This is a genomic window from Stenotrophomonas maltophilia, assembly GCF_001676385.1.
In the GTDB taxonomy this organism is placed as follows: Bacteria; Pseudomonadota; Gammaproteobacteria; order Xanthomonadales; family Xanthomonadaceae; genus Stenotrophomonas; species Stenotrophomonas maltophilia_J.
In genome coordinates, this window is sequence record NZ_LYVJ01000005.1 from 1 (window position 1) to 57,671 (window position 57,671).

The following is a 57,671-nucleotide window of genomic DNA, read 5'->3' on the forward strand; positions in this document are numbered from 1 at the left end:
AGTAGCAACTGTCTTGTCAGGGGCAGCCGGGGGTCACCTCGGCGTCCCGCTTGCGGGCGTTGAGGATTACCAGCATTTTGCGCATAACCGCCACGAGCGCCACCTTGCTCGCTTTGCCCTTGGCCTTCAAGCCAGCGTAAAACGCGCGCAGTCTCGGCTCGTACCGGATGGCGGTGAGGGCCGCCATGTAAAGGGCTTCGCGCACCACCGCGCGCCCACCACTGATGCGTCGCTGACCCTGCCAAGTGCCACTTTCGCGGTTCATCGGGGCCAAACCCACCAGCGATGCTATGGCTTTGCTTCCCAAACTGCCCAGTTCCGGGAGCTCGCAGGCCAGCGTACTGATCAGGATGGGTCCGACGCCTTTGAGCGCGCCGATATTCTTCCAGCCAGGCTGTCCCTCAAGCTGCTCGGCAATAGCTTTATCCAATTGTTTCAGGTCGTCAGATAGCTGAGCTATATGGCGCTGCTTCATCGCAATCAGATCCGGATCGACCAATCGCCGCAAGCGCTGCATCTCACTGACCCGCATCTGCACCAGATGCCTGCGGCATTGTGCAAACTCAGACAGACGCTGCTGCCAAGGAGCAGGCGGTACGTAGCGGGTCAGCGGCAACAAATGGGCCATCTGCGCCAGCACCGTCGCATCGAGCCGATCGGTCTTGGCGGCACGGCCCGTGCCTTGGGCAAATCGCCGTGCACGCGCTGGATTGATCCGTACCATCGGCAGGCCGGCGGCGTGCAATACATCCAGAGCAGCCCGCTCGTAACCCCCGCTTGCCTCAAGAACGACCTGCTTGATCGGCCACTTCTTCAACCACCGAATCAAGCGCACAAAGCCGCGCTTGTCGTTGCTGAATTGGCGAAACTGCTCTCCATGGACGGCCACATCCAGCGTGGCTTTGCTCACATCGATCCCAATCCCAAACATGGCAGAACTCCGCTAGGCTGACAGGGTCGAGAGCTCCCCCCCGCTTGCCCGGTCTTATCAGTTCGAGCGCCAACTCAACCAACTGTTCGGGCGGTTCAGGGAGAATCCGGCGTGGGGACCCAAGCCACTTCTCGGTCGCAAGACCTGGATCCACACGGTCGCCCACGCCGGGCTCTCGGCACCCAAGGTGCCAGATCGGCAAGAGATAAGATCCACGCCCTGCGTGGATGGGCGTGCATGGGGTCAGAGCCCTTTCCCCCGCGGGAAAGGGCTCTGACCCCGATCGGACAACCCGGGGCATCACGCCCCGGATTCGTCCGGCTTCACCCGGAACCACGCCGCGTAGAGCGCCGGCAGGAACACCAGGGTCAGCACCGTGCCCACGATCAGTCCGCCCATGATCGAGATTGCCATCGATCCGTAGAACGCGCTGCGCGACAGCGGGATCATCGCCAGCACGGCCGCCAGCGCGGTCAGCACGATCGGGCGGAAACGGCGCACCGTGGCATCGATGATCGAATGCCAGCGGTCATGCCCTGCATCGATGTCCTGCTGGATCTGGTCGATCAGGATCACCGAGTTGCGCATGATCATGCCCGCCAGCGCAATCGTGCCCAGCAGCGCCACGAAGCCGAACGGCGCGCGGAACAGCAGCAGGAACAGGGTCGCGCCGATGATGCCCAACGGTGCGGTCACCAGCACCATCGCCGCACGCGAGAAGCTGCGCAGCTGCAGCATCAGCAGTGTCGCCACCACCACCAGGAACAACGGCATGCCCGCCTTGATCGAGTCCTGGCCACGCGCCGAATCCTCGACGGTGCCGCCGGTTTCCAGCAGATAGCCGCTGGGCAGCTCGGCACGGATGCCATCGAGCGTCGGCAGGATCTGGTGCACCACATCCAGCGGCTGCATGCCATCGCTGATATCGGCGCGCACGGTGACTGTCGGCAGGCGGTTGCGGTGCCAGACAATACCGTCCTCGAAGCCGTACTCCATCGTCGCCACCTGCGACAGCGTGATACTGCCGCCACTGGCGGTCGGCATCGACAGGCTGGACAGCAACTCCAGCCGGTCACGCTCATCGGCCGGGCCACGCAGCAGCATCTCGATCTGGCGGTTGCCTTCACGGTACACGCTCACCGACTGCCCCGCCAACGCACCGGCCAGGAACTGGCTGACCTGTGCGCTGCTGACACCCAGCGCGCGGGCGCGCTCCTGGTCGATCACCAGGCGCACCACCTTGCTTGGCTCGCTCCAGTCCAGGTTGACGTTCATCACATGCGGATTCTCGCGCACCTTGGCCTCGACCTGGCGCGCGATCGCCTGCACCTTCTCGATATGCTCGCCGGACACGCGCATCTGCACCGGGTAGCCCACGGGCGGACCGTTCTCCAGCCGGGTCACGCGCATCTGCACGTCCGGGAACTTCGGAACCACCTCGTGCAGCAGCCAGTCACGGGTGCTCTCGCGCGACTCGATGTCCTTGGCCAGCACCACGAACTGGGCGAAGTTGGTGGCCGGCAGCTGCTGGTCCAGGGGCAGGTAGAAGCGCGGCGAGCCGGTGCCCACATAGGACACGTAGTTGGCGATGCCGTTGTGGCCGGCCAGCAGCGCTTCAAGCTTCTCGGCCTGGGCCTGGGTCGAGCGCAACGACGCGCCCTCGGCCAGTTCGATATCCACCATCAATTCCGGCCGGGTCGAATCCGGGAAGAACTGCTGCGGCACGAAGCGGAACATCAACAGCGAGAACACGAACAGGCCGATGGTCGCCGCGATCACCCACCAGCGATGGCGCAGGCAGGCATCGAGGAAGCAGCGGAAACTGCGATAGAACGGGCGCTGGTATGGATCATGGTCGTGCCCATGCTGCGGCGGCGCGATCAGGTTGGCCAGCGCCGGAGAGCGGTCGGCCCACTGCTGGCGCCGGGCACGCCAGCGCGCAGACAGGCTGCCCAGCTTCGGCGGCTGCGGATTGAACAGATCCGGCAGCATCTTGTCGCCCAGGTACGGGATGAACAACACCGCGGCGATCCACGACACCACCAGCGCGATGGTCACCACCTGGAACAGCGAGCGGGTGTACTCACCGGTACTCGATGCCGCCGTGGCGATCGGCAGGAAGCCCGCGGCGGTAATCAGGGTGCCGGTCAACATCGGGAACGCGGTCGATTCCCAGGCGAAGCTGGCCGCGCGCAGGCGGTCGTAACCCTGCTCCATCTTGGTGGCCATCATCTCCACCGCGATGATCGCATCGTCCACCAGCAGGCCCAGCGCCAGCACCAGCGCGCCCAGCGAGATCTTGTGCAGGCCGATATCGAAGTAGTGCATGACGAAGAACGTCATCGCCAGCACCAGCGGGATGGTCACGCCCACCACCAGGCCGGTGCGCAGGCCCAGCGAGAAGAAACTGACCAGCAACACGATCACCACCGCCTCGGTCAGCACCTGCACGAACTCGCCGACCGACTCCTCCACCGCCTGCGGCTGGTCGGAAACCTTGCGCAGCTGCATGCCGGCCGGCAGGGTCTTCTGCAGGCGGGCGAACTCGGCATCCAGATTGGCGCCGAGCTTGAGGATGTCACCGCCATCCTTCATCGCAACGGCCAGGCCGATCGCCTCTTCGCCCATGAAGCGCATTTTCGGCGAGGCCGGATCGGCGAAGCCACGCTTGACCTCGGCGATGTCGCCCAGGTGCACGGTGCGGTCGCCGGCCCGGATCGGGAACTGGCGGATCGCTTCGACGTCGTTGAACTGGCCGGTCACGCGCAGCTGCACGCGGTCGGTGGCGGTCTCGAAGAAGCTGGTGCCGGTGATCGCGTTCTGGTCAGCGAGCGCCTGCTGCACCTGCTGCATCGACACGCCCAGCGTGGCCAAGCGGGTGTTGGACAGCTCGATCCACACCTTCTCGTCCTGCAGGCCGACCAGGTCGATCTTGCCGACGTCGGGCACGCGCTGCAGTTCCAGCTGGATGCGGTCGGCGTAGTCACGCATCACCGCATAGTCGAAACCCTTGCCGGTCAGCGCATAGATGTTGCCGTAGGTGTCGCCGAACTCATCGTTGAAGAACGGGCCGACTATCTCGCGCGGCAACGTCGGGCGGATGTCGCCCACGCGCTTGCGAACCTGGTACCAGAGGTCGGGAATCTGCCTGGAACGCAGGCTGTCGCGCGCCATGAAGATGACCTGAGATTCGCCCGGCCGCGAGTACGAACGGATGAATTCGTACTCGCCGGTGTTCATCAGGGCCTTCTCGATCGGCTCGGTCACCTGCCGGGAAACCTGCTCGGCCGTTGCACCTGGCCACAAGGTGCGCACCACCATTGCCTTGAAGGTGAACGGCGGATCCTCGGACTGGCCCAGGTGCTTGTACGACCACGCACCGATCAGGGCGAAGGCGAGCATCGCGAACAGCACCAGCGGGCGATTGGCCAACGCCCATTCGGAAAGATTGAAGCGGCGCACCGGCTTACTCCTTCGCCTTGGCAGCCGCCGCCGGCGCGGCGGGCTTCAGCACCGGGCGATTCTGCCGGTCAACCGCGATCACTGCCTGGCCGGCCCGCAGCAGGTGACCGCCGGCGGCGACCACCCAATCCCCTGCGCTGACGCCGGACAACACCGGCACCGTCTCGCTGCCGTAGGTGCCGGTGGTGACCGGCGTAGCCTTCAGCGTGCTGCTGGCAGGATCAACCACCCACACGCTGGCAGCGCCGTTGGCCCCGCGCTGCAGTGCGCCGAGGGGCAGCTGCAGGGTGCCGTGGCGGCCGGCGCGGCTGTAGACGCGTGCGCTCTGCCCCAGTTCGACATCGGCCAGCGCATCGGCGGCCAGGCTGACCCGGGTGGCATAGGTGCGCGCCTGCGGATCGGCGGCAGCGGCGATTTCACGGATCGTGCCCGGCAGGCGCTGGCCCGGGCGGTTCCACAGCTCCACTTCGACCGGCTGGCCCACCGCATAGTCCCGGATGGTGGCCTCAGGCAGGTCGATCCGCACGTCGCGGCCACCGTCGGCGGCAAGGTTGAAGATGGTCTGGCCAGCGGACACCACCTGCCCGGCTTCCGCCTCGCGGCTGGCGATCACGCCATCGGCCGGCGCGCGCAGCTGCGCATAGCCGGCCTGGTTGCGCAGCACGTCCAGGTTGGCACGGGCAGCATTGGCCTGGCCCTGCGCGGCCTTGAAGGCGGCAGACTGCTGGTCCAGCTGGGAGCGGCTGACCAGCTGCTGGTCGGCCAGAACCTGGTAGCGCCGGAGGTCATCGCGGGCACGTACCAGGTCGGCCTCGGCCGCCGCCAGCTGCGCCTGCGAAGCGCGCGCCTGCAGCGCGAAGTCGGCCACGTCCAGTTCGGCCAGCACATCGCCCTTCTTCACCCGCTGGCCGGCATCGACGTGGCGCTTGACCAGGTTGCCGCCCACCCGGAACGACAACGGGCTTTCCTGGCGGGCGCGGACCGTGCCCGGGAACGCCGCTGGTGCCTGCCCGGCCTGCTCGCCGGGATGAACCACCAGGACCGGCACGGCCGCCTGCGGCGCCTGCTCCGGTCCCGAACAGGCTGCCAACGCAGCCACCCACACCATACCGCCCATCCAGCGCACGATCTTCATCGGTCAACGTCCTGATAACGCAGGGTTCCAACAAGGGGGAGCCGCGACTGCCGGCCCAATTTAATAAACCGGGCGGTATAGTATAAATATCGAACCGCTTGGTCTAGTATTACGTCGATGAGTTCTCCCACTTCCCGCAAGCCGCCGGCCAAGCCGGCGGCCAGGACCACTGGCCCCGGGCGCCCCAAGGACCTCGGCAAGCGCGCGGCAATCCTCGAGGCAGCCAAGGCCCTGTTCATCGAACAGGGCTACACCGGCGTGAGCATGGACAGCATCGCCGCCCAGGCCGGCGTCTCCAAGCTGACGGTGTACAGCCACTTCGGCGACAAGGAGACCCTGTTCTCCGAGGCCGTGCAGTCCAAATGCATCGAAATGCTGCCCGACGCCCTGTTCGTGGCGGATGCGGACGGCCCGCTGCGCGACCAGCTGATCGGCATCGGCCTGGCCTTCTTCAAGCTGATCACCTCGGATGCAGCGATCTCGATCCAGCGGGTGATGATGGCTCCCGAGACCGACGAGCGCCTGCGCGAACTGTTCTGGAAGGCCGGTCCGGAGCGCACCTGCGAAGCGCTGGCCGAGTTCCTGCGCTCGCGCAGCGAGCGCGGCGAACTGGAGATCGCCGACTACGCACTGGCCGGCGAGCAGTTCCTGACCCTGGTCAAGGGCGAAGTGCACATGCATATGATGTGCGGCATGCCACTGTCACCGGTCGCCAGCGATCCTTCGGCCCACGTGGCCGCGAGCATCGACTTCTTCCTGCGCGCGTATGCGCCGCGGGGGGCCGGAACCGGCTGAAACGGCAAACCTGAATGAACCGGAGGTCGCGATGACTTCCGGCACTGCGATCCCGGCCCCCGGCAGCTGATGCTCTGGGCGCGCCGCCGGCCTCCGGCACCGGTAAAATGGCCGGCCCACTGCGCTGGATTTGAACCTCATGACGATTGATTACGCCCACGCCCGCGAACTGATGGTGGAACAGCAGATCCGTCCCTGGGATGTGCTGGACATCAAGGTGCTCGACGTCCTGGCCCGCTTGCCGCGCGAGGCCTTTGTCGCCGACGCGCACCGGGCACTGGCCTACGCCGATGTCGAACTGCCGATCGGCAATGGCCAGAAGATGATGAAGCCGGTCATCGAGGGCCGCACCCTGCAGGCGCTGGACCTGCAGCCGGGTGACGAGGTACTGGAAATCGGCACCGGCAGCGGCTTCCTGTCCGCCTGCATCGGCGCGCTGGCGCGCGACGTGCTGAGCCTGGAGATCGACCCGGAGCTGGCTGCGGCCGCGCGCGCTCGCCTGGACGCCTCGGGCCTCGGCACCAACATCCGGGTGGAGGTGGCAGACGCCCTCGCCTGGCAGACCGAACGCCGTTTCGACGTGATCTGTGTCACTGGCGCCGTGGACGTGGTGCCGTCACAGTTCGCATCGTGGCTGCGTCCGGGAGGGCGGCTGTTCGTGATCCATGGCCGCTCGCCGGCGATGGAGGCCCTGCTGGTCAAGGCCGACGGCGGCACCGAGTCCCTGTTCGAGACCGATATCGATTACCTGCGCGGTGCCGCCCCGGCACCCCAGTTCCACCTCTGAGTCCAAGGAAGCCGCAATGATCCGTCGATCCCTCGCTGTTGCGCTGGCCACTGCCCTGCTGCCGTTGTCCGCCCATGCCGCCGACCTGCTGCAGGTCTACGAGATGGCGCGCAACGGTGATCCGCAGCTGTCGGCCGCCGAATCGACCCGGCTGTATGACAAGGAAGGCGCCGTGCAGGCGCGCGCTGCCCTGTTGCCGCAGATCAACGGCCAGGCCACGCTCAACCGCACGCGCAGCGAGCCCGACGCCGACGCCAACTCCGGCTCGTTCACCAGCAAGCGCCGCAACTATGCGATCGAAGGCAGCCAGACGCTGTTCAACTGGACCCAGATCAACAACCTGCGCTCGCAGCGCGAACTGAGCAAGGCGGCGGACTTCACCCTCGATTCGGCCAACGACAGCCTGATCGTGCGCACCTCGGCGGCCTACTTCAACGTGCTGGTGGCGATCGAATCGCTGAACGCCGCACAGACCAACGAAGCGGCCGCGAAGAAGCAGTTCGACTTCGCTGACAAGCGCCTGGAAGTGGGCCTGGCGCCGATCACCGACGTGCACGAAGCACGCGCCCAGTACGACCAGGCGCGTGCCAACACCATCATTGCGCAGAACACCCTGGCCGATAACTACCAGGCCCTGACCGAGCTGACCGGCCAGCCGGTAACCAACCTGAAAGGCCTGCCAGCCGACTTCCGCCCGGAAGTGCCGGCCAACCGCGGCAACATCGATGAGCTGGTGCAGCAGGCCACCACCCAGAACCCGGCGCTGAAGGCGCAGGAACTGAAGGTCAGCGCCGCCGAGGCCGGTGTGCAGGCAGCCCGTGGTGGTCACTACCCGACGCTGTCGCTGGGTGGCAGCTGGGGCAAGAGCGCCACCTGGGGCGACAGCGTGGGCGCCGGTTCGCTGTCGCCGGACGCGCGCACCAACAGCATCGGGCTGACCCTGAGCGTGCCGATCTTCTCCGGTGGCGCCACCCAGTCCGGCGTGCGCCAGGCGCTGGCCCAACGCGACATCGCCCAGGACGGTTACGAGCAGCAGAAGCGCGCCCTGGACCGCAATACCCGCAATGCCTACCAGACCCTGGTGCAGGGTATCAGCGAGGTGGAAGCCCGCCGCCTGGCCGTGGTCTCGGCACAGAGCGCCTATGACGCCTCGCAGGTCGGCCTGGAAGTCGGCACCCGTACCGTGCTGGACGTGATCCAGAACCAGCGCATCCTGTTCTCGGCCCAGCTCGAATACGCCCAGGCCCGCTATACCTTCCTGCAGAACCGCCTGCTGCTGAGCCAGTCGCTGGGTGCCCTGGACGTGGCCGAACTGCAGGACATCAACCGCCTGCTGACCCAGGATGCCGGCAATCCGGCCACCAGCACGCGTTGAGCCCTGGTCCGGCCAGCCATGAAGAAGCCACCCGCAAGGGTGGCTTTTTTTTTGCCTGTGCGGTCGTCATGCCCCGCTGCACGCCAGGCCATCAACCCGGCCAGGCGCGCAACCGCTCCGCCGCAGCCAGCAGGCACAGCACCACCGCCAGGGGCGCCAGCACCGGCATGCCGCGTGGTATGGGCGCAGGCGCGCGCAGTGCGGCCAGGCACAACGCTGCCATCACCAGCAGGGTCACCGGGCCCGGCAACACCGGCAACGCCGCTGGCGGCACCCACAGCACCAGCGGCATCGCCAGCAGGACCAGCACGATGCCCCTCAGCCGCAGCCACAACCGGGGCGCGGTGCCCCACCCGGTCGGCCACAACTGCGTTGCCAGTTGCGCCCCCAACTGCAGCAGGACCAGCTGCAGCGCCATCAGTCCGGCCGCACCGCCCAGCGGCAGCAGCGGCAACATCCACTGCAGTTGCGGGTGGCCCTGCAATGCCATCGACAGGGGCCGTGTGCTGGCCAGCACCGGGAACTCCACCAGGCCGGCCTGCACGGCGGCCAGCACGATCAGCGACAGCATGGCGATCAGCACGACCCGCGCCAGCACCAGCAGCTGTCGTGGCCGTGCCTGCTGACGCGGTTGGGGGAGGCCCAGCACCAATCCAACACTGGCGAAAACACCCAGCAATGGCACGCTGGCTGCCAATACACCGCCGATTCCGAAGCGATAGGGCGCGGTGGCCTCCGGCAGCCAAGGGACCCAGTGCGCGTAGTGCACGTGGCGGGCAGCCAGGGCCAGCAACAGAAGTCCCACGCCGACTTTCACCGTCAACAACCCACATGCCATCAGCGCCACGCGACGTGCCGGCAGCAGCGTGACCACTCCCAGCAACAGCAGGCCTGCGGCGGCCACCGCCTGACCCGGCAGGCCCACGCCGGCATCCAGTCCGCACGTGGCCAGCGCAGCGTGTACATGGTCGACCGTGGACCACGCCACGCCGGCACTGGTTGCAAGCAGTTCCAGCAGCAGCGCCCAACCCATCAGGCGGGCGGGCCTGCTGCCCCAGCCGATGCGCAGCGCTCCCTGCAGGCCCCCGGCCCTCGGCAGGCGCTGGTCCAGGACGTGCAGGCAGCACAGCATCGGCATGGCACCCAGCGCCGCCAGCAGCAGGCTCAGCACGATGGCCGGTCCGGCCTGCGCGGCGGTGTGCTGGCCAACCAGCGCGACCACGCTGCCGCCCAGCAACAGGGTCAATGCCATCCCGGCGACGTGATCCATGCCCAGGCCGACGTCCCGGCCGCTGTCGCTGTCCATCGCAAGCTCCCTTGATAGCCGCTCAAGCGCGGTCGACAGCAGGCTGGCAGGCCGCGCCCGCGGGCGATATCGGAATTGGCTGCACGCGTATCGCGATGTGACCACAGGCACGCTGGAAGATGCACAGCCGGTCCCGCTGCGACACGAATCCGGTTGCTAAGCCGAATTGATGCAGTCGATCACGTCAGCTCTCATGCACCGCGCTGGCCATCTCAGCTGAGCGGTGGTGGCAGGTGTGGCGCGACCAGCGCCAGCGTGCGCTGCAGGGCGCCACGCCCGTTGCTGACCAGGGTGCAGCCGGCCCGCGCCATGTCCTCGCGCGCCTGCGCGTCGTCGAGCAGGTGCTGCAGCAGGTCACCGATCGCCTGCACGTCCTCGCCGATCAGCAACGCACCGGCTTCGCGCATGCGTCGCGAGATCTCGGCAAAGTTGTGCAGATGCGGGCCGGTCACGGCGGCAGTGCCCATCGCGGCCGGCTCCAGCAGGTTGTGGCCGCCAATTGGCTGCAGGCTGCCACCGACGAACGCCACCTGCGCGCAGGCGTAGAACGGCATCAACTCGCCCAGCGTGTCAATGACGAACACATCGGTTCCTGCCTCCGGCCACTGCGTCGCACGCCGCGTCGCCACGTTCCAACCCTGGTCGCGCGCCAGCGCTTCCACCTTCGGGAAGCGCTCGGGGTGCCGCGGCGCCCACAGCAGCAGGAGCCCCGGATGCTGCTGGCGCAGGCGCCGGTGCAGGTCGATCACCGCCTGTTCTTCACCATCGTGGGTACTGGCGGCGATCCACACCGGCCGCCGGGCGGGTACGCGGGCATGGAACTGCTCGACAAAGCCCTGCACTTCCGGCGTGGCGATGTCGAACTTGAGGTTGCCCAGCGCCTGCACCTGCTCGGGAGCGGCGCCGAGCTGCACGAAGCGGTCGGCATCGTCCTGCGACTGCGCGGCCACGCAGGTGACCGTGCGCAACGCACGCCGGATCAGCGCCGCCAGCAGCCGGTAGCCGCGCAGCGAGCGGGCTGACAGGCGCGCATTGAGGATATAGACCGGGATGCGCCGGTCGCGGCAACCGAACAGCATGTTCGGCCACAGCTCGGTTTCCAGGATCAGCGCCAGGCTGGGCTGGAAGTGGCCGAGGAAGCGGTTGACGCTGCCCGGCACGTCGTAGGGCAGGTAGACATGGTCCAGCGCGTCCCCCCACAACGCACGCACGCGCTCGGAGCCGGTCGGGGTGATGGTGGTGATGACCCAGCGGATGTCCGGGCGCTGCTGGCGCAGCGCATTGACCAGCGGAGCGGCCGCATTGACCTCCCCCACCGAGACCGCATGCAGCCAGACCCGCGGCTGGCAGGTCGGTTGCGGGTAGGAGGCATAGCGCTCGTCCCAGCGCCTGAAATACTCACGGACCCGGAAGCCGCGCCACACCAGGTGGTACACGGTGATCGGCAGCAGGACGTAGAGCACGGCCGAATACAGGCCGCGCAGGATCCATTCGACAGGGTCTTTACGCATGCGGCAAGGATACGGGAGCCCCTGGGGAAAGACACGCAACGGGGTTGGTAGAATGGAGCCATGTCAGATGCCACCACCGCCGTCCGGCCGCCGCTGCGCAATCCTCGCAACTGGCCGATGTTCGCCGCCATGCTCGGCGCCTTCGCCATCGCCCGCCTGCCGTGGATGCTGCAGCGCGCACTGGGCCGGGGCGTCGGCTGGGTCAGTTGGCGCCTGCTCGGCAGCCGCCGCCGGGCCGCCGAGGTCAATCTGCGGCTGTGCTTCCCGGAGAAAGACGACGCCTGGCGCCAGCGCCTCGTGCGCGACAGCTTTGATGCACTGGGCGTGGGCGTGTTCGAGTGCATCCGTGCCTGGTGGGGCAGCATTGACCGCATCCGCCCGCAGGTGCAGATCGAAGGCCTGGAGCATCTGCGCCGGATGCAGGCCGAGGGCCGCGGCGTTCTGCTGGTGTCCGGCCATTTCATGACCCTGGAGATGTGCGGCCGCCTGCTGTGCGACTACGTCGACCTGTCGGGCATGTACCGCAGGCACAAGAACCCGGTGTATGAGTGGGCGGTGAAGTTCGGCCGCCTGCGCTACGCCAAGGCGATGTTCGCCAACGAGGACATCCGCGCGACCGTGCGCCACCTGAAGAAGGGCGGTTTCCTCTGGTACGCCCCCGACCAGGACATGCGCGGCAAGGACACCGTGTTCGTGCCCTTCTTCGGGCACACCGCATCGACCATCACCGCCACCCACCAGCTGGCACGGATGACCGGTTGCGCGGTGATCCCGTATTTCCACCGGCGCGAAGGCGGCAGGTACTTCCTGAAGATCGGCGCGCCGCTGGAGAACTTCCCCAGCGAGGATGTTGAAGCCGACACCACGCGGGTCAACCAGGCCATCGAAGCGATGGTGCGCGAGGCCCCCGACCAGTACCTTTGGATCCACCGGCGCTTCAAGCGCCAGCCGGGCGGCCGGAGTGATTTCTACAGGTAAGGCTGGGACGGCAGGGCTCCATCCACGCATGGCGTGGATTTGATGACGCGGAGCATTCTGAAGTAGACCCACGCCATGCGTGGATGCCGGTGCTCAGTCCGCGCGGATCGGCGCGTCCGGCTCGCGGGCCAACAGGCTGCCGGCGAACAACGCAGCCAGCAGCACGGTCAGGCCCCCCCAGAACGCGGAATAGAACGCGAGGTGGGTGTTGAGCGGGAACACGGTCACCGCCAGCGCCAGCATCGCCGGGCGTGCTCGGTCACGTGCGGCTGCCGGAGCGTAACGCCATGCCCGCCAGGCCTGCGCCACCGCCGCCAACCACAGCAGCAGGCCCAGCACGCCGGTCTCGGCAAGGATTTCCAGCACGATCTGGTGGGCGTGCAGTGCCGGCTGATCGCCCCAGACGGCGGGACCCTCGTCGGCCACGCAGGCCGGATACGCATCGCGGAAGCCGCGCGCACCGACACCGTTCACCGGATGTTCCTCGATCATGCACACGGCCGCCTTCCAGATGCGCGCGCGCCCCGAAAGTGCCTCGTCAACACCCTGCGCGTCTTCGCTCCATGCCTGTGCCGTACGCGCGACACGCTCGCGCAGCTGCGGCACACCCGCTGCCAGGGTGGCAGTAGCCAGTGCCGCCACCAGCGCCAGCAGCAACAGCCGCGCCCAGCCGAACTGGCGCACGCCGCTGTAGGCCAGCACCAGCGCGAAGGTAATCCATGAAGCCCGCGAACCGGCCAGCAGCAGCACGCATCCCAGGCCGGCGGCCGCCAGCCACCAGCCCGCATGGCCAAATCGCCGTGCTGCGGGCAGCAGCAGGAAGGGCGACAGGCTGGCCAGCACCTGGCCGAACTTCAGGTTGCACGGCCCGAGCGCCCCACTGAGGCGATCGGCCAGGGCGGCTTCGTCGGCCGGGCACAGTGCGTGCCCACTCACGGCCAGTTTCAGATGCTCCAGCGACCAGAACCACGGGCTGGTGCCAGCCAGCGCCTGCACCAGTGCGTCCAGCATCCACGCGCCGGTGATCAGCGCCAGGCCGCCGAAGGTCAGCCGTCTCCGCTCCGGCGTGGCCACCGCGATCGCCACCAGCCACATGAAGGGCAGGTAGCGCAGTCCGGCGGCGGCCTTGGTCCACGAGACCGAAGGGTCGACGGCATCGATGGCCGAGAACGCCTGCGGCAGCCAGTAGCCCAGGAACAGGATCGAGGCCAGCGCCCACGCCGCCGTGCTCAGCAGGTGCGGGCGGCGCTGCAGCCGGCGCATGACCATGCGCGCGGCAGCGTAGAGCGCGCCAAGCCCGAGCACGGTTTCGGCGATGCCCGGCAGCGGCCACATCGCTACATATGCCAGCACCCACCAGGGCGCCCAGCGCCCGGCACGATCTTCGCGCACAACCACGGCGGAATCAGCCAGCGAGGTCGGCATAGAGGCGGAGGGTATCGCGCTGCATGGCCTGCAGGGTAAACGGGATCCGGGCCGGCAGGGACGGCGGCTGCGCCAGCAGGGCCAGCGCACGTTCACCCAGCGCACGCGCGTCGCCGAGCGGCACCGCGCCGCTGGGCTGCAGCTGCTGCAGCAGTTCGCCGACACCACCGTGGTCCCAGCCCAGCACCGGGCGGCCGACCGACAGCGCCTCGACGACGGTGCGGCCAAACGCTTCGGGCTTGTCCGACAGCTGCAGCACCAGATCGCTGGCCGCGTAGGCCTGGGCGATGCGTGCGGTAGGCGTGCTGATCTGCACGGCCTCGGCCACGCCCAGTGCCGCAGCCTGGCGGCGCAGGTCAGCCACGTAGGCCTCGCGCCCGGGCTCGTCGGTGCCCAGCATCCACAGCTGGGCAGGCACGCCGGCGGCACGCACGTCGGCCAGCAGGTGCAGCGCGTGGGCGTGACCCTTCAGCCGGGTGCCGCGCCCAGGCAGCAGCAGCAGCGGTCCTTCAACCTGGGCCAGCCAGGGATAATCGGCCGCCAAGGCAAGCCGCGGGCGACGGTCGGCACGCGCCACGCGTGGGAACTGGCCGACATCGACGCCCCGGGGAATGACCTGCAGCTTTTCTTCCGGCACCGTCGGATAGTGACGCTGCACGTAGGCGCGCACGGTATTGGACACGCAGATCACGCGTTCACCGCTGGTCATCACCGCGCTGTAGCGACTGGGCGAATTCAACCCGTGCACGGTAGTCACCCAATGCGGGCGCTGCGCGACGGGCATGGCACGGATCGCGTACAGGCCCAGCCAGGCCGGCAGCCGCGAACGGGCATGCACGATATCCGCGCCAACCTCGGCAAACAGCCTGCGCAGGGTCGGCAGATGGCGCAGGGTCAGCAGCGACTTGTGGCCGATGTCGAGCGTGAGGTGCTCGGCACCGCTATCGAGCAGCGGCTGCACCAGGCGGCCACCGGCGGAGACTACCAGCGCACGATGGCCGGCAGCGACCAGGGCCGCAGCGATTTCCAGGGTCGAGCGCTCGACGCCGCCGGAGTGCAGCGCCGGCAGCAACTGCACCACGGTCAATCGGCGCATTGAAGGGAGCAGCCGTTCAGTCGGCCAGGACGAACACGGAACCGCAGTACGGGCACTGCGCTTCGCCGTTGGGCTCGTCTTCGATCGGCAGGTACACGCGCGGATGCGAATTCCACAGCGCCATTTCCGGGGTCGGGCAGCTCAGCGGGAGATCACTGCGATGCACGGTGTAGCGCTTCTCGGCGTTGGCGGGCGCGGTGGCGGTATGGCTCATGGCGGATGTCGATGCACGGGTTGCGAGGCCTGTAATTCTAGCACCCGGGCCAGCCGGGCATGGCGCCGCGCCGGCCCGGCCTGCGCACTTTCGCGGTGATCGCCACCGTGCGGCCCTGGGCTGCCGGGCCATGCAGCGGAAGAACTTCCCGGATCGATCCGCGCAGACCCGGCGAAAATCGGCCATCGCGATATTTCCCGGGTTTGGATCGAACTAAATGGCACTTGCCAGCACATCGATGCTGTTGCAGGATCGGGCCGGGTCGCGCAACTCGGCCCCCCATCCGACCCGATCGCATGGCCCGCCCCCACCGGACCGGCATCGCCTCTTCCACTGCCACGTTGGCGGGCGGAGCGATGCTGCCCGTGGTGTCCGCCGATGCGGGTTCTGCCCGCCGCCAGCCCATCCGGGAGACCCTTGCATGACCCTGTCCGATCCTCGCCGCGCCCTGCTTCCACTCGCGTTGGCCCTGGCCTGCGCGACTACCGTGATGCCGGTGCTGGCACAGGGACTGCAGACCTCGTTCGAACCCGGTGAACCGGCCCCGTCGAAGGCCGCCGGCACGCTGCAGGTCACGATCGGCAGTGGCCCTGCGGCGCCCTACGCCGCCAAGCGCAACGTCGGCTACAGCGGCCTGCATGCATTGCGCTACAGCAGCACCGGCGGCAGCACGCGGCGCGAACTGTTCACGACCGACCTGCCCATCGAGGCCGATACCACCCTGTCGTGGCTGGTGCTGCCGGAAATCGTCGGCAAGGACACCGTGGCCTCGACCTATGTCTCGCTGGACCTGCTGCTGGACGACGGCAGCCGCGTTTCGGCCGGCGCTGCGCGGGACCAGCATGGGGTGGCCCTCGGCGCACGTGCACAGGGCGAATCGAAGACACTGTATCCCCAGCAATGGGCACGCAAGTCGGTGCGGCTGGGCGACGTACCCGCACTGAAGGGCCGCCGCGTGGTGGCGATCGAGCTGGAAGTGGCCAGTGCCGACGGTGCCGCGGTCTCCGGCTGGATCGACGACGTGCGCCTGGACAGCGTGCCGAGGCAGCAGCCGCAGCGTGTCTCCGACTGGGTACTGACCACCCGCGGCACCCAGGCCAACGGCACCTTCTCGCGCGGCAACAATTTCCCGGCCACGGCGGTGCCGCATGGCTTCAACTTCTGGACCCCGGTGACCGATGCCGGCGCGCTGAACTGGCTGTACCGCTGGAACGAGCAGAACGACGCACAGAACCGCCCGCAGTTGCAGGCGCTTGCGCTGAGCCACCAGCCCAGCCCGTGGATGGGCGACCGCCAGACCTTCCAGGTGATGCCCTCGGCCAGCCGTGGCGTGCCGGACGCCGACCGCCGCAAGCGCGCGCTGTCGTTCGACCGCCGCCATGAAAGCGCGCGTCCGTACCGCTACGACGTGCGTTTCGACAACGGGATCGCGGCCGCCATCGCACCGACCGACCATGCCGCGCTGTTCCGTTTCGATTTTCCCGAGGGCGGCGACGCCAACCTGCTGTTCGACAATGTCGATGCGCGTGGTGGCTTGACCCTGGACGCCGCCACGCAGACGCTGTCCGGCTACACCGATACCCGCAGCGGCCTGTCCAACGGCGCCAGCCGCATGTACGTGGTGGCCAGCTTCGACAAGCCCTGGCGCAGCAGCGGCCGCATCGGCACCGGTCGTCCGACCGGCTACATCAAGTTCGATGCCGGCAGCGACCGGCGGGTGACGATGCGCATTGCCACCTCGCTGATTTCGGTGGAACAGGCGCGGCACAACCTGGCGCTGGAGATCAGCGCCGCCGACACGCTGGAGAGCGTGGCCGGCCGGGCGCAGGATGCATGGGATGCACGCCTGTCCCGCTTCGACATCGGCGATGCCAGCGACGACCAGAAGACCACGCTGTATTCCAGCCTGTACCGGCTGTACCTCTACCCCAATTCCGGCCACGAGAATGCTGGCAGCGCGGCCGCGCCGGCCTGGCGCTACGCGAACCAGGCCAGCGCCAGCGATGACAACACCGAGGGCAGCGAGAGCCGCAGCTTCACCGGCGTGCGTGATGGCAAGGTGTTCGTCAACAATGGCTTCTGGGACACGTTCCGCACGACCTGGCCGGCCTATGCGCTGTTCACGCCCGACGATGCCGGCCAGCTGGTGCAGGGCTTCATCGAGCAGTACCGCGCCGGCGGCTGGATCGCACGCTGGTCGTCGCCGGGCTACGCCGACCTGATGGTCGGTACCAGTTCGGACGTGGCCTTCGCCGATGCGTGGCTGAAGGGCATTGGCGGTTTCGACCCGGCCGAGGCCTACGCCGCCGCGCTGAAGAATGCCACCGTGGTACCACCCGACCGCCATGTCGGCCGCAAGGGCATGGACCGCTCGACTTTCCGTGGCTATGCCAGCGCCGACGTGCATGAGGGCATGTCGTGGACGATGGAAGGCGCGCTCAACGATTTCGGCATCGCCAACATGGCCGATGCCCTGGCCAGGCGTGCGGCCTCGCCCGCTGCGCGCGAGCGCTACAGCACTGAGGCCGACTACTTCCGCTACCGCGCGGCCAGCTACGCGACGATGTTCGATCCGGCGGCCGGCTTCTTCCAGGGCCGCAACGCCGACGGCCGCTGGCGGGTGGACGCCAAGGATTACGACCCGCGGGTGTGGGGCCACGACTACACCGAATCCAACGGCTGGACCTTCGCCTTCACCGCCGCGCACGATGGTGAAGGCCTCGCCGCGCTGTACGGTGGCCGCGACAAGCTGGCCGCCAAGCTGGATGCCTTCTTTGCCACGCCGGAAACCGCCGACCCGGCGCTGGCCGGCTCCTATGGCGGCACCATCCACGAGATGACCGAAGCGCGCGACGTGCGCATGGGCATGTACGCGCACAGCAACCAGCCGGCGCACCATATCCCGTGGATGTACCTGTACGCCGGGCAGCCGTGGAAGACCCAGCAGCACGTGCGCGAGATCCTGTCGCGGCTGTACGTCGGCAGCGAGATCGGCCAGGGCTATCCCGGCGACGAGGACAACGGCGAGGCCTCGGCGTGGTACGTGCTGGCCTCGCTGGGCCTGTACCCGCTGCGCATGGGCGCCCCGGAGTACGTGATCGGCTCGCCGGCATTCCGCCATGCGCGGGTGGAACTGCAGGGCGGCGCGGTGCTGACCGTGAACGCGGCCAACAATTCGCGCGAGAACGTCTATGTGCAGTCGCTGAAGATCAACGGCAAGCCCTGGACGAAGACCTGGGTGCCGCACGACCTGATCGCCAAGGGCGCGACGCTGGACTTCGAAATGGGGCCGCGGCCGTCGCGTTGGGGCAGCGGTGTGGACGATGTACCGCGCTCGTTGACCGCGCGCGGCCAGCGCCCGCAGCTGCTGCACGACCTGCTCGGCAGCGGCGCAAAGGCGACGCTGGCCGATGGCCGCGCCCTGCCGGCGCTGGTCGATGACGATGCGGCCACCACCCTCGGCCTGGGCGCTGGCGCAACCATCGCGCTGACCGGCCTGGGCGACGGCACGCCGACGATATACACGCTGACCAGCGGCGACGGCCGCATCCAGGGCGGCCAATGGACGCTGGAAGCGCGCAACGGCAGCGGCCGCTGGAGCGTGCTGGACCAGCGCAGCGGCGAGGACTTCGAATCCGCCCGCCAGACGCGTCCGTTCCGCATCGCCCATCCCGGCCGCTACAACGAGTACCGCCTGCGCCTGGGGGCGCCCGGGCGCCTGTCGCTGGCGGAGATCGAGCTGCTGGCCGCCGGCGCCGCACGATGAACACCCTGCGCTGCCGCCTGTTGCCGCTGGCCCTGCTGGGCCTGTCCTTCTCCAGTGCCGGCCAGGCCCCGGCATTCGATGCATCGCTGACGCGTGGCGGGGTGACACTGGACTATCGGGACGCCGGAGCCGTCCTCGCCACGCCGCAACGCAGGCGCATGCTCGATGCGTTCTTCCACGCCTATCTCCGCCAACGCGCTGACTTCCATCCGGCGGCACCGTCGACGGTGCGCATCGTGATCGATCCGGCCTACACCGGCATCGCCTTCGTCGGCGACAAGGACCAGGCCGCAACGATCACCATCAACCCGGGCTGGTTGGCGCAGCACCCGGACGATATCGACCTGGTCACCCATGAAGCCATGCACATCGTGCAGGGCTATCCCGGCTACGGCGATGCACGCGTACCGGGCTGGCTGGTGGAAGGCATCGCCGACTACGCACGCGATCGCTACGGCCTGGACAATGCCGCTGCCGGATGGGCACTGCCGGGCAAGGTCGAGAAGGGACAGAATTTCGACAGCGGCTACCGGGTCACCGCTGCGTTCCTGAAATGGGCCGAGGCGGAACATCCGGGCCTGGTGCTGGCACTGGACAAGGCCCTGCGCGACGGCCGCTATGCACCCGCGCTGTGGCAGGTGCACACCGGCAAGGCATTGCCGGCGCTGTGGGCGCAGTATGCGAAGCCGCGCTCGGAGGCACCGCCATCGGCGCCGGCACGCCGCGGCAAGCCGCGCTGACCCCCACGCACCACGCATTCGCCGGGCGTGGCCCGGCACTCCCGCGTCGTAGCCTCAGCGAGACTGCACGAAACCGGCGTACAGCGCGAACAGTTGCTGGAAGTACCGCCGCGTCACTCGATTGCGCATGACACCCTCGCCAGTGAGAAAGTGGTCGGGCCCAGGGTGGGAAGGCCGGTCCGGTTCCTTCCCACGGCCGGGCCGCGTGGGTGTATTGGGCCGTGGCGGCGTTGCAGGCGAATGACCGGCCTGCGTAGCGCGTGTGGCAGGTTCGGCGGCCATTGCGGCAAATGAAAACACCGGGCAATGCCCGGTGTCTTCATTTGTGCCGACGTCCAACCGCGCCAGCGCCATCATTCTTCCGACCAGGAGCCCCTTCTTGTTGAAGGGGCGCGCCGAAGGCGGGGGTAGAGGAAGAATGCGTGGGCAGCGGAAGCGGGAAAGAAGGCTTATGCCTTCTTTTCCGCTTCCAGCTGCTTCCTGATCTGCGCGTCGACTGCAGCAATCGCCGTCATGTTGAGGATCCGGCGCGAGGTCGCGCTGGTGGTCAGGATGTGCACCGGCTTGTTCACGCCCATCAGGATCGGGCCGATCGCAACACCGTCGGTGAACACGCGCACCAGGTTGTAGGCGATGTTGGCAGCCTCCAGGTTCGGCAGCACGAACAGGTTGGCGCGGCCCTGCAGGGTCGAGCCCGGCAGCAGCTTCTGGCGCAGCGCTTCATCCCACGCGGTGTCGCCCTGCATTTCGCCGTCCACGTTCAGGCGCGGGTTGCGCTTGAGCAGCAGCTCGCGCACCTGGCGCATCTTCAGCGCATCCTTCGAATCATGGCTGCCGAAGTTGGAGTGCGACAGCAGCGCCACCTTCGGCTCGATGCCGAACAGCTTCATGCGGTAAGCCGCCTGCAGGGTCGCTTCGCACAGCTGCTCGGCGGTGGGATCTTCCTGCACGTGGGTATCGACGAAGAAGAACACGCCCTGCTGGTTGATCACGCCGGTCATCGCCGAGGTCGAGGTGACCTTCGGCTCCAGCGGCAGCACGCTACGCACGTAGCCCAGCTTCTTGTGGAAGCGGCCGACGATGCCGGTCAGCATCGCATCGGCTTCGCCACGGGCGACCATCACCGCCGCGATCAGGGTCGGGCGCGAGCGCATCAGGTTCTTCGCCGCGGCCACGGTCACGCCACGACGGCCGGTCAGGCCGTGGTAGTACTGCCAGTACTCGTTGAAGCGCGGATCATCATTGATGTTGGTGACTTCGACGTTCTCGCCGATCTTCAGGCGCAGGCCGAGGCGCTCGATGCGCGACTCGATCACTTCCGGGCGGCCGATCAGGATCGGGTGCGCCAGGCCGTCATCGACCACGTTCTGCACCGCCTGCAGCACCACTTCCTCTTCGCCCTCAGCGTAGACCACCCGCTGCTTGTCGCTGCGCGCGCGGTCGTAGACCGGCTTCATCATCAGGCTGGTGCGGTAGACGAACTGGGCCAGCTTGTCGCGGTACGCGCCCATGTCCTCGATCGGGCGCGAGGCCACGCCCGAATCCATCGCGGCCTGGGCCACGGCGGCCGACAGCTCAACCAGCAGGCGGCGATCGAACGGGCGTGGGATCAGGTATTCACGGCCAAAGCTCGGCGTGTCGCCGCCGTAGGCCGACCCCATGTCGGTGGCGGCACGGCGGGCCAGTGCGGCGATGGCGCGCACGCAGGCGATCTTCATTTCCTCGTTGATCGCCGTGGCGCCCACGTCCAGCGCGCCACGGAACAGGTACGGGAAGCACAGCACGTTGTTGACCTGGTTCGGATAGTCCGAACGGCCGGTGCCGATGATCGCGTCCGGGCGCGCCGCGCGCGCCACTTCCGGCATGATTTCCGGGGTCGGGTTGGCCAGGGCGAAGATCACCGGGTCCGGTGCCATGGTCTTGACCATCTCGGCGGTCAGGATGCCCGGTGCCGACAGGCCCAGGAAGATGTCGGCGCCGTCGACGATCTCGGCCAGGGTGCGCTTGTCGGTGTCGCGCGCATAGCGCTTCTTTTCCGGGTCCAGGTCGGTACGGCCGGTGTGGATCACGCCCTCGCGGTCGAAGGCCAGGATGTTCTCCGGCTTCAGGCCCAGCTGCACCAGCATGTTCACGCAGGAAACGCCGGCCGCGCCCATGCCCGTGGTCGCCAGCTTCACTTCCTCGATCTTCTTGCCGGTGATCGCCATCGCGTTGAGCACGGCCGCGCCGACGATGATCGCCGTGCCGTGCTGGTCGTCATGGAACACCGGGATCTTCATGCGCTCGCGCAGCTTGCGCTCGACCACGAAGCACTCCGGTGCCTTGATGTCTTCCAGGTTGATGCCGCCGAAGGTCGGCTCCAGCGAAGCGATGATGTCCACCAGCTTGTCCGGGTCGGTCTCGTCGACTTCGATGTCGAACACATCGATGCCGGCGAACTTCTGGAACAGCACGCCCTTGCCTTCCATCACCGGCTTGCCGGCCAGTGCGCCGATGTTGCCCAGTCCCAGCACCGCGGTGCCGTTGGAGATCACCGCCACCAGGTTGCCGCGGGCGGTCAGCTCGCTGGCCTGCTGCGGGTCGGCCTTGATCGCTTCACAGGCATACGCCACGCCCGGCGAATACGCCAGCGACAGGTCGCGCTGGGTCAGCATCGGCTTGGTCGCAGAGACCTTGATCTTGCCCGGCGGGGACATCCGGTGGTAATCGAGGGCGGCCTGTTTGAAATCTTCGTTGGACATCGACGTTGGTTACATGAATGGGCAAGAGGGACAGGGGATGATACCCCCGTTGGAGCGTCGGGACCTGTCGCTATCCTGTCGCAACCATGCTGCGACCGCACAATAGACCGCCATACGCGAGAGTATCCGGATGCCAGCTTCGGCGCCGTCCGTGACAATCCCGGGACGCCCTGAAACACCGCGGGGCCGTGCCACTGGCGTGACCGGCCCCGCAGCACCACACAAGTGGATCAGCCCTTGGCCGGCAGCGCCTCAGGCAGCGAATCGACCGGCGGCGGCAACTCGCTTTCACGACCGTCCAGCGCCAGCTGCAGGCGGTTGTGGTCCAGCGCGCCTTCCCAGCGCGAGACCACCACGGTGGCCACCGCGTTGCCGATGAAGTTGGTCAGCGAGCGGCATTCGCTCATGAAGCGGTCCACGCCCAGGATCAGCGCCATGCCGGCCACCGGCACTTCCGGCACCACCGCCAGCGTCGCCGCCAGGGTGATGAAACCGGCACCGGTCACGCCGGCCGCCCCCTTGGAGCTGAGCATGGCGACCAGCAGCAGCGCGATCTGGTGACCCAGGGTCAGTTCGGTGTTGGTGGCCTGGGCGATGAACAGTGCCGCCAAGGTCATGTAGATGTTGGTGCCATCCAGGTTGAACGAGTAACCGGTCGGTACCACCAGGCCCACCACCGACTTGCTGCAGCCGGCGCGTTCCATCTTCTCCATCAGCGATGGCAGCGCGGATTCGGACGAGGAGGTCCCCAGCACCAGCAGCAGCTCGGCCTTCAGGTAGCGCGCCAGCTTGAACACCGAGAAGCCGCACAGGCGGCAGACCACGCCCAGGATCACCGCCACGAACAGGAAGGCGGTGAGGTAGAACGAACCGACCAGCCACGCCAGGTTGACCAGCGAACCCACGCCGTACTTGCCGATGGTGAAGGCGATCGCACCGAAGGCACCGATCGGGGCCGCCTTCATCAGGATGTGCACCAGCTTGAACACCGGGGCGACCAGCGCTTCCAGGAAGTTCAGCACCGGCTTGCCCTTCTCGCCCACCGAGGCCAGCGCGACGCCGAACAGCACCGCCACGAACAGCACCTGCAGGATGTTGCCGTCGACGAAGGCGCTGATCAGCGTCTTGGGAATGATGTCCATCAGGAAGCCGACCAGGGTCAGCTCATGCGACTTCTTGACGTAGTTGTTGACGTCGGTCTGGTCCAGGTCGAGCGGATTGATGTTCATGCCCGCGCCGGGCTGCACCACGTGCGCCACGATCATGCCTACCACCAGCGCCAGCGTGGAGAAGAACAGGAAATACACCATCGCCTTGATGAACACCCGGCCCACGGTGCGCAGGTGGGTCATTCCCGCGATGCCGGTGACGATGGTCAGGAAGATCACCGGCGCGATGATCATCTTCACCAGGTTGATGAAGGCGTCGCCCAGCGGCTTCATCTTCGCGCCGAGCAGCGGTTCATAGTGGCCCAGGATGGCACCCAGGATGATCGCCACGATCACCTGGACGTACAGCTGGCGATAGATCGGCAACGGCTTTGCAGGCACCGGTGCTGCGGTCGGGATGTGCATGGCGGACTCCGGAAGGGGCGTTTTCAGGCACGTACGGGCCCGGGACTGCACGGGAACCGTTACCGTGGAAACTGCTCGCAGGCCCTGCGCAGCACGCGCAGGGGGTGCGACCAATGGACGCCTTTGTACGCGCCGGGCACGCCGGCGCAGATAACCTATTGGTACTAGCCCCCCGGTTCAGGTGAGCGTGGTGCCTACACTGGCGCCACACCGCCCGACCACGGGATGGCCGGTGGCCCAGGCTGAACGGCCGGGCACGTTCTTCCTGCAAAAGTTCCGGCCGCAGCGGCCGTTGTTGTCCTGTCCACACGCAATCCGAGAGAGCCGCACCCACCATGCGCCCGATTCCCCCCCTGCTGGCCCTGTCGCTGGCCGCCCTTCCCGCCCTCGCCTCTGCTGCCGACTTCGACAACTGGCCGACCCGGTACACCTTCGGCGATGGCACCGAGCTGGCGGCCACCGCCAACATTGCCTACGACTACAACGATTTTTCGTCGGGCAGCGGCCTGGAGGACGATGACGCAGTGCGCCGCAAGGAATTCGGCGCAACGCTGAAAAAGAAGGGCGTCTACGATGCGATGGTCTACTACGACTTCCAGGCCGACACCTGGCTGGACGTGTTCGTGCGCCTGGAGAGCAAGGCCTTGTTCGGGCGCGACGTCGGCCGCTTCCGCTTCGGTTACATGAAGACCCCGGTCGGCCTGGATGCGAACACCTCCTCGCGTGCCGGCAGCTTCCTGGAAACTTCGCTGCCGGTGCAGGCCTTCTACGAAGGCCGCCGTACCGGCGTGGAGTGGGTGCTGGAGCGCCCGCAGTACCTGCTGCAGGCCGGTGCCTATGGCGGCAAGGACCTGCAGGGTGACAACCCCGGCACCACCCAGGCCGCGCGTGCGGTGTGGACGCCGGTGAAGGCGCCGGGTGACGTGATCCACCTGGGCCTGGCCTATTCGCAGGAGAACCCGCGCGGCTACCGCGATGGCCGCGACGTGCACCACGAGGCCAGCGCCCGCCTGCGCGCCCGCCCGGAAGCCGGCCTGACCGACATCCGCTACGTCGATTCGGGCGCGCTGGCCACCGCCGACCAGATCCGCCGCACCGGCCTGGAAGGCATCTGGATCCGTGGCCCGTTCTCGCTGCAGGCCGAAGCCCTGCGCGCCACGGTCACCCGCCATGACGGCAAGCCCGACTACACCGGCAGCGGCCAGTACGCGATGGCCAGCTGGGTGCTGACCGGCGAATCGCGCCCGTACAACGCTGGCGCAGTGGCCAACATCAAGCCCGCGCACGATTACGGTGCGGTGGAACTGGTCGCCCGTTACAGTCGCCTCGACCTGGACGATGGCAGCATCCTCGGCGGCCGCCAGCACGACCTGACCTTGGGCGCGAACTGGTACCTGACCAGCCACTTCAAGTTCCAGGCCAACTACGTGAAGGTCGACGCCAGCCGTCGTGGCGTGCACAGCACGCCGGAGATCTTCGAACTTCGCGCACAGATGCACTTCTGACCCTTCCACGTCAAGCCCCGGCGGGCGTGCACGCCACGCCCGCCGGCCCTGCGTAGACTGCCGCCATGTACTGGCTCAGCCGCCACCGGATGCTGTTGCTGACGATCCTGGTGATGGTCGGTGGCACCATGCTGTGCGCGGTCGCCGCCGGCCACTACGCCTGGCGGCGCGCGCTCGGCGAGGAAAGCAGCCAGGTGCAACGCCAGCTGCAACTGTATGGCCAGGGCCTGCAACAGCGCATCGACCGCTTCGGCACCCTGCCCCAGGTCCTGGCACTGGATCCGGACCTGCTGCATGCGCTGCGCGTAGCGCCCTCGGCGGCCGAACGGCAACGGCTGAACCTCAAGCTGCAACGGGCCAACGAAGTCACGCGTGCCTCGACCCTGACCCTGGTCGGCCACGACGGCGTGGCGGTGGCGGCCAGCAACTGGGACCAGCCGACCAGCAATGTCGGCGAGAACTACAGCTACCGCCCCTACTACCGCCAGGCACTGGCCAGCGGCCGTGGCCGCTTCTATGGCATCGGCATGACCACCGGCGTGCCCGGCTACTACCTGTCGCAGGCCATCGAGGATGACGGCAAGCGGCTCGGTGTGGTGGTGATCAAGGTCGAGCTGTCCGCGCTGGAACAGGAATGGTTGAGCAGTCCGGACGTGGTGCTGGCCAGCGACGACCACGACGTGGTGTTCCTGGCCAACCGTGACAGCTGGCGCTACCGGCTGCTGCGTCCACTGGGTGCCGGTGAGCGCCGCGAAATGCTCGACGCCCGCCAGTACGCCGACCGCGCATTGCAGCCGCTGCGCGCACGCACCGAAGACGTGCTGGCCGACGGCGGCCGCATGGTGCGGCTGCTGGATCCGGCGTTGCCGCAACCCATGTTGTGGCAAAGCCTGCCGCTGCCGGCCGAAGGCTGGAACCTGCACCTGCTGCATGACGCCGGCAGCGCCATCGCCGCCGGTCGCGCGGCCGCACTCACCGGCGGTGCCGCGTGGCTGGCCCTGGGCTTCCTGGTGCTGTTCGTGCAGCAGCGCCGGCGCCTGGCCAAGCACCGCCTGCGCAGCCGCCGCGAACTGGAAACCCTGCTCAAGCAGCATGCCCAGGAGCTGCGCACCGCGCAGGACGGCCTGCTGCAGGCCGCTACGGCCGCCGACAGCGGCCTCAGCCGCAGCCTCGAGCACCTGCCGCAGGGCGTGGTGGTGATCGACCGGGAGTTGCGCTTGGTCGCATGGAACTCCCGCTACCTGGAGCTGTTCCGTTTCCCGCCGGACCTGGTGCGCGTCGGGCGGCCGATCGAAGACCTGTTCCGCTTCAATGCTCGCCGCGGCCTGCTCGGCCCCGGCCCGATAGACGAGGCCATCGAGCGTCGCCTCAATCATCTGCGCAGCGGCCGCCCGCACATGCGCGAGAGCGAGAAGGACGACGGCACGGTGCTGGAGATCCGCGGCAATCCGCTACCCGATGGTGGTTTTGTCACCAGTTACGCCGACATCACCAGCTACAAGAACGCGGCGCGCGAACTGCGCTCGCTGGCCGACGCGCTGGAGCATCGCGTCGCCGAGCGCACCCGCGACCTGGATGAAGCGCGCCGCGAGGCCGAACAGGCCAACCGCTACAAGACCCGCTTCGTCGCTTCGGCAGTGCACGACCTGCTGCAGCCGCTCAATGCCGCGCGCATGTTCGTGTCCGTGCTGCGCGGCAAGCTGGGCGACCCGGCGCAACAGCAGACTGCCGACCACATCGACGCCGCATTGGCGGCGCAGGATGCGATCCTCAACAGCCTGCTGGACATCGCGCGGCTGGAATCAGGCAGCCTGCCCACGCGCGTGCAGGCCTTCCGGCTGGGCCCCCTGCTGCAGACGCTGGCGCGCGAGTTCGGCATCGCCGCGCAATCACGCGGGCTGGTGGTGGACTGGGTCGATACCGATGCGGTGGTGGTCAGCGATGAAGCACTGCTGCGCCGCATCCTGCAGAATTTCCTGTCCAACGCGCTGCGCTACAGCGAACGCGGCCGCGTGCTGCTTGGTTGCCGTCGCCGCGATGGACGGCTGTGGATCGAGGTACACGATCAGGGTCCCGGCATTCCCGATGCGCTGCAGGGCGAAATCTTCGAGGAGTTCCGCCGCCTGCACGACGGCCAGCAACGCGGTGCCGGCCTCGGCCTGGCCATTGTCGATCGCATCGGTCGCCTGCTCGGCCACCCGATCCGGCTGCGCTCGCGGCTGGGCCAGGGCAGCGTGTTCGCGGTGGGCGTGCCATTCGGTGAAGCCAGCGCGATTCCTACGACTGCGCCCGCGCCGGTGCTGGTGCAGGAACCGGCTGCGGACAATCCCCTGCGCGGGCGCCGGGTGTGGGTGATCGACGACGATCCGCACGTGTGCGCGGCCAGCCGCGCGCTCCTCGAGCGCTGGGGCTGCGAGGTGACGCTGGCCGATGGCCCGCAGGCGGCCTTGCAGTTTGCCGCGACGGCAACAGTGCCGGAGCTGGTATTGCTGGATGTGCGCATGGGCGACCACCATGGGCCGGTGCTGTACGAGGCATTGGCCGAGCTGTGGCAGGCACGCCCGCCGGTGGTACTGGTCACCGCCGAGCGCGACGCGGGGCTGCGCGAGATGGCCGCCGGGCGCGGCTGGGGAATGATGGCCAAGCCGGTGAAGCCACCGGCGCTGCGGGCGCTGATGAGTCAGTTGCTGGTGCGGCATCGCGGGTAGTTTCCAGCCAACGGCGCAGCCCCTCGTGGGTGGTGTCTGGTTGGTCGTGGAAAGCAAAAGCCGTGGGTGGGCCGGTCGGGTTGGGTGCGCGGGGGACGCCGTGAATCCGTCCCTGGAGGCTTGGCAGCCGCATCCATGCGGCTGACACCCCCGCGCACCCAACCCGACCGGCCTCCGACAGATTTCGGTGGCCTGCACCCACGGAGAAGAAAATAAGATCAAAAGCGGGTCGCGCGCTGCGCTTGCTCGTGTAGAGCCGAGCCCATGCTCGGCTTCACGGACCGGCCAGAAAGCAGCCGAGCGTGGGCTCGGCTCTACAAAAAGCGGCCTGTCAGGCTGCCTTTGCTTTTGATCTTCTTTTCTCTTCCGTGGGTGGACGTGCACGGAACCTGCCCGGCCTCACCCATGAACTGCTCTACGTGTCCACCCACGAGGGGCGGCGCCGTTGGCTGGAAACTACAGTCCAGCGCCCGCGTCGCCTTCCGGCTCCAGCGCCTTCACCAGCACCGCTGCCTGCGTTCGGCTATGGCACTCGAGCTTCTTCAGGATCGCGGTGACATGCACCTTCACCGTGTTCTCGGCCAGCCCCAGCGTATAGGCAATCTGCTTGTTGAGCAGGCCATCGGCCAGGCACAGCAGCACCCGGAACTGCTGCGGGGTCAGCTGCGCCAGGCGGCTGGCCAGCAGCGCGTCGGCCTCGGACCGTTCAGCGGCCATCGCCGGGAACCACAGGCCTCCATCGAGCACCACCTGCACCGCCTCGCCAATGGTCTCGGCCGGGGCCGACTTCGGGATGAATCCGGCGGCACCGAACTGCTGGGCGCGGCGGATCACGCGCGGGTGGTCATTGGACGAAAGGATCACCACCGGGATGTCCGGATGCGCGCCGCGCACATGCAGCAGTGCAGAGAAACCATGCGCGCCCGGCATGGTGAGGTCGAGCAGCACCAGGTCCACGTCCGGATGGGCATCCAGGGCCTCGGCGAGCGCCTCGGCACTCGCCACCTCGCGCACCTGCGCCAGCGGCAGGCTCTGCCGCAGCGACTGCACCACCGCCGAACGCAGCAACGGATGGTCATCGGCAATCAGGATGGTGTATTCGCTCATGCGGCCATTGTACGGGCGGGCCGCCGCCTCAGCGCCCCGCGGGCTCCACGCTGCTGCGCCAGGCGTCGAGGAACTGGCGGCGCTTGAGTGCGTCCAGATACACCAGCAGGCCCGGTCCGAGCTGGATCGGGCGGCGACTGCGGCCCGGCGCACCGTCATCGTGCGTGCTGCCGGTCACGATCGGCATCAACCGCGCCTCACGCGACAGTACCTGCTGGCCGCGGGGCGACAACAGGTAATCGAGGAAACGGCGCGCCTCCTGCGGGTGTGGCCCGGTGCGCGGAATCACCGCAGTCCGCAGCACCACCAGCGTGTAGTCCTCCGGCTCGACGATCGCCAGCGGCGCGCCGGCGTCGATGCGCGCCTGTGCATAGGAACCAAGGACGTTGTAGACCAGCGACAGCTGGCCGCTGGCAACCTGGTCCAGCAGCACACCGGTGCGCTCCTCGCGCACCACGTCATTGTCGCCGAGCGCGCCCAGCAGTGCGCCGGCGATGCTGCCGCGCTGCGCGTCCTGGGTGGCCAGCAGGTAACCGACACTGCTGCGCTCGATGTCATAAGTACCGACCCTGCCACGCAGTGGTGCGCCTTCGGCACGCAGGCGATCCAGCAGCTGGCGCCGCGTATGCGGTACTTCCGCCGCAGGCAGTGCACGGGTGTTGTAGACCATCACCACCGGCTCATAGCTGATGCCGAACGCCTCGCTGCGCCACTGCGCCCATGCCGGCAACGCGGCAGTCTGCGCCGAGCGGTGCGGCACCGCATGGCCGTCGTTGACCAGCTTGGTCTGCAGGTCCATGCCACTGGAGATCAGCAGGTCCGGCGAAGCAGGACCGTGGCGGTCATGCAGGTAACGTGCGTACAGGTCCTGGGTGATGATGTCTTCATAGATGACCTCGGTGCCCGGATGCAGGCGCTGGTAGTCGGCGATCACCACCGCGAATACCTCGATGTCGGTGGTGCCATGGATGCGCAGCTGTGCGGTGGCTTTGCCCTGGGCGGGGAAGCGGCGCACATCACCGGGCGCGGCCAGTACCGGCAGGGCCAACAACAGGGCAAAAGCCACTGCGAACAATCGGATCATGGGCTGCTCCGGGGCAGGCGGACGGTGGCGATCAACCCGCCCTGCGGGCGGTTGCTCAGGTCGATGCGTCCACCGTGGCTGTCGACCACGCGCTTGACGATGGCCAGGCCAAGGCCGGCCCCCCCCGACGGTGCGCCTTCGCCGCGGGCGAAGCGCTCGAACACGCGTTCGGCGTCCGCAGGCGCGATGCCGGCGCCGTGGTCGGCAATGGTCAGCACGGCCTGCCCGCCCTCCACGGTCAGCGCGATCTGCAGAGGGCCCTCGCCGCCGTACTTCAGTGCATTGTCGACCAGGTTCTTGATCGCCTCGCGCAACAGCAACGCATCGCCATGCACCTGTACCGGTTCGGCGGTCATCGCCAATTGCACGCGCGGTGCTGGACCGGCCTGCGGCAGGACGTCATGCAGGGCCTGGTGCACGGTCTCGGCCAGGTCCACCGCGACGAACCGCTGCAGATGCGAACGATGGATCACGCTGGCATCGCTGAGCAGCTGGTTGAGCAACCGGCTCATGTGGGTGGCGTTGCGCTCGATCGCCTGCAGGCTGCGCCGCATGTCTTCCGGATCATCATCATCCAGCGCCAGCTGCGCCTGCGCGCGCAGCGCCGCCAGTGGCGTGCGCATCTGGTGTGCAGCCTCGGCCATGAACGCGCGCAGCGTTTCGTTGCTGCTGGACAGCCGTTCCATGAAGCGGTTCAGCGCCGCCACCATCTGGTCCATCTCGCGTGGCACGTGCGCATCCAACGGCTTCAGGTCGGAAGGCTCACGCCGCGACAACTCGCGCTCCACACGCACCAGCGGCCGGAACGCGCGATGCACGCCGAAGGCGACCAGTGCCAGCAGCAGGCCGGACAACACGCCGATTGCCAGCAGCGCGCGGTTGACCATGTCCTGCGCGACGGCCTCGCGCGCGCGGCGGGTCTGCCCCACCTGCACCTGCACCTCGCCCTGCGCCGAGGCGGCGGCGAAGCTGCGGCTGACCACCACGAAGCGCACCTTCTCACCGCTGTACACCGCATCGAACAGTTGCGGATTCGCACCGGGCCGGCGCGGCGGTGCCGGCAGGTCACCGTAGCCGGTGATCAGGTTGCCGCGGCTGTCGGCCACGCGATAGAACACGCGGTCCTCAGGTGCCATCGCCAGCAGGTCCAGCGCGGCATAGGGCAGGTCGACCTGCCACTGGCCATCGACCAGGGCCACCGAATCGCCGATGGACAGCGCCGAGGACACCAGCAGGTGGTCATAGGAGCGGTTTGCAGCGCGCTGGCCATAATCGCGCGCGGCGAACAGCAGGGCGACCGCGAACACCGCCAGCAACGCCCCGAGGTAAAGCAGCAGCGTGCGCCGCAGCGAGCCTGGCGCGGCATTCGCGACACGCGTGTCAACCATCGGCATCGGAGCCGCCATTGCTGGCTTCCAGCAGGTAGCCGACGCCGCGCACCGTGGTGATGCGCAGCGGTGCGCCGGCAAGCTTCCTTCTCAGGCGGCCGACGTACAGCTCGATGGCATTCGGTCCCGCCTCATCATCGAAGCCGAACAGCCTATTGCCGATCTCATCCTTGCCTACCACCTGGCCGAGTCGGCCGACCAGGATCTCAAGCAACCGGTACTCCCGGTTGGGGAGTTCGATCGGCTCGCCATCGAGGCTGACCCGGCGCGCGGCATTGTCGAACTGGAAGCTGCCGATCTGCACCACTTCGCTGGCCTGGCCGCGTGCACGCCGCAGCAGCACGCGGCAGCGCGCCTCGAACTCGCGGAAATCGAACGGCTTGCCAAGATAGTCGTCGGCGCCGACGTCCAGTGCCTGCACCCGGTCTTCGATGCCATCGCGTGCGGTCAGCATCAGCACGGGCGTGCTGTCGCCACGTTCGCGCATGCCAGCCAGTACCTGCAGGCCGTCGAGCTTGGGCAGGCCGATATCCAGCACCACCAGGTCGAAGCTCTGGTAGCGCAGCACGCTGGCCGCCGCCAGGCCATCGGCCTGCCAGTCCACGGCATGCCCGCTGCGGCGCATGCGACGGATGATCGCATCGGCCAGATCCGGATTGTCTTCGACCAGCAGCAGGCGCATGGGCACAACGGTGGGAGGGGAAGCGAATGCTACCGCATGGCGCGTGGCCAGCCCCGGGGCATGGTCCGGGCGGCAGAACGAAGCCGTTTACGCTGCACCGCACAAACCGCTGACAGGACGATGACAGCTACGGCAACCCAGACTGCGGCCACGCACCGTCCGGTGCCCACGATTGCCGCGCGCCTGGCGTGCACCTGGGAGGGTTTGTGGAATTCACGTTTGCCTGGCGGCGTCCTGCCGCCATGATGGCGCTGGCGGTCCTGTCGGCGCCGGCCTTTGCCGCCGAAGACGACCGTCCGGTCACGGCCGCCCTTGGGGGCCGCCTGCACCTGGACTTCGCCACCTTCGACAACGACAACCGCGGTGCCCCGAACAAGGACGACACCGAGATCCGCCGTGCGTGGCTGGACGTGTCGGGCAAGTTCTTCGTGGTCGACTACAAGCTGGAAGCCGACTTCTCCGGCGACCGCGTCGAGGCCAAGGACGTGTACCTGGCGCGCAGCTTCGGCAAGGCCGGCAAGCTGACCGTCGGCCAGTTCAAGCAGTACTTCTCGCTGGATGACCGCACCAGTTCCAACTACGGCAGCTTCCTCGAGCGCGGCAACGCCGGCACCACGCTGGCTCCGCTGTACCGCCTGGGCGCATCGTGGCAGGCCAATCCGGGCGACGTCACCTGGGCCGCCAGCATCTACAGCCTGGAGAGCATCGACGCCTGGCAGGTGAAGGGCCGTGCCGCCGGTGGCCGCGTTACCTGGGCGCCCTCTCCCAGCGACGGCGACGTGCTGCACCTGGGCCTGTCACTGGCCCGCGAGGCGTATGACAACCCCGGTGCCAACGGCGTACCGGCGCTGCGGATCCGCCCGCGCCCGGCGGGCCACCTGTCCGACAACATCCGCCTGACCCTGGTCGACTTTTCCACCGGCCGCGACACCGACGTCAACAAGTGGTCGCTGGAATACGCGCAGGTGCGCGGCCCGCTGTCGTGGCAGGGCGAGTTCAGTGGCGCCACCTTCGATGATGGGGCCCAGCGCGGCGACGTGATGGCGGCCTACGGCATGCTCAGCTGGTTCGTCACCGGCGAAAGCCGCGCGTACGACCGCAAGACCGGCCGCTTCGCGCGCGTGAAGGACATCCGCCACAAGGCGGGTGCCTTCGAAGTGGCGCTGCGCTACGACCAGATGCGGGGCGCGCAGCACCTGGATGGCGCGCCGGACCTGCGCCGCGGCAGCACCGAAGCGTGGACGCTGGGCGGCAACTGGTACCTGCGCGACAACCTGCGCTTCATGCTCAACGTGATCGAAAGCCGCAACCGCGACCGCCTGGCCGGGGTCACGGTGGACCGCACGCGGGCGGTCACCGGCCGCCTGCAGTACGACTTCTAGGCCTGAAACTCCGGGCGCGCGCCGCCCGCGACCCTTCCACTCCCCCACGTCCTGTTTTCGCAAGGAGTCCGCAGATGATGCTGAGCATCCTCGGCTTTGGCATGGTCATTACGTTCATGTACTTGATCATGAGCAAACGCCTGTCGCCGCTCGTCGCCCTGATCACCATCCCCATCCTGTTCGCGCTGATCGGCGGCTTCGGCGCCGGCATCGACGAAATGATGCTGGAAGGCATCAAGAAGATCGCGCCGACCGGCGTGATGCTGATGTTCGCCATCCTCTACTTCGGGGTGATGATCGACGCCGGCCTGTTCGATCCGCTGGTGCGGGTCATCCTGCGCTTCGTCAAGGGCGATCCGATGAAGATCGTGCTGGGCACGGCGGTGCTGGCGATGCTGATCTCGCTCGACGGCGACGGCTCGACCACCTACATGATCACCGTATCGGCGATGCTGCCGCTGTACCAGCGGCTTGGCATGAACGCGCTGAACATGACCTGCGTGACCATCCTCGCCGGTGGCGTGATGAACCTGACCCCGTGGGGCGGCCCGACCGCACGCGCCGCCACCGCGCTGCATGTGGACCCGGCCGATGTGTTCGTGCCGCTGATTCCGTCGATGGTGATCGCCTGCGCCGGCGTGTTGCTGCTGGCCTGGTACCTGGGGCTGAAGGAACGCCGCCGCCTCGGCGTGGTGACGCTGCCCAAGGGTGGCAGCTGGATGGACAACAGCGTGTCCGATGACAGCAGCCCGCTGCCAACCGTCGAGGACGCCGAAGACATCAAGCGGCCGAAGCTGCTGTGGGTGAACCTGGCACTGACCCTCGCACTGATGACCGCGCTTATCATCGGCGTGCTGCCGATGCCAGTGCTGTTCATGGTCGGCTTCGCCGTGGCCCTGGTGATCAACTACCCGAACCTGGCCGAGCAGCGCCGCCGCGTGGTCAACCATGCCGGCAACGTGCTGTCGGTGGTCTCGCTGATCTTCGCCGCCGGCATCTTCACCGGCATCCTCAACAACACCGGCATGGTCGAGGCGATGTCGCACAGCTTCCTGGCGATCATTCCGGATTCGTGGGGCCCGTACCTTGCGGTCATCACGGCGGTAGCCTCGATGCCGTTCACCTTCTTCATGTCCAACGATGCGTTCTACTTCGGCGTGCTGCCGATCCTGTCCGAAGCCGCCGGCAACTACGGCATCACTCCGGTGGAAATGGCACGCGCGTCGCTGGCCGGCCAGCCGGTGCACCTGCTCAGCCCGCTGGTGCCGTCCACCTACCTGCTGGTGGGCCTGGCCAAGGTCGAATTCGCCGACCACCAGAAGTTCACTCTGAAGTGGGCCATCGCCATCTCGATGCTGCTGATGGTCGGCAGCCTGCTGTTCGGCCTGTATCCGCTCACCGCCTGACCCCTTCCCGAGGAACCTTCTGCAATGACGCTTCGAATCGCTTACGTCACCAGCGGCATGGGCAGTGTCGGCACTGCCATCTGCCAGAGCCTGGCCCGCAGCGGCCACACCGTGGTCGCCGGCTGCGCGCCGAACTCGCCGCGCAAGGCCAACTGGCTGCGCGAGCAGCGCGAACAGGGCTTTGACTTCATCGCCTCCGAGGGCAATGCCACCGACTGGGCCTCGACCAGTGCCGCGTTCGCCAAGGTGCGCGCCGAGGTCGGTGAAGTGGATGTGCTGGTCAACAACTCCGGCGGCAGCCGCGACCTGCTGTTCCGGCAGATGACCGTGGAGGACTGGAATGCAGTAATCGCCTCCAACCTCAATGCACTGTTCAACCTGACCAAGCAGGTGGTCGATGGCATGGCCACGCGGGGCTGGGGCCGCATCATCAACATCGGCTCGGTCAGCGCGCACAAGGGCCAGATCGGCCAGGTCAACTACGCCACCGCCAAAGCGGCGATGCATGGCTTCAGCCGTGCCCTGGCCGCCGAAGTGGCGTCGCGCGGGGTCACCGTCAACACGCTGTCGCCGGGCTACATCGCCAGCCAGGCGATCAGCAGTTTCCCGCCGGACGTGCTGGACCGTCTGGCCGCCTCGGTACCAGTGCGCCGGCTCGGCCGTCCGGAAGAAGTGGCCGGCCTGTGTGCATGGCTGGCGTCCGACGATGCCTCCTATGTGACCGGTGCGGATTATCCGGTCAACGGTGGCCTGTACATGGGATAGACCGCATCCGCGCAGGGCATGGATCCACGCACCTCCCCCGGTGGATCCATGCCATGCGCGCATTGCGGCGCTCGCTGGAGCCCGTAAAGAAGGTTTCATGTTCCGTTCGCATAGTGGCCATGCACCGCGCATCCATGCCGGTGACCACTCCCAATGCAACGGATCCCCATGCAGACCCGACACCTGACCCTCGCCGTGGCGATCGCGCTTTCCGCCGCCACCAGCGCACATGCCGCTTCCGCGGCTGACACCGCCACCACCAGCGCAGACGCCACGCTGAGCGCGCAGACGCTGGATACCGTCTCCGTGATCGGCCAGGGCGAGACCCGTCAGGTACAGCGCATCACGGCGGTCGACAAGCAGGTGCTGCCGCCGGGGACCAGCGGCCAGAAGATCCTCGACCGCCTGCCCGGCGTGTCGGTGCAGTCCAACGATGCCTTCGGTGCCAATGAGGAATCGCAGACCATCAGCCTGCGCGGTTTCGACAAGAGCCGCCTCGGCTACACGCTGGACGGCATCCCACTGGGTGACAACAGCTACGGCAACTACAACGGCCTGAGCATCGCCCGCGCGATCATCGCCGAGAACCTGGCCGGCGCCGAACTGTCGCAGGGCATCGGCTCGCTGGGCGTGGCCTCGACCAGCAACCTGGGCGGCACCATCCAGTATTTCTCGATGGATCCCTCCACCGAATTCGGTGGCCGCGCCAGCGTCACCGTCGGCGACAACAACCAGCGCCGCGGCTACCTGCGTGTGGATACCGGCGACCTCAACGGCTTCTCGGCCTACGTGTCCGGCGTGCACCAGGACCAGGACATGTGGGCCGCGCCCTACCAGAACCAGACCACCCGCCAGTTCAACGCCAAGGCGGTGTGGAATGTCGGCGAGCACCGCTTCGGTGCGTTCGTGGCCACCTCGCGCGCCAGCCAGGCCAACTACGCCTATCTGTCCAAGGACATGCTGGCACGTGGCCTGGGCTATGACTGGAACATCTATGCGCCGGACTGGGACCGCGCCGTCGCCGCCGCGTACTGTGCGCCGGGCACCTACAACAAGGCGCGCTGCGCCTTCAGCGGCGGCGTCAACAGTATCGACGATGCGTACTACCAGAGCCGTGCGCTGCGTGACGACAACCTGTACTCGGTCGATGCCGACCTGCGCCTGGGCGAGCAGGGCCGGCTGAAGCTGCTGGCCTATCACCACGACAACCGTGGCCAGGGCCACTGGTGGGCGCCGGGCCAGCCGTCCTATCCGGGGACCGACAGGATGCTGCCGATCTCGATCCGCAGCACCAACTACACGATCAACCGCGATGGACTGACCGCGGCACTGTCGTGGACGGTGGGCATCCACGAGCTGGAAGCCGGCTTGTGGTACGAGCAGAACGACCATAATGTCTCGCGCAATTTCTATTACATCAGCGGCCCGTTCCTGGACGACCTGTACCTGAAGAACCCGGACCGCCTGCTGTTCAACCAGGACTTCGACATCCGCACGCGCCAGTTCTACGTGCAGGACCGCATGCGCTTCCTGGACCAGCGGCTGACCGTGGACGTGGGCATCAAGAGTCCCAACACGCGCATGCGCGCCACCGCCAACCCGGGCGTGGAAACCCGCATCGCCTCGGGCACGCTGACCGCCAAGGAATCGGTGCTGCCGCAGCTGGGCGTGGGCTTCAGGCTCAACGCCAACAATGAACTGTTCGCCTCGTACGCCGAGAACATCGCCGCCTTCGTCGGCGGTGGCAGCGGCGGCCCGCTGCAGGTGTCGCCCGAATCGTTCGCCGCCAGCGCCGGGCTGGAGCCGGAGAAGTCCAAGAGCCTGGAAGCCGGCTTCCGCACCTTCGGCGAGAAGTACCAGGCGTCGATCGCGGCCTACAACGTGACGTTCGACAATCGCCTGCTGTCACTGAACCCGTGCTCGAGCATCGAAGTCGGCACGCGTCCGGAGTGCGTGACACGCTTCATCAACGTCGGTTCGGTGAAGAGCCACGGTGCGGAACTGACCTTCATCCTCAAGCCGATCGACGGCCTGCAGTGGTACAACGCACTGTCCTGGAACAAGACCACCTACGAGGATGACTACACCTCGGGCGGTGCTATCGTGCCGGTGGCCGGCAAGATCACGGTGGATACGCCGCAGCGCATGGCTTCCAGTGAAATCAGCTGGAACCGCGACGGTTTCTTCGCCAGCCTGCGTGCCAAGTACACCGGCAAGCGCTACTACACCTACACCAACGACCAGTCGGTGCCGGGCGTGACCACCTTCGACGCCGGTGCGGGCTACGACTTCGGCCCGGGCCTGGGCCTGCGCAACGTGCGGGTGTCGTTGAATGCGACCAACCTGACCAACAAGCGCTACGCCGGCCAGCTGAGTTCGTTCGCACCGACCGATCCGAAGGGCACGCGCTATGCGATCCATGCCAGTGCACCGCGGCAGCTGTTCATGACGGTGGCGGCGGAGTTCTAAATCGAAAGCGGGCGCTGCGGCGCGTTGATTGTTCCTGCATGGCGTGGGTAGGCAGGCCCATGCAGGACACGCCGTAAACCCATCCATGGGGGCTCGATCGGCGCATCCATGCGCCTCACGGTCCTGCATGGGCCTGCCTACCCCCGCTGGAGAGTTCCCCGCGCCGGCGCGGAGGCAATGGAAAGCAAGAGCAAAAGCAAAGAGCCGGGCATTGCCCGGCTCTTTGCTTTTCAAGCGCAATCCCTCTGGTGGACCTGCTACCGCGCCCGCAGAAAACTGTCTGGAGGAGGCGGGGCACCCTGGCCAGGACCGTTGGCGCCATGGAGGGCGCCATCGAGCACCATGGAGGGGCTTTTGCGTGTCCTGGCCAGGGTGCCCCGCCTCCTCCCCACCGATAGCAGGCAGGCGCTGGAGGATCCGCCAACGCCTTTCATTCCGGCGCCAGCTGGTCCATCCGTATCCGGTTGGCGAACAGCGAGAACGCCAGCATGCCCGCCAGCCCGTTCGCCCGGCTCACCCAGTGCGGCAGCCAGCGCGGCGGCTTCAGTACCCCCGCCTCGAACAACGGCGCGAAGGCCAGCGCATCGGTCAGGCTCATCTTGCCGGCGAACAACCAGCGGCAGACCTGCAGGCGGTCCTCGGCCAGCATGTGGCGGAAGAAGGTATGCACCGAAACCAGCCCGCGCAGGTATACCGTGTCCTTGGTGAACGCCAGTCCGCCACCGGGAGGCACGCCACGGAAAACCCGCTGTGCCGAGGCGAAGCTCTCCTCCGGGTTCTGCCCGGCGTCGCAGAAGTAGCGGAAGACGTCGAGGAAGTCCGCGCCTTCGCGCGCCATCGCGATCGCCTCGGTGCGCAGGCTGATGCGCTTCAGGCGCTCGATGTCGATGCTGCCGGTGATCTGCTCGGCGAACGTCGCAAGCCCTTCCTGGGTCGCCGTCACCCGCGGCGATGACAGTGCCAGGCTCGGCAACACCGGTTGTTCGCGGCCGTTCAATGCGGTGAGCGAATGCACCAGCGCTTCGTGGTGGAACAGCTGCGCGCGATCGTAGGCACTGAAGCGTGCGCTGGTGCGCAGGCGGATGCGGGTCGGGCCGGCAGCAGCCTTGGACACCAGTTCGGGGTCCAGCTGCACCTGGATGATGCGCGATTCGAAGAACGCGTCCAGATCATTCTGCAGCTGCAGCTGCAGGGCGATGGCCGAGACCGGCACCTGCTCTTCCGGGGCCAGCAGCTCGTGGTCCAGCTCGGCGGCGATCTGGATGAAGTGGCGCGCCGCGTCCCGCGTGCTCGGGCCGTTACCCGGCAGCGGCTGCTCGGGCGCGCCGAACAGCTGCACCGAACAGGTGTCGACGGCGGCAGTGCCCAGCCCTTCCAGCAGCTGCGCGGCCAGGTCCCAGCTCTGCGCAGACTGCTGCACGTAGTGGCCCAGCGGATGACTGTCGTCGCAGTCGGCGGCGATCGCCGCCAGTGCACGCCGCTCCTCGCTGAAATCGAGTCGCGGGTAGTCCACTTTCGGCAGTGCCGGCTGCCCGCGTGCCACGCTGTCCAGGAACGGGGCCTGCACGGTCGCCGGCCAACTGGTCAGGCCCAGCAGGCGGATGCCTCCCACGGCCTCGACCAGGCGCGCATCGAGCGCCGCATGGTGGGCCACTTCACGGTCCAGCGTCGCGGTCGGTTCCATGCGCGGACTATACGCCCTGCCGTGCCCGGCGCAGTGCGCCACCGCCCGAGCATCGGCTCGGGCGCTACAGGAAATGATTCCACCGCGGACCAGGTGTAGAGCCGAGCCCATGCTCGGCTGCCGTGTTACCGCCTACGCGGCTTTCCGGCCGGGCGGAACTGCTGGCCCTTGCCCTTCCTGCCACCGCGCTCCTGCGCGGTCTCGGCCTGGCGAACCGCCAGCTTGGCGGCAGCGGCGGCCACTTCTTCCTTCAGCTTGAAGTAGTTCTGCAGGCGGCTCTCTTCGATCTCGCCGGCATCGATCGCCGCGCGCACCGCGCAGCCCGGTTCCTGGTGGTGCGAGCAGTCGCGGAAGCGGCACTGCTCGGCCAGCGCTTCGATATCGGCGAAGCCACCTTCGGACAATGTCTCTTCACCGGTCGGCTTCAGCTCGCGCATGCCCGGCGTATCGATCAGGCAGGCGCCGGTCGGCAGCGGCATCAGCGCACGGTGCGTGGTGGTGTGGCGACCGCGTGAATCGTTGGCACGCACCGCATTGGTCTTCATCCGTTGCTCGCCCAGCAGCGTGTTGGTCAGCGTGGACTTGCCGGCACCGGAGGAACCGACCAGCACCACCGTGCGGCCGGGGCCCAGCCACGGCTGCAGCACCGCCACGCTGTTGGCATCCAGGCCGTTGATCGCATGCAGGGCAATGCCCTGCATCTCCAGCTCTTCCAGCACCGCCAGCGCATCCTCGCTGTACTCGGTCTGGTCGGCCTTGGTCAGCACCACCACCGGTTCGGCACCACCACCGCCGACCAGCAGCAGGTAGCGTTCGATGCGGCGCGGATTGAAGTCGGCATCCAGGCCGCAGACGATGAACACCGTGTCGATGTTCGCCGCGATCACCTGCTGGTGGTAATGCTCCCCGGCCGCACCGCGCTTGATCGCGGTGCGCCGCGGCAGCAACGCGGCGATGCGGACGCCGTCCAGCAGCACCCAGTCGCCCACCGCCGGCCGCTCGTGGCTGGGGAAGCGCGGGCGCTGCCATTCCGGCAGCGACTCGGCCTTGATCGACGCGTCGGGGCCGTCGGCCACCACGTAATGCGTGCGATGTTGTTCGATCACCCGCGCCGGGCGGGCCTGCGGGTGAGCCGCCATCACAGCCTGCCAGTCGGCCTGCTGCGGCGGTCCAGGCCAGGGCCAGCCAATGGTCTGCAGGGCGGTGAAATCGGGGATCTGGGTCATCGCCGCCATTCTACCTGTGCCAGCGCCCTGCCCGCCCGGCGGCGACGGCGCCGCGCCTTGCCATGCACTGCAGCAATTCCGGTAGGATGGAAGCCCCATGCCCATTGACGGCCCAGTTCCCATGTCCACCCCCTCGCCCAAGCCCCTGGCCATCCGCGAGCGCCTTTCCGAAGTGCGCTACGAAATCCGCGGAGAACTGGCGCGGCGAGCCCGGGAGCTGGAGGCGCAGGGCCGCAAGCTGATCAAGCTCAACATCGGCAACCCGGGCAACTTCGGGTTCCGCGCGCCCGAGCACCTGCAGCGCGCGATCGCCGACGACATGGGCCGCACCGACCCGTACACCCACCAGCAGGGCCTGCCGGTGGCACGCGAGGCCATCGCCGGTTACTACGCCCGCCGTGGCGCACCGGATGCACATCCGGACCGCGTATTCGTCGGCAACGGCGTCAGCGAACTGATCGACCTGTCGCTGCGCGCCTTGCTCAACCCGGGCGATGAAGTGCTGGTGCCGTCGCCCGACTACCCGCTGTGGTCGGCCTCGACCATCCTCAACGACGGCCGCCCGGTGTACTACCGCTGCGCCGCCGAGAACGGCTTCCAGCCGGACCCGAGCGAGATCGAGACGCTGGTGTCGTCACGCACCCGCGCCCTCGTACTGATCAACCCGAACAACCCCAGCGGTGCCAGCTACCCGCGCGAACTGCTGGAGCGCGTGGTCGAGATTGCACGACGCCACAACCTGCTGTTGCTGGTCGACGAGATCTACGACCAGATCCTGTACGACGATGCGGTGTTCCAGCCGGTCGCGCCGCTGGCCGGCGATCATCCGTGCCTGACCTTCAGCGGCCTGAGCAAGGTGCACCGTGCCTGCGGCTGGCGCGTGGGTTGGGCCCATCTCAGTGGTGACGACGCGCGCCTGGGCGACTTCCGCGCCGCGCTGGACCTGCTGGGCGCGCTGCGCCTGTGCGCCAACGTGCCTGGCCAGTACGCCATCGAGGCCGCAGTGAACGGCCCGGACACTATCTCCGGACTGTGCACCCCGGGTGGCCGCCTGTATGAAACCCGGCGCGCGGTGATCGAGGCCTGCGAGGCCAGTGAACACCTGTCGCTGGTCGCGCCGGCCGGCGCGCTGTACGCGTTCCCGGCGGTGGTCGGTGCCGCCGCCAAGGGTTTCGACGACCACGACTTCGCGCTGGACCTGATGAACAACGAGGGCGTGCTGGTGGTACCGGGCTCCAGCTTCAACGTGCCGTACCGCCATCATTTCCGCGTGACCCTGCTGCCGGAGGCCTCGGTGATGCGCGATGTGTTCGCCCGCATCGACCGCGTGCTGGCGCGCCGTGCCGAGGACGCCACCAAGGTCGTGCCGCTGAAGCCACGCCGTTCGGTGGCCTGAGCTGTGGCGCTGTCCTACCTGGCGCTGGGCGACTCGTACACCATTGGTGAAGCCGTTGCCCTTGAAGGCCGCTGGCCGCACCAGTTGGCCGCCGCGCTGCGCGCGCAGGGCATCGACCTGGCCGATCCGCAGACCATTGCCACCACCGGCTGGACCACCGACGAACTGGACGCCGGCATCGACAAGGCTGCACCGCGGGGCCCGTTCGATTTCGTCACCCTGCTGATCGGCGTCAACAACCAGTACCGTGGCCGCCCGCTGGACGAGTACCGCGTCCAGTTCCAGGCCCTGCTGCAGCGGGCGGTCGGCCTTGCCGGTGGCCAACCAGGGCGTGTGCTGGTGCTGTCCTTCCCCGATTGGGGCGCAACCCCGTTCGGTATCGGCAGCGGCCGTGACCTGGCCGCGATCGAGATCGAGACCGACGAGTTCAACGCGGCCGCCGAGGTCATCAGCACCCAGCAGGGCGTGGCCTTCGTCGACATCACCGACATCAGCCGTGATCAGGGTGACAACCCGGCGATGATCGCCGAAGACGGCCTGCATCCGTCGGCGCGGATGTACGCATTGTGGAGCGCCCGCGCACTGCCGGTCGCCGCGCACCTGCTTGGCGGAACGGACTGAGGCGATGGACGGCACGCCACGGAACGGCTCGCCCCTGCCCTGCACTCCCTTGGCCGCACCGCAGGCCCGTGCGATCGCCGAGGCATTCCGCCCCGCACACGCCTGGGCCAGCCGCCGCGACTACTACTACACCCGCAGCAAGCTGGGCAGCGACCCGCTGTATGACGGCGTGCTGCAGCACCTGCCTGGCGACGGGCAACCCGTGCTGGACCTGGGCTGCGGGCTGGGCCTGTTCGCCCACGTGCTGCGCCAGCGCGGTGGCTCCCAGCCCTACCTGGGCGTGGACGTGGATGCCGGCAAGATTGCCCGTGCGCAGCGTGCCGCCGCCGGCCTGCCCGCTGTGCGTTTCGACTGCCTGGACGTGCAGGCGCCGCTGCCTGCGCAGGCCGGGCATGTGCTGCTGCTGGATGTGCTGCAGTACCTGGATGCCGGCCCACAGCAGGCGCTGCTGCGCGCGGCCAGTGCACGGGTAGCCCGCGGTGGCCGCCTGCTGCTGCGCACGCCGCTGGCTACCGGCGATGGCCGCGACCGCACTACCCGGGTGGCGGACCGGCTGGCCTGGCTGATCGGCTGGATGGGCACCCGCCCCCGTCATTACCCGGATCCGCAGGCGCTGCAGGCAACGCTGGTCGAAGCCGGATTACAGGTGACGCCACCCCGGCCGCTGCACGGGCGTACCCCCTTCAACAGCTGGCTGCTGGTGGCCGAACGCCCTGCGCTGTAATGCTGGGCCCTTCCGGTGCTGCGCACCGCCGCCCGAGCGTCGGCTCGGGCGCTACGGAAAGGTCTCCCCTCGTAGAGCCGAGCCCACGCTCGGCCGCTCCCCGCGGCCCGGACCAGGCGCTACGTGACCGGCAGCCGCGCATTCAGCCCTCGCTCGTCCAGCGCCTGCAGCACGCGCTCGATGATCGCCAGGTTGTGGCCATGGGCAGCACCTTCGTGCAACAGCACGATGGCCCCCGGGCGCAGGTCGGGCAGCAGCCGCGCCAGCACGCCGTCCGGGGTGCAGCCGACACCGTCGAAGCCACGGGCACTCCAGCCAACCCGGACCAACCCCAGCCGCTTCAACACCGGCGCCACGAACGGATTGGTCATGCCCACCACCGAGCGGTACCAGCGCACCGGGCGGCCACTCATGGCCTGCAGCGCCTGCTGGCAGCCCTCGATCTCGGCGCGCATGGCTGCCGGGCCCAGCCGCCAGAAGCGCGCCTGTGGATGGCTGTGGCTGTGGTTGCCCAGGTCGTGGCCGCGGCGCAGGATCTCCTGGACCAGCTCCGGCTGCGCCAGCGCCCGCTCGCCGACCAGGAAGAACGTGGCACGTGCCTGGTGGCGATCCAGCAGATCGAGCACGGCCCGGGTCTCCGGGCCGGGACCGTCATCGATGGTCAACCAGACGCTGTTGCCGGCCTCCGGTACCCGGCTCAGCACCGGTGCGTAGAAGTGGCTGTTGGGCAGGAACACCGGCACCAGGAAGAGCGCGTGGCTGGCCACCATCAGCGGCAACCCCCAATGCCAACCGGCCAGTACCCAGACCAGGATCACGCCGAGCTGCGACGCCACCAGCCAGGGCAGCCAGCGCCAGGGCCGGGTCGGGATGCGATGCAATGTTCCTGCGTTGCTCATCCCCCATGATGCCATGAGGGGTAGAATCGATGGTTCGAATTCCCGGAACCCCGACGTCCATGTCCCTCGATCCCGCCCTGCGTTCGCGCATCGAATCCATCCTCAACGCCAACCGCGTCGTGCTGTTCATGAAGGGCCAGCCGTCGATGCCGCAGTGCGGTTTCTCGGCCAAGGCCGTAGGCGCGCTGCAGGACCTTGGCGTCGAGTTCGCCCATGTCAACGTGCTGGCCGACCAGGAAATCCGTGAAGGCATCAAGGCCTATGGCGACTGGCCCACCATCCCGCAGCTGTACATCGACGGCGAACTGGTCGGCGGCAGCGACATCGTGCTGCAGATGGCCGCCAGCGGCGAACTGAGCAACGTGCTCGGCCTGCCGGCGCCGGACCGTACGCCGCCGAGCATCACCGTGACCCCGGCCGCCGTGGAAATGCTCAAGGGTGCATTGGCCGATGCTCCGGGCGCCGCCCTGCAGCTGACCATCGATGCCCGCTTCCAGCCGAACTTCCAGCTGGCCCCGCACGACGAAGGCGCCATCGCCGCCGAGTCCAACGGCCTGCGCGTGCAGTTCGACCTGGCCAGCGCCCGTCGCGCCAACGGCATCACCATCGACTGGGTGGACGACATCCGCGGCAAGGGCCTGGCCATCGACAACCCGAACGCGCCCAAGCCGGTGCAGGAAATCAGCGTGCGCGATGCCGACGACCTGGTGCGCGCCGGCAACATCACCCTGGTGGACGTGCGCCCGGCCGACGAGCGCGAGATCGCTGCAGTGGGCGTGCCGTTCAAGACCTTCGACGGCAACGGTCGCGCCGCGCTGGAGGCGCTGCCCAAGGACACCGCGCTGGCCTTCATGTGCCACCACGGTGGCCGCAGCGCGCAGGCTGCCGAACAGTTCCGTGCGCTGGGCTTCACCAAGGTGTTCAACGTCACCGGCGGCATCAATGCCTGGTCGGAAGACGTCGACAACGGCGTGCCGAAGTACTGATCGGCACCGAAAAAGGGGACGGAGGGGATTAAGTCGTTTATGCCACAAACGACTTAATCCCCTCCGTCCCCTTTTTCTTAGCCGGCGAATCCGCCTTCGGCCAGGTAATCCAGTTCTTCCGGCGTCGGGATGCGGCCCAGCACGGCGTTACGGTGCGGGAAACGGCCAAAGCGGCGGATGATGTCGCGGTGCAGTTCGGCGTACTGCAGGTATTCCTTATCCCCCAGCACGTCGAACATGGCCACCGAGCGGTCCTGGTCCAGCGGGTCCTCGGAATGCTCGAACGGCAGGTAGATGAACGCGCGCAGCTTCGGCACCAGCTGCAGGTCCAGGCCTTCCTCGATGGCGCGCATGGCGTAATGCCGGGCCAGGCCATCGGTAGCGTAGGAATGGGCGGTGCCACGGAAGCAGTTGCGCGGGAACTGGTCCAGCAGCAGCATCAGCGCCAGTGCACCCTCTGCACTGCCCAGCCAATGCTCGCGCGCGCGCGACGCCGCAGTGTAGTGCTCATCCAGGAACAACCGGCGGAACTGCGCGTCGAACGCATCGTCGCGGGCGAACCACTTCGCAGGGCCCGCCTCCTTCCAGAATTCCACCACCTGCGCGGCAACGTCCATCACCTACTCCCCAGGGCCGGCGCGCCGCGCCAGGCCATCATCATCATTCGTCAAAGCGCAGGTGGCGGACCGACTTGCCGTTGCGCCGGATAAGCTTAAGCGCCTCGATACCGATCTGGATATGGTTTTCCACGAAGCGGGAGCTGACCTTGGCATCGGAGGCCTCGGTCTTGACCCCGTCGGGGATCATCGGCTGGTCCGACACCAGCAGCAGCGCACCGCTGGGGATATGGTTGGCGAAGCCAGCGGCGAACACGGTGGCGGTCTCCATGTCGATGGCCATGCAGCGCATCGCCCGCAGCCGTTCCTTGAAGGCCTCGTCGTGCTCCCAGACACGGCGGTTGGTCGTGTAGACCGTACCGGTCCAGTAATCATGGCCGAGGTCGCGGATCATGGTCGAGACCGCTCGCTGCAGCGCGAACGCCGGCAGGGCCGGCACTTCCGGCGGCAGGTAGTCGCCCGAGGTGCCTTCACCCCGGATCGCGGCAATCGGCAGCACCAGGTCGCCCAGCTGGTTCTTGCGCTTGAGACCACCGCATTTGCCGAGGAACAGCACCGCCTTGGGCATCACCGCCGACAGCAGGTCCATGATGATCGCGGCATTCGGGCTGCCCATGCCGAAGTTGATCAGGGTGATGCCGTCGATGGTGGCGCTGGCCATGGGCCGGTCCAGCCCGACGACGGGGGCACCGGTCAATGCGGAAAACGTATGCAGGTAGCCCAGGAAGTTGGTCAGCAGGATGTGTTGGCCGAACTGGTCCAAGGGTACGCCGGTATAACGCGGCAGCCAGTTGTCGACGATGTCCTGCTTGGTCTTCATGGGAATCCGGTACGCCGTGGGGTGGCCATTGTAGGCGCGTGCCGCCCGGCCCACACCTGGGTGCACAACGCAGAAGGGGCGGCCCTGCGGCCGCCCCTCTTGGTTTCCCTGCGGGAACCGGTGGCTTAGAAGCGCACCGACCAGCGCAGGTTGGCACCGTGGTCGCGGCTTTCGTCGCCGAACTGGCCGCTGTAGCCCAGTTCCAGCTGCTGCTTGGCGGTCAGCCAGGCCGACAGGCCCAGTTCGGCCACCACCGCGCTGTCGGCGATGGGTGCACCGTTGACCACGAAGCGGTCACCGCCGCTGGCAAAGCCCAGGCGGGCCGCCGGGTTGCGGTCGCCGCTGGCGTGGCGGTACGCCACCGCACCGCGCACGTGCAACCAGCTGTCCTGCTGGAACGAGGCCTTCAGGCCCTTGTCGAAACGCACGCCGGCCGTGGCCAGGGTGGTGCGCACGTCATCCACCGAACCCTGCAGGGCCGCAGCACCGCCACGCTCGTTCACGCGCTTGGTGTCCACTTCCACGCGGGCCACCTGCAGGTACGGCTCCAGGCCGGCCTCGCGACCGCCGAAGCGGTAGGCCGCTTCGATGAAGGCCTGGCGGGTACGCGCGTCGTAACGGGCGCTCAGGGTGTCGCTGTAACCGGCGAACGCCAGCTCACGGGTGCTGTCCACCTCATGTTCGCTCCATGCCAGGCCGCCACGCAGGCCGAAACCGCCCCAGTTGTGGCTGGCGTAGGCGCCGAAGTGGGTGTTGTCCACCTTCGACTTGGCACGGCGGCCTTCGCCCTGCTTCACGTCGGTGCGGCCGGTACCGGCCAGCACGCCCACCTGCCAGCCGCCGAACTCGCGGTCGGCACCGACCAGCAGGCCGTTGCTGTTGGCCTCAGTGCGGGCGGTGTTGGTGTTGCCGTCCAGGGTGGTGCTGCCGGCCAGGGCCTGCACCCACACGCCGGTAGCGTCGCCGCCTTCGGCACCCGGCGCAGCGGCACCGGCGCGGCGGGCCAGCGCGGCATCACGCACGTAGCGGCTGCCTTCCAGCAGGGCCACGCTGGTGGCGGCGTGCAGTTCGCCGCTCAGGCTGTCCAGTGCGCTGCCCACCTGTTCCGGGAACAGCATGGTCAGCGGACGCGGCAGGCCCTGGTTGACCGCCAGGCCGTCGGCCACGGTGGCCACGGCCAGCTGGTTGGCGGTGGTGGCCGAGGTAGCCAGCGCGTTGCCGCGGGTCACCTCGATGCGCGCACCAGCGGCGGTGTAGGCCAGGCTGAACTGCATGAAGGGCGAGAAGGCGCTGAAATCGGTGGCAGCGAACTGACCGTTCACGCCGCCGTCGGCCTGGATGAAGTTGAACTGCTCGCCCAGGTAGTAGATGCCCGGTTCCGGCAGCGCCACCAGGGTGCCGCCGAGGGTGGCGGTACCGGTCACGTGCAGCTGGTCGCTGCGGCTGCCCGGGGCCACTTCGGCCTGGTACACGCCGGTGGCGGTCTGCACGTAATCACCGTTGATGGTGAGCGTACCGATGGAGTTGCCCGGGGCGATGATGCCGGCCACGGTGGTGTCTCCCAGCTGGCCCACGCCCTTCAGCATGCCCTTTTCACCCACGAAGGTGCTGCCACCGGTCTGCACGCCGTTGAACGACACCACGCCGCCGGTGACGGTCAGGTCCGAGCCGTCCAGCACACCGGTGGTGGTGATGCGGCTGCTGCCGCCCAGACTGTTCAGCGCGGTGTTCTGCAGGGTGCCGTTCAGCAGGAAGGTACCACCGGTCACGTCCACGGCGCTGGTCAGCGTGTTCACGCCGTCCAGTTCCAGCACGCCTTCGCGCACCACCGCGCCGTTGAAGCTGTTGTCGCCGCTCAGGCGCAGCCAGCCGATGCCGCTCTTGGTCAGCTTGCCCGGGCCGCCGATGTCATTGGTCCAGTCGTCCCATGCATCGCCTTCCCACACCTTCAGGCCGCCGGCCTTCTGGTTCATCACCACGTCGGTGTCCACGCGCAGCGAGCCGTAGCCTTCGACGGCCGCGGCCAGGTTCATCAGGCCCCAGCCGTAGACATCGTCCACGCCTTCGGCGCCCAGGTCGGTGGCGGTGGTCAGCAGCACATCGCGCACCTGCGCGCTGTCCAGGTAGGGGAAGCGCTCGAACAGCAGGCCCAGCGCGCCGGTGACGTGCGGGGCGGCCATGGACGTGCCGCTCAGTTCCTCGTAATCGGACGACGGGGTCTGGCTGATGATGTCCACCACCAGGTTGCCGTTGTCATCATAGAAATCACCTTCGATCACCGAATCGGGACCGTACACGGTCGAGTTGATGTTCGAGCCGGGCGCGGCGAGGCACCAGTTCGCCGCCAGGCCACAGCGCATCGAGCGGTTGCTCAGCTCCAGGTCTTGATTGACGTTGACCACGGCCAGCCAGTACGGCTCGATGTCGGCGATGGCGCGCGGCAGCGAGGCATACATGCCGGCAATCGGCGCTTCTTCCGGCGAAGTGTTGGGCGAATCGGTGTTGCCAGCGGCCCAGACCTGGATCAGGCCGCTGCTGCGCGAACCTTCGGCCATCGCAGCCAGGCTGGCGGCGAACACCGGGTGCGACTGGTACATGTCCAGGTCTTCAGCGGTGGTCGGCTCGTTGGTCAGGCCCCAGCTGTGGTTGATGGCGCGCACACCCTGTTCGTTCATCTGCGCGTACAGCTGCGGGTAGATCGAATCGTCGGCCTGGATGGCGGCGATGGTCTGCTCGTCCAGATACAGGGCCCCGCCGATGTTCACCACCGACAGATAGGTGGCGCTGTTGGAGAACAGGCGGGCCACGCTCAGGTCGGCACCGAAGGCAACACCGTGGGTGCCGTTGCCATCACGGTTGGCGGCGATGGTGCCCGACACGTGGGTACCGTGCACGTTGTAGCTAAGGCCTTCGTAGAAGCCATTGCGCTCCAGCAGATCGGCATAGTCCGGGTCGAGCAGCTGGTAGGACACGGCCACCTGGTCACCGTCGCTGGCGAAGCAGGCGTCCGGGCCACTCAGCACTTCGCGCGCGCACAGGCTGCCATCGGCCAGCACGTCGGCCAGATGGATGCTGCGGTGGTTCTTGCCGGCGAACTCGTCGTGGTCCAGGCCGGTGCCGCTGTCGAACACGCCCAGGCGGATGCCGGTGCCAGTCAGGCCGCGTGCGTAGGCCACATCGGCGTTGATCGCCTGCAGGCCCCAGTCACTGTTGAACTCGTTGGTGCGCCAGCTGGCGGCATCACCCGGCTTGCCCATGATGGGTTCCGGATCGACTTCCACATCGGCGGCGGCGACGGTCAGCGACGGCGAAGCGGTGACGACCGGTGCGGCAAACGCGGCCTGCAGGCTGCGCTGGAACTGGTAACGCGACAGGGCGTCTACGTTGCTGTCCTGGGCCAGCGCCGGCACGGCGGCGGCCATCAGCAGCGAGCCAACAATGGCCGAGGCCAGGGGGGAGGGGAGGATGGAGCGGCGGGAAGCGGTGGAACGGTACGACGGGAAGACAGTCATCTGCAGTTACGTCCTTGATTCCATGGAATATTTCAGGTGCAGCTCCGTCATGGAGCAGTGGAAAAAACACCTCGCGGCGGATCAGCGCGCGCTAACCCACCGGGTAGTAGCGGCAGGCATCACAGAAAATTAATACTTGATTCACGATTTCTGTATAGGGAAATTCCCACCCCACGGCCCCTGCCCAAGGTCACTTGGCAAGTGGCATCGACGACAGATAGCGTCGCTGAATTCACTCGTGGGGTTGGGGATCCGCATGGCATCGATAGTGTTGCGCGCCGCTCTTGGGCTGGCGCTGGTTTCGTTGAGTGCGGCGCCGGCCGTGGGCGCGTCGCGCTTCGTGGCCGACCCCTACCCCAGCACCTACCAGGCCCATCCCGATGCGCCGGTGCTGATCCACAACGCCACCGTGCTGACCGGCACCGGCCAGCGCCTGGACAATGCCGACGTGCTGCTGCGCGATGGTCGAATCGTTGCCGTCGGGCCCCGGCTGCAGGCCGATGCGGGCGTCACCCGCATCGATGCGCAGGGCAAGTGGGTCACCCCCGGCCTGATCGACGTGCACTCGCATCTGGGCGTGTACCCCAGCCCGGGCGTCGGCGCACACAGCGACGGCAACGAGATGACCGCGCCGGTCACCGCCAACGTCTGGGCCGAGCATTCGGTATGGCCGCAGGACCCGGGCTTCGCCACCGCGCTGGCCGGCGGCGTGACCAGCATGCAGGTGCTGCCCGGCTCGGCCAACCTGGTCGGCGGCCGCGGCGTGACCCTGAAGAACGTTCCCGCCATCACCTACCAGGCGATGAAGTTCCCCGGCGCGCCGTGGGGTCTGAAGATGGCCTGCGGCGAGAACCCCAAGCGCGTCTACGGGGCAGGCAAGAACGTGGCTCCGGCGACGCGGATGGGCAATGTGGCCGGCTACCGCGCCGCCTTCATCGACGCCGCCGACTACATCGCCAAGAACGCGCCCAAGCCGGCCAAGCGCAGGGGCTGGTTCGGCAGCGACAAGGGCGACAGCGCCGGTGATGCCGGCGGCAAGCGCGACCTCAAGCTGGACACGCTGGCCGGTGCCATCGAAGGCGACATCCGCGTGCACATCCATTGCTACCGCGCCGACGAGATGGCCACCATGCTCGACCTGGCCAAGGAATTCGGCTTCAAGGTGGCCGCCTTCCACCACGGCGTGGAGGCCTACAAGCTGGCCGACCGGCTCGCCGCCGACGGCGTCTGCGCCGCGCTGTGGGCCGACTGGTGGGGCTTCAAGATGGAAGCCTTCGACGGCATTCCGGAAAACATCGCACTGGTCGACCGGCCGAAGAACAGCTGCGCGATCGTCCATTCGGATTCGCCCGAAGGCATCCAGCGCCTCAACCAGGAAGCGGCCAAGGTGATCGCCGCCGCACGCCGCGCGCGCATGCCGGAGATCACGCCAGAACACGCCATCACCTGGATGACCGCCAACGCCGCCAGGGCGCTGGGCATCGAGGCCCAGACCGGCACCCTGGAGGCCGGCAAGATGGCCGACGTGGTGGTGTGGAACGGCAATCCGTTCAGTTCATACGCACTGGCCGAGCAGGTCTTCGTCGATGGGCGGCGCCTGTATGACCGCAACGCGCCGGCGGCGGCACCCCGCTCGGATTTCCAGCTTGGCCAGGAGGTGCACTGATGGTGGTGTTCAGGCAATTGGCGCAGTCTGCCGCGAAGCGCAGCCGGGCTTGGCTTGGCTCTACGGCCATGTTGCTGGCCTGCATCTGCGCATCCGCACAGGCGCAGGACCTGCTGGTGCGCAACGCGACGGTGCATACCGCCAGCGCGCGCGGCAGCCTGCAGGGCACCGACGTGCTGGTGCAGGACGGCATCATCCGCGCAGTCGGCCCCGGCCTGTCCGCCCCGGCCGGAGCAACCGTGGTCGAGGCCGGGGGCCGGCCGCTGACCCCGGCGTTGTTCGGTGGCATCACCGAGATCGGCGTCGAGGAGGTCTCAGGCGAATCGAGTACGGTCGACAGCACGCTGAAGATCGGCGAACAGCCGTTGCGCCCGGAGTTCGATGTCACCCTGGCCTATAACCCGGCCTCGGTGCTGATCCCGGTAACACGACTGGAAGGCATCGGCTTCACTGCGCTGGGCGCGGCGACCGGTGGTGGCTTCGTGGCCGGGCAGGGGGGCGTGATGCGGCTGGACGGCAGCGCCGACCCGATCGGACCGCGCGCGTTGTTCCTGCGCATCGGCGCCGGCGCCTCCGAACTGACCGGTCACTCGCGTGCGGCACAATGGATGCTGCTGCAGCAGATGGTGGACGAGGCACGTGGCCAGGTGGGCGCGGACTCCCCCCATGCGCTGCTGACCCCGGCCGGGCGGCGCACGCTCAGCCGCTATCTGGCCGGCCAGGGCCGCCTCGTGGTAGAAGTGGACCGCGCCGCCGACATCCGCCAGCTGCTGCGCTGGTCCGCGCGCGAGAAGGCCAGGATCGCCATCGCCGGCGCCAGCGAGGCATGGCAGGTTGCCCCGGAACTGGCGGCTGCCCAGGTGCCGGTGTTCGTCGATGTACTGGCCAACCTGCCGGCCAGCTTCGACCAGATCGGCGCGACCCTGGAAAACGCGGCGCGCCTGCGTCGCGCGGGTGTACCGGTCTCCTTCATGCAACGCGGCGACGCCAGCCACAACGCACGCAAGATGCGCCAGCTGGCAGGCAATGCGGTGGCCAACGGACTGCCGTGGGCCGACGGCCTGGCTGGGTTGACCCGGGTGCCGGCACAGGCGTTCGGTGTGGCCAACCAGATCGGCAGCATCGAGCCGGGCAAGCGCGCCGACCTGGTGCTGTGGGAAGGCGATCCATTGGATGTGGAGCACTATGCCGAACAGGTCTGGCTGGGCGGCCGCGCATTGCCGATGCGCTCGCGCCAGACCGAACTGCGCGACCGCTACCTGCAGCGCAACGCGCAGCCCTGACTGCAAACGAGGAGCCGCCGATGGCCACGCTGCGCTGGTACTTCGACTTCATTTCGCCGTACGCCTACCTGCACTGGCAGAAGCTGAAGCAGCTGCCCCGGTTTTCCGGGATCCAGCCGCTGCCGATCGCCCTGGGTGCCGTGCTGCACCATCTGGGCAACCTTGGCCCGGCCGAGATTCCGGCCAAACGCCGCTTCATCTACCGCCAGTTGCTGTGGACTGCACAGGCCGAGGGGACGCCCCTGCGCTTCCCCCCGGCCCACCCGTTCAATCCGTTGCCGGCGCTGCGCCTGTGCCTGGCTGCAGGTGCCGGGGCGCAGGCGGTGGATGTGCTGTTCAACTGGATCTGGCACGAGGGCAATGCCGGGGACAGCCCCGAGGCCCTGCAGGGCGTGGGTGCACGGCTGGGCATTGACGATGTCGCCACGGCCATCGCCGCGCCCGCGGTCAAGGAACAGCTGCGACGCAATACCGAAGCGGCAATCGGCGCCGGGGTGTTCGGCGTACCCACCCTGGCCATCGATGACGAACTGTTCTGGGGCAATGACGCGCACCCGCTGATGGCTGCGGTGCTGGCCGACCCGGGACTGCTGCTGCAGCCCGAATGGCAGCGCCTGGCGCAGCTGCCGGTGGCCGTGCAGCGCAGTCGCTGAACAGGGCATGCGCGTTTCCCTCGCGCGCGGGGTCCGGTTCTGGGATAGTTTTCACATTTCCGAATTACAACCGCCCTGGAGGGGAGCTGCGGATGCGCATCGGAATCGTCGTCGACTCTGCCTGCGACCTGCCGCAGGACTTCATTGCCGAGCACAACATCGTGCTGCTGCCGATCACTGTGCGGATCGGCGAAGCCGTGCTGGCCGATCACCGCGATGAGCAGGCCACTCTGAGCTTCCTGCACGCGCACGTGGCCGAGCACGGCGCCGAAGCGGAAACCATCCCCTTCAGCGTCAACCAGATCCGCGATCTCTTCCTGCAGCAGCTGGTGATCGATTACGACCACGTGTTCTGCATGACCCTCACCAAGACCCGCAGCCCGATCCATGACAACGCGCTGCAGGCCAGCTTCGCCATCCTCAACGACTACAAGCCGGTGCGGCAGGCGGCGGGCTACAACTCGCCGTTCGCGCTGCGCGTGATCGATACCCAGAACCTGTTCGCGGCGCAGGCAGTGACCGCCGTGGAGGCGGTACGCCTGCGTGACAGCGGTGCCAGCGTGCAGCAGATCCGCGAGCGCCTGGAAGCACTGGCCGGCAACGTGCACGGTTACATGGTGACCCGTGATCTGTACTACATGCGTGCACGCGCACGGCACAAGGGCGACCGCAGCGTCGGCCTGCTCAGCGCCGCGCTGGGCAGCGCACTGGACATCAAGCCGGTGCTGCACGGTTACCGTGGCGGGACGAGGCCGGTGGCCAGGATCAAGGGCTTCGACAATGCCGTGCAGAAGCTGTTCTCGGTAGCCGGCCAGCGCGTGCGTGCCGGCCTGATGACCCCGACCCTGTGCGTCAGCTATGGAGGCGAACTGGATGAACTGCGTGCCCTGCCCGGCTACGCCCCGCTGAAGGAAGTCTGCGCCACCCATGGCGTCGCCGTATACGAATCGGTGATGAGCCTGACCGGCATGGTCAACGTCGGCAAGGGCGCGGTCACCCTGGGCTTTGCCGATGGCGCGCATCGGTTCGAGTGAGGCGCGTACACAAGCATTCCACCGCCGCTATGCCAGCCTTGCCGCATTTCAAGGAGAACACCATGCCTGCGCAGTACCACATCAGCCTGCCCGACCCGTCCAAGGCCCGCGGCAACGATCCTGACCTGTCCTTCCATTCGCAGGGCGCGGCCGGCTTCGCCGAAGAGCTGCAGGAGGCCCTGCGCAGCGGCACGCTGTTCGAGCGCTGGAAGGCCAAGCAGCCCGACCCCGATGCAGTGGAACCGCAGTGGGGCGTGACCGATCCGGACGCCACCGTGACCGGCGAGCAGAAGGACCTGCGCATCAACCTGGTGGCCACCACCCGCATCGACAGCGACGTGTTCAAGCAGCGCCTGCGCCTGCTGGCCGGCAGCCACTGGGAACTGCGCGATGTGCGTTGAGGCCACGCTCCGGTAGATGCCAACCTCGGTTGGCGCTCTGCAGCGCTCATGTGGCTGGCACATTGGCCGGATGGAAAAGGCGCATCCCCCGCCTCGGCATGCGCGGCGAGAAGAAGCCACGCGATGCCCGACGCCGGCTCCGCTGCCTTGAACCGGCCTAGCGGCCCTCCCGCCCGGCCTGTACGGCCGGCGCTGGGACTGGCATCGCCTGCCCGTACTTCGCGTCCAGCACATCACCGTGGATGAAGTCCACCATCATCTGCAAGTAGCCGGATGGCTGCCGGGTCGAAACGCGCTCGCCTGACGCGCTGTGCTCGAACTCGTACATGCCATGGTCAGCCTCCGCAAAGACCGCTGTGGTGACCGGGCGACGCTGTGCCTGCAGCAGAGCCAGCCGCCTCAGCGTTTCCTGCGGCGGGGCATCGCGATCCTGCCCACCGAAGATCCACAGTTGCGGCACCTGCAGATGGGTCAGTACCGGCATGGGGTCGTAGTGCGCCGGTACGCCCTCCAGCAGCTTCGGCCCCTGCACACGCAGGGTCGCTTCCGGCGTCGACAGCAGGTAGCCGGTGATGTTGCCGCGCAATGCCGGATACCACGGCGCTTCCTGGTAGCGTTGCTTGACCGTGGCCAGCACGTCGAAGCCCTCCGTGAAGTCACTCTCGACGATGGCCGCCACCGCATCGGCGATCTCCATGGCCTGCGCAGTGGCTTCAGGTCCCTGCCCGGCCCGCCGCATATCGAAGGCGATGGCTTCGCGATCCTCCTCCAGCGGCGACACCGCCAGGCCGAAACTGACGACGATGAAATCGACCGGCTCGATACGGGCGGCCAGCGGCGCCACCCAGCCGCCCTGGCTGCCGGCCTGGTATCCCACCCTGCCAGCGCGCGCACCGGCCAGCCGGCGTGCCTCGCGCGTGGCCAGGATCAGATCGTTGGCCAGGGTCAGGTAATTCTGCGTATACCGGCCGCCGGAACGGCCAGTGCCCCGTTTGTCATAGGCGAATACCGCGATGCCCGCGCTGGCGAACTCGCGCTGGAGCGAATAGCTGCGCAACGCCGAATGGCTTTCGGCACCGTGCACCAGCACCACCAACGGTACCACCGCCTCGCCAGGCGGAAGGGTCAGCCGCCCCTGCAGCATGGCGCCTGCCCCAGCGAAACGGGTCTCGACCTGGAGCAGCGGCACGCGCTGCCCGTCCAGCGCATCGAAGCGGATATGGCCCTTGTTGCAGTCGGGAAAGCTCAGCGTGTGCCCGTCCGCACGACCGGTCCAGCCGCGCGTACTTGACCATGACGCCTCATCCCGCCGCTGCAGCGCACCGGTGCGGCCATCCGGGGCACGCCAGCGCAGCGCGTCGCCCTCCCCTTCCGCGACATCCAGCAGGCTGCCATCCGCCAACCGGTAGCTGCCGACCTCGCAGCGATCAGCCACTGGCGCGGCGGCGGCCAATGCCGCCGGCAGCCCGCCGCCAAACCCGCTCGCTGTGACGATCAGCAGCAGGATGCCGCACCTGTACATGCCATGCCCTCTTTCGCTCGACGCCGGTGCAGCATGGAACTACGCCGCGCCCGCTGCAGCAGCCAAGCGATGAAACGCCGCTGGGGCTGACGAAGCCGGGGACCTCCGCGCCTAGATGCAGGCCGCGCTCTCATGCACGACCACCCGGTTGCGCCCGCCACGCTTGGCGGCATAAAGCGCGGCATCGGCCTCGGCCAGCAATTGGTCCGCATTGGCCCTCGCCGGTGGATGCAGGAAGCCCACGCCGACACTGATGCTCACGCGCCCCTCCGGCAGAACCAGCGCCGCCACCGCC

The 57,671-nt window shown here is 67.8% G+C and carries 43 protein-coding genes (1 of these 43 running past the window's edge); 21 read left to right on the forward strand and 22 right to left on the reverse strand.

Going from position 1 to position 57,671, the window contains the following annotated elements; translation table 11 throughout:
* Window positions 1-16: 16 nt before the first annotated feature.
* The 3 genes from A9K58_RS07385 to A9K58_RS07395 all read right to left on the reverse strand — a co-directional run bounded on the left by A9K58_RS07385 (window position 17) and on the right by A9K58_RS07395 (window position 5,528).
* Window positions 17-931 (reverse strand): IS110-like element ISStma6 family transposase, encoded by a 915-nt coding sequence (locus A9K58_RS07385; protein WP_065198756.1) that lies wholly within the window; start codon window positions 929-931, stop codon window positions 17-19.
* 300 nt (window positions 932-1,231) lie between these two features.
* Entirely contained in the window at window positions 1,232-4,393 is a 3,162-nt protein-coding gene (locus tag A9K58_RS07390) for an efflux RND transporter permease subunit (protein ID WP_065198757.1), read from the reverse strand.
* A gap of 4 nt (window positions 4,394-4,397) precedes the next feature.
* Window positions 4,398-5,528 carry an efflux RND transporter periplasmic adaptor subunit gene (locus A9K58_RS07395; protein ID WP_065198758.1) on the reverse strand — a complete coding sequence of 377 codons (1,131 nt, stop codon included), beginning with the start codon at window positions 5,526-5,528 and terminating at the stop codon, window positions 4,398-4,400.
* Between the two features lie 117 nt (window positions 5,529-5,645).
* Between A9K58_RS07395 and A9K58_RS07400 the strand changes: the two genes are divergently transcribed.
* The 3 genes from A9K58_RS07400 (at window position 5,646) to A9K58_RS07410 (ending at window position 8,485) form a co-directional block, all read left to right on the forward strand.
* Window positions 5,646-6,323: a TetR/AcrR family transcriptional regulator gene (locus tag A9K58_RS07400; RefSeq protein ID WP_065198759.1), complete on the forward strand. Its 678-nt coding sequence runs from the start codon at window positions 5,646-5,648 to the stop codon at window positions 6,321-6,323.
* A 139-nt stretch (window positions 6,324-6,462) separates the two neighbouring features.
* Window positions 6,463-7,110 (forward strand): protein-L-isoaspartate O-methyltransferase family protein, encoded by a 648-nt coding sequence (locus tag A9K58_RS07405; protein WP_065198760.1) that lies wholly within the window; start codon window positions 6,463-6,465, stop codon window positions 7,108-7,110.
* 16 nt (window positions 7,111-7,126) lie between these two features.
* The gene (locus tag A9K58_RS07410) at window positions 7,127-8,485 is read left to right on the forward strand and encodes a TolC family outer membrane protein (RefSeq protein ID WP_065198761.1); all 1,359 of its coding nucleotides are present in this window, start codon (window positions 7,127-7,129) and stop codon (window positions 8,483-8,485) included.
* Window positions 8,486-8,576: 91 nt separating this feature from the next.
* On the opposite strand, the gene A9K58_RS07415 is transcribed toward A9K58_RS07410, so the two are convergent.
* Together A9K58_RS07415 and waaA are read right to left on the reverse strand one after the other, a co-directional pair.
* Entirely contained in the window at window positions 8,577-9,791 is a 1,215-nt protein-coding gene (locus A9K58_RS07415) for an amino acid permease (RefSeq protein ID WP_065198762.1), read from the reverse strand.
* Window positions 9,792-10,003: 212 nt separating this feature from the next.
* Window positions 10,004-11,302 carry a lipid IV(A) 3-deoxy-D-manno-octulosonic acid transferase gene (gene waaA, locus A9K58_RS07420; RefSeq protein ID WP_065198763.1) on the reverse strand — a complete coding sequence of 433 codons (1,299 nt, stop codon included), beginning with the start codon at window positions 11,300-11,302 and terminating at the stop codon, window positions 10,004-10,006.
* A 60-nt stretch (window positions 11,303-11,362) separates the two neighbouring features.
* Here waaA and A9K58_RS07425 point away from each other — a divergent pair, with 60 nt between their 5' ends.
* Window positions 11,363-12,280: an LpxL/LpxP family Kdo(2)-lipid IV(A) lauroyl/palmitoleoyl acyltransferase gene (locus A9K58_RS07425; protein ID WP_065198764.1), complete on the forward strand. Its 918-nt coding sequence runs from the start codon at window positions 11,363-11,365 to the stop codon at window positions 12,278-12,280.
* A 93-nt stretch (window positions 12,281-12,373) separates the two neighbouring features.
* Here the strand turns inward: A9K58_RS07425 and A9K58_RS07430 are convergent, their stop codons facing one another.
* Genes A9K58_RS07430 through A9K58_RS07440 form a run of 3 tightly spaced genes read right to left on the reverse strand, consistent with a single transcriptional unit; the run spans window position 12,374 to window position 15,015 of the window.
* Entirely contained in the window at window positions 12,374-13,705 is a 1,332-nt protein-coding gene (locus A9K58_RS07430; RefSeq protein WP_065198765.1) for an O-antigen ligase family protein, read from the reverse strand.
* Entirely contained in the window at window positions 13,686-14,801 is a 1,116-nt protein-coding gene (locus A9K58_RS07435; protein ID WP_065198766.1) for a glycosyltransferase, read from the reverse strand. The genes A9K58_RS07430 and A9K58_RS07435 overlap by 20 nt, the downstream gene beginning before the upstream one ends.
* 16 nt (window positions 14,802-14,817) lie before the next feature.
* The gene (locus A9K58_RS07440; RefSeq protein ID WP_005410967.1) at window positions 14,818-15,015 is read right to left on the reverse strand and encodes a zinc-finger domain-containing protein; all 198 of its coding nucleotides are present in this window, start codon (window positions 15,013-15,015) and stop codon (window positions 14,818-14,820) included.
* Between the two features lie 421 nt (window positions 15,016-15,436).
* On the opposite strand from A9K58_RS07440, the gene A9K58_RS07445 reads away from it, so the two are divergent.
* Both A9K58_RS07445 and A9K58_RS07450 read left to right on the forward strand, forming a co-directional pair.
* The gene (locus A9K58_RS07445) at window positions 15,437-18,781 is read left to right on the forward strand and encodes a GH92 family glycosyl hydrolase (protein WP_065198767.1); all 3,345 of its coding nucleotides are present in this window, start codon (window positions 15,437-15,439) and stop codon (window positions 18,779-18,781) included.
* The gene (locus A9K58_RS07450) at window positions 18,778-19,521 is read left to right on the forward strand and encodes a basic secretory protein-like protein (protein WP_065198768.1); all 744 of its coding nucleotides are present in this window, start codon (window positions 18,778-18,780) and stop codon (window positions 19,519-19,521) included. Before A9K58_RS07445 ends, A9K58_RS07450 begins: the two co-directional genes overlap by 4 nt.
* Before the next feature lie 449 nt (window positions 19,522-19,970).
* Here the strand turns inward: A9K58_RS07450 and A9K58_RS07455 are convergent, their stop codons facing one another.
* Together A9K58_RS07455 and A9K58_RS07460 are read right to left on the reverse strand one after the other, a co-directional pair.
* Window positions 19,971-22,262, reverse strand: a complete 2,292-nt coding sequence (locus A9K58_RS07455; RefSeq protein ID WP_065198769.1) for an NADP-dependent malic enzyme — start codon at window positions 22,260-22,262, stop codon at window positions 19,971-19,973.
* 230 nt (window positions 22,263-22,492) lie between these two features.
* Window positions 22,493-23,836 carry a dicarboxylate/amino acid:cation symporter gene (locus A9K58_RS07460; protein WP_065198770.1) on the reverse strand — a complete coding sequence of 448 codons (1,344 nt, stop codon included), beginning with the start codon at window positions 23,834-23,836 and terminating at the stop codon, window positions 22,493-22,495.
* A gap of 335 nt (window positions 23,837-24,171) precedes the next feature.
* On the opposite strand from A9K58_RS07460, the gene A9K58_RS07465 reads away from it, so the two are divergent.
* Window positions 24,172-25,341 (forward strand): OprO/OprP family phosphate-selective porin, encoded by a 1,170-nt coding sequence (locus A9K58_RS07465; protein ID WP_065198771.1) that lies wholly within the window; start codon window positions 24,172-24,174, stop codon window positions 25,339-25,341.
* Window positions 25,342-25,406: 65 nt separating this feature from the next.
* Window positions 25,407-28,049 carry a hybrid sensor histidine kinase/response regulator gene (locus A9K58_RS07470; RefSeq protein ID WP_065198772.1) on the forward strand — a complete coding sequence of 881 codons (2,643 nt, stop codon included), beginning with the start codon at window positions 25,407-25,409 and terminating at the stop codon, window positions 28,047-28,049.
* A 456-nt stretch (window positions 28,050-28,505) separates the two neighbouring features.
* Here A9K58_RS07470 and A9K58_RS07475 read toward each other — a convergent pair whose 3' ends face one another.
* The 4 genes from A9K58_RS07475 to A9K58_RS07490 are packed head-to-tail and all read right to left on the reverse strand — an operon-like array spanning window position 28,506 to window position 32,310.
* Window positions 28,506-29,156 carry a response regulator gene (locus A9K58_RS07475; RefSeq protein ID WP_065198773.1) on the reverse strand — a complete coding sequence of 217 codons (651 nt, stop codon included), beginning with the start codon at window positions 29,154-29,156 and terminating at the stop codon, window positions 28,506-28,508.
* Window positions 29,157-29,184: 28 nt separating this feature from the next.
* The gene (locus A9K58_RS07480; protein ID WP_065198774.1) at window positions 29,185-30,240 is read right to left on the reverse strand and encodes an ABC transporter substrate-binding protein; all 1,056 of its coding nucleotides are present in this window, start codon (window positions 30,238-30,240) and stop codon (window positions 29,185-29,187) included.
* Entirely contained in the window at window positions 30,237-31,628 is a 1,392-nt protein-coding gene (locus A9K58_RS07485; protein ID WP_065199012.1) for a sensor histidine kinase, read from the reverse strand. Before A9K58_RS07485 ends, A9K58_RS07480 begins: the two co-directional genes overlap by 4 nt.
* A complete protein-coding gene (locus A9K58_RS07490) occupies window positions 31,621-32,310 on the reverse strand; it encodes a response regulator transcription factor (RefSeq protein WP_065198775.1) in 690 nt (229 codons plus the stop codon). Before A9K58_RS07490 ends, A9K58_RS07485 begins: the two co-directional genes overlap by 8 nt.
* 242 nt (window positions 32,311-32,552) lie before the next feature.
* Between A9K58_RS07490 and A9K58_RS07495 the strand changes: the two genes are divergently transcribed.
* The 4 genes from A9K58_RS07495 (at window position 32,553) to A9K58_RS07510 (ending at window position 38,332) form a co-directional block, all read left to right on the forward strand.
* Entirely contained in the window at window positions 32,553-33,692 is a 1,140-nt protein-coding gene (locus tag A9K58_RS07495) for an OprO/OprP family phosphate-selective porin (protein WP_065198776.1), read from the forward strand.
* 77 nt (window positions 33,693-33,769) lie between these two features.
* Entirely contained in the window at window positions 33,770-35,098 is a 1,329-nt protein-coding gene (locus tag A9K58_RS07500; protein ID WP_065199013.1) for a CitMHS family transporter, read from the forward strand.
* A gap of 24 nt (window positions 35,099-35,122) precedes the next feature.
* Complete coding sequence (phbB, locus tag A9K58_RS07505) at window positions 35,123-35,863, forward strand: acetoacetyl-CoA reductase (protein WP_065198777.1); 741 nt, start codon at window positions 35,123-35,125, stop codon at window positions 35,861-35,863.
* A gap of 168 nt (window positions 35,864-36,031) precedes the next feature.
* Complete coding sequence (locus tag A9K58_RS07510) at window positions 36,032-38,332, forward strand: TonB-dependent receptor (protein WP_065198778.1); 2,301 nt, start codon at window positions 36,032-36,034, stop codon at window positions 38,330-38,332.
* A 430-nt stretch (window positions 38,333-38,762) separates the two neighbouring features.
* Here the strand turns inward: A9K58_RS07510 and A9K58_RS07515 are convergent, their stop codons facing one another.
* Together A9K58_RS07515 and rsgA are read right to left on the reverse strand one after the other, a co-directional pair.
* Window positions 38,763-40,016, reverse strand: a complete 1,254-nt coding sequence (locus tag A9K58_RS07515; protein WP_065198779.1) for a flavohemoglobin expression-modulating QEGLA motif protein — start codon at window positions 40,014-40,016, stop codon at window positions 38,763-38,765.
* Window positions 40,017-40,141: 125 nt separating this feature from the next.
* Window positions 40,142-41,251, reverse strand: a complete 1,110-nt coding sequence (rsgA, locus tag A9K58_RS07520; protein ID WP_065198780.1) for a ribosome small subunit-dependent GTPase A — start codon at window positions 41,249-41,251, stop codon at window positions 40,142-40,144.
* 112 nt (window positions 41,252-41,363) lie between these two features.
* On the opposite strand from rsgA, the gene A9K58_RS07525 reads away from it, so the two are divergent.
* Genes A9K58_RS07525 through A9K58_RS07535 form a run of 3 tightly spaced genes read left to right on the forward strand, consistent with a single transcriptional unit; the run spans window position 41,364 to window position 43,983 of the window.
* Window positions 41,364-42,638, forward strand: coding sequence for a pyridoxal phosphate-dependent aminotransferase (locus A9K58_RS07525; RefSeq protein ID WP_065198781.1), 1,275 nt, complete (start codon window positions 41,364-41,366; stop codon window positions 42,636-42,638).
* Between the two features lie 3 nt (window positions 42,639-42,641).
* On the forward strand, window positions 42,642-43,259 hold the full coding sequence (locus tag A9K58_RS07530) for an SGNH/GDSL hydrolase family protein (RefSeq protein ID WP_065198782.1): 618 nt from the start codon (window positions 42,642-42,644) through the stop codon (window positions 43,257-43,259).
* A gap of 4 nt (window positions 43,260-43,263) precedes the next feature.
* Window positions 43,264-43,983, forward strand: coding sequence for a class I SAM-dependent methyltransferase (locus A9K58_RS07535; RefSeq protein ID WP_065198783.1), 720 nt, complete (start codon window positions 43,264-43,266; stop codon window positions 43,981-43,983).
* A gap of 119 nt (window positions 43,984-44,102) precedes the next feature.
* Here A9K58_RS07535 and A9K58_RS07540 read toward each other — a convergent pair whose 3' ends face one another.
* Complete coding sequence (locus tag A9K58_RS07540; protein WP_065198784.1) at window positions 44,103-44,882, reverse strand: polysaccharide deacetylase family protein; 780 nt, start codon at window positions 44,880-44,882, stop codon at window positions 44,103-44,105.
* A 59-nt stretch (window positions 44,883-44,941) separates the two neighbouring features.
* On the opposite strand from A9K58_RS07540, the gene grxD reads away from it, so the two are divergent.
* Window positions 44,942-45,868 carry a Grx4 family monothiol glutaredoxin gene (gene grxD / locus A9K58_RS07545; protein ID WP_065198785.1) on the forward strand — a complete coding sequence of 309 codons (927 nt, stop codon included), beginning with the start codon at window positions 44,942-44,944 and terminating at the stop codon, window positions 45,866-45,868.
* A 77-nt stretch (window positions 45,869-45,945) separates the two neighbouring features.
* Here the strand turns inward: grxD and A9K58_RS07550 are convergent, their stop codons facing one another.
* The 3 genes from A9K58_RS07550 to A9K58_RS07560 form a co-directional block, all read right to left on the reverse strand.
* Window positions 45,946-46,485, reverse strand: a complete 540-nt coding sequence (locus tag A9K58_RS07550) for a DUF924 family protein (RefSeq protein WP_065198786.1) — start codon at window positions 46,483-46,485, stop codon at window positions 45,946-45,948.
* A gap of 43 nt (window positions 46,486-46,528) precedes the next feature.
* On the reverse strand, window positions 46,529-47,305 hold the full coding sequence (locus A9K58_RS07555) for an AMP nucleosidase (protein WP_065198787.1): 777 nt from the start codon (window positions 47,303-47,305) through the stop codon (window positions 46,529-46,531).
* Window positions 47,306-47,430: 125 nt separating this feature from the next.
* Window positions 47,431-50,817: an autotransporter domain-containing protein gene (locus tag A9K58_RS07560; protein WP_065198788.1), complete on the reverse strand. Its 3,387-nt coding sequence runs from the start codon at window positions 50,815-50,817 to the stop codon at window positions 47,431-47,433.
* Between the two features lie 256 nt (window positions 50,818-51,073).
* Here A9K58_RS07560 and A9K58_RS07565 point away from each other — a divergent pair, with 256 nt between their 5' ends.
* From A9K58_RS07565 to A9K58_RS07585, 5 genes are all read left to right on the forward strand, one after another.
* The gene (locus tag A9K58_RS07565) at window positions 51,074-52,483 is read left to right on the forward strand and encodes an amidohydrolase (protein ID WP_065198789.1); all 1,410 of its coding nucleotides are present in this window, start codon (window positions 51,074-51,076) and stop codon (window positions 52,481-52,483) included.
* Window positions 52,483-53,766 carry an amidohydrolase family protein gene (locus tag A9K58_RS07570; protein ID WP_065198790.1) on the forward strand — a complete coding sequence of 428 codons (1,284 nt, stop codon included), beginning with the start codon at window positions 52,483-52,485 and terminating at the stop codon, window positions 53,764-53,766. Before A9K58_RS07565 ends, A9K58_RS07570 begins: the two co-directional genes overlap by 1 nt.
* A 20-nt stretch (window positions 53,767-53,786) precedes the next feature.
* The gene (locus A9K58_RS07575) at window positions 53,787-54,419 is read left to right on the forward strand and encodes a 2-hydroxychromene-2-carboxylate isomerase (RefSeq protein ID WP_065198791.1); all 633 of its coding nucleotides are present in this window, start codon (window positions 53,787-53,789) and stop codon (window positions 54,417-54,419) included.
* A 92-nt stretch (window positions 54,420-54,511) separates the two neighbouring features.
* Window positions 54,512-55,453, forward strand: coding sequence for a DegV family protein (locus A9K58_RS07580; RefSeq protein WP_065198792.1), 942 nt, complete (start codon window positions 54,512-54,514; stop codon window positions 55,451-55,453).
* Between the two features lie 62 nt (window positions 55,454-55,515).
* Window positions 55,516-55,854: a hypothetical protein gene (locus A9K58_RS07585; RefSeq protein ID WP_065199014.1), complete on the forward strand. Its 339-nt coding sequence runs from the start codon at window positions 55,516-55,518 to the stop codon at window positions 55,852-55,854.
* 157 nt (window positions 55,855-56,011) lie between these two features.
* Here the strand turns inward: A9K58_RS07585 and A9K58_RS07590 are convergent, their stop codons facing one another.
* Both A9K58_RS07590 and A9K58_RS07595 read right to left on the reverse strand, forming a co-directional pair.
* On the reverse strand, window positions 56,012-57,376 hold the full coding sequence (locus tag A9K58_RS07590) for an alpha/beta hydrolase family protein (protein ID WP_081284003.1): 1,365 nt from the start codon (window positions 57,374-57,376) through the stop codon (window positions 56,012-56,014).
* 111 nt (window positions 57,377-57,487) lie between these two features.
* Window positions 57,488-57,671: the end of a GGDEF domain-containing protein gene (locus A9K58_RS07595; protein WP_065198793.1), read on the reverse strand. Its footprint extends 1,232 nt past the window's final position; only the last 184 of its 1,416 coding nucleotides appear in the window; its start codon lies beyond the right edge, outside the window; it ends in the stop codon at window positions 57,488-57,490.

Coding starts and splice junctions, on each gene's coding strand:
- A9K58_RS07385 (WP_065198756.1), bottom strand. CDS start 931: ATGTTTGGGATTGGGATCGATGTGAGCAAAGCCACGCTGGATGTGGCC.
- A9K58_RS07405 (WP_065198760.1), top strand. CDS start 6,463: ATGACGATTGATTACGCCCACGCCCGCGAACTGATGGTGGAACAGCAG.
- A9K58_RS07460 (WP_065198770.1), bottom strand. CDS start 23,836: ATGCACATCCCGACCGCAGCACCGGTGCCTGCAAAGCCGTTGCCGATC.
- A9K58_RS07555 (WP_065198787.1), bottom strand. CDS start 47,305: ATGAAGACCAAGCAGGACATCGTCGACAACTGGCTGCCGCGTTATACC.
- A9K58_RS07515 (WP_065198779.1), bottom strand. CDS start 40,016: ATGGAACCGACCGCGACGCTGGACCGTGAAGTGGCCCACCATGCGGCG.
- A9K58_RS07575 (WP_065198791.1), top strand. CDS start 53,787: ATGGCCACGCTGCGCTGGTACTTCGACTTCATTTCGCCGTACGCCTAC.
- A9K58_RS07415 (WP_065198762.1), bottom strand. CDS start 9,791: ATGGACAGCGACAGCGGCCGGGACGTCGGCCTGGGCATGGATCACGTC.
- A9K58_RS07485 (WP_065199012.1), bottom strand. CDS start 31,628: ATGGTTGACACGCGTGTCGCGAATGCCGCGCCAGGCTCGCTGCGGCGC.
- A9K58_RS07540 (WP_065198784.1), bottom strand. CDS start 44,882: ATGAGCAACGCAGGAACATTGCATCGCATCCCGACCCGGCCCTGGCGC.
- A9K58_RS07445 (WP_065198767.1), top strand. CDS start 15,437: ATGACCCTGTCCGATCCTCGCCGCGCCCTGCTTCCACTCGCGTTGGCC.
- waaA (WP_065198763.1), bottom strand. CDS start 11,302: ATGCGTAAAGACCCTGTCGAATGGATCCTGCGCGGCCTGTATTCGGCC.
- A9K58_RS07440 (WP_005410967.1), bottom strand. CDS start 15,015: ATGAGCCATACCGCCACCGCGCCCGCCAACGCCGAGAAGCGCTACACC.
- A9K58_RS07590 (WP_081284003.1), bottom strand. CDS start 57,376: ATGTACAGGTGCGGCATCCTGCTGCTGATCGTCACAGCGAGCGGGTTT.
- A9K58_RS07565 (WP_065198789.1), top strand. CDS start 51,074: ATGGCATCGATAGTGTTGCGCGCCGCTCTTGGGCTGGCGCTGGTTTCG.
- A9K58_RS07475 (WP_065198773.1), bottom strand. CDS start 29,156: ATGAGCGAATACACCATCCTGATTGCCGATGACCATCCGTTGCTGCGT.
- rsgA (WP_065198780.1), bottom strand. CDS start 41,251: ATGGCGGCGATGACCCAGATCCCCGATTTCACCGCCCTGCAGACCATT.
- A9K58_RS07470 (WP_065198772.1), top strand. CDS start 25,407: ATGTACTGGCTCAGCCGCCACCGGATGCTGTTGCTGACGATCCTGGTG.
- A9K58_RS07480 (WP_065198774.1), bottom strand. CDS start 30,240: ATGATCCGATTGTTCGCAGTGGCTTTTGCCCTGTTGTTGGCCCTGCCG.
- grxD (WP_065198785.1), top strand. CDS start 44,942: ATGTCCCTCGATCCCGCCCTGCGTTCGCGCATCGAATCCATCCTCAAC.
- A9K58_RS07580 (WP_065198792.1), top strand. CDS start 54,512: ATGCGCATCGGAATCGTCGTCGACTCTGCCTGCGACCTGCCGCAGGAC.
- A9K58_RS07425 (WP_065198764.1), top strand. CDS start 11,363: ATGTCAGATGCCACCACCGCCGTCCGGCCGCCGCTGCGCAATCCTCGC.
- A9K58_RS07570 (WP_065198790.1), top strand. CDS start 52,483: ATGGTGGTGTTCAGGCAATTGGCGCAGTCTGCCGCGAAGCGCAGCCGG.
- phbB (WP_065198777.1), top strand. CDS start 35,123: ATGACGCTTCGAATCGCTTACGTCACCAGCGGCATGGGCAGTGTCGGC.
- A9K58_RS07435 (WP_065198766.1), bottom strand. CDS start 14,801: ATGCGCCGATTGACCGTGGTGCAGTTGCTGCCGGCGCTGCACTCCGGC.
- A9K58_RS07400 (WP_065198759.1), top strand. CDS start 5,646: ATGAGTTCTCCCACTTCCCGCAAGCCGCCGGCCAAGCCGGCGGCCAGG.
- A9K58_RS07525 (WP_065198781.1), top strand. CDS start 41,364: ATGTCCACCCCCTCGCCCAAGCCCCTGGCCATCCGCGAGCGCCTTTCC.
- A9K58_RS07430 (WP_065198765.1), bottom strand. CDS start 13,705: ATGCCGACCTCGCTGGCTGATTCCGCCGTGGTTGTGCGCGAAGATCGT.
- A9K58_RS07550 (WP_065198786.1), bottom strand. CDS start 46,485: ATGGACGTTGCCGCGCAGGTGGTGGAATTCTGGAAGGAGGCGGGCCCT.
- A9K58_RS07455 (WP_065198769.1), bottom strand. CDS start 22,262: ATGTCCAACGAAGATTTCAAACAGGCCGCCCTCGATTACCACCGGATG.
- A9K58_RS07535 (WP_065198783.1), top strand. CDS start 43,264: ATGGACGGCACGCCACGGAACGGCTCGCCCCTGCCCTGCACTCCCTTG.
- A9K58_RS07490 (WP_065198775.1), bottom strand. CDS start 32,310: ATGCGCCTGCTGCTGGTCGAAGACAATCCGGATCTGGCCGATGCGATC.
- A9K58_RS07465 (WP_065198771.1), top strand. CDS start 24,172: ATGCGCCCGATTCCCCCCCTGCTGGCCCTGTCGCTGGCCGCCCTTCCC.
- A9K58_RS07410 (WP_065198761.1), top strand. CDS start 7,127: ATGATCCGTCGATCCCTCGCTGTTGCGCTGGCCACTGCCCTGCTGCCG.
- A9K58_RS07395 (WP_065198758.1), bottom strand. CDS start 5,528: ATGAAGATCGTGCGCTGGATGGGCGGTATGGTGTGGGTGGCTGCGTTG.
- A9K58_RS07585 (WP_065199014.1), top strand. CDS start 55,516: ATGCCTGCGCAGTACCACATCAGCCTGCCCGACCCGTCCAAGGCCCGC.
- A9K58_RS07495 (WP_065198776.1), top strand. CDS start 32,553: ATGATGGCGCTGGCGGTCCTGTCGGCGCCGGCCTTTGCCGCCGAAGAC.
- A9K58_RS07560 (WP_065198788.1), bottom strand. CDS start 50,817: ATGACTGTCTTCCCGTCGTACCGTTCCACCGCTTCCCGCCGCTCCATC.
- A9K58_RS07450 (WP_065198768.1), top strand. CDS start 18,778: ATGAACACCCTGCGCTGCCGCCTGTTGCCGCTGGCCCTGCTGGGCCTG.
- A9K58_RS07500 (WP_065199013.1), top strand. CDS start 33,770: ATGCTGAGCATCCTCGGCTTTGGCATGGTCATTACGTTCATGTACTTG.
- A9K58_RS07510 (WP_065198778.1), top strand. CDS start 36,032: ATGCAGACCCGACACCTGACCCTCGCCGTGGCGATCGCGCTTTCCGCC.